At 32.0% G+C, this 57,671-nt stretch carries 58 protein-coding genes, 1 pseudogene and 2 other annotated features (1 of these 61 running past the window's edge); of the genes and pseudogenes, 4 read left to right on the top strand and 55 right to left on the bottom strand.

Going from position 1 to position 57,671, the window contains the following annotated elements:
• Nucleotides 1-1,325: the 5' portion of a magnesium transporter gene (mgtE, locus tag GKG00_RS07290; RefSeq protein WP_154254904.1), read on the bottom strand. Its footprint begins 43 nt before the window's first position; the window shows 1,325 of its 1,368 coding nt (coding positions 1-1,325); the start codon lies at nt 1,323-1,325; its stop codon lies off the left edge, out of view.
• A 121-nt stretch (nt 1,326-1,446) separates the two neighbouring features.
• Between mgtE and GKG00_RS07285 the strand changes: the two genes are divergently transcribed.
• Nucleotides 1,447-1,635, top strand: a complete 189-nt coding sequence (locus tag GKG00_RS07285; protein ID WP_002835305.1) for a DUF1858 domain-containing protein — start codon at nt 1,447-1,449, stop codon at nt 1,633-1,635.
• 72 nt (nt 1,636-1,707) lie between these two features.
• Here the strand turns inward: GKG00_RS07285 and GKG00_RS07280 are convergent, their stop codons facing one another.
• The 31 genes from GKG00_RS07280 to GKG00_RS07130 all read right to left on the bottom strand — a co-directional run bounded on the left by GKG00_RS07280 (nt 1,708) and on the right by GKG00_RS07130 (nt 24,549).
• Nucleotides 1,708-1,938, bottom strand: a complete 231-nt coding sequence (locus GKG00_RS07280) for a glutaredoxin family protein (RefSeq protein ID WP_002838618.1) — start codon at nt 1,936-1,938, stop codon at nt 1,708-1,710.
• A gap of 52 nt (nt 1,939-1,990) precedes the next feature.
• Nucleotides 1,991-2,842: a 16S rRNA (adenine(1518)-N(6)/adenine(1519)-N(6))-dimethyltransferase RsmA gene (rsmA, locus tag GKG00_RS07275; protein ID WP_154254903.1), complete on the bottom strand. Its 852-nt coding sequence runs from the start codon at nt 2,840-2,842 to the stop codon at nt 1,991-1,993.
• Complete coding sequence (gene rnmV / locus GKG00_RS07270; RefSeq protein WP_094224534.1) at nt 2,839-3,363, bottom strand: ribonuclease M5; 525 nt, start codon at nt 3,361-3,363, stop codon at nt 2,839-2,841. The genes rsmA and rnmV overlap by 4 nt, the downstream gene beginning before the upstream one ends.
• Before the next feature lie 3 nt (nt 3,364-3,366).
• Nucleotides 3,367-4,134, bottom strand: coding sequence for a TatD family hydrolase (locus GKG00_RS07265; protein ID WP_154254902.1), 768 nt, complete (start codon nt 4,132-4,134; stop codon nt 3,367-3,369).
• Nucleotides 4,134-6,134, bottom strand: coding sequence for a methionine--tRNA ligase (gene metG, locus GKG00_RS07260; RefSeq protein ID WP_154254901.1), 2,001 nt, complete (start codon nt 6,132-6,134; stop codon nt 4,134-4,136). The genes GKG00_RS07265 and metG overlap by 1 nt, the downstream gene beginning before the upstream one ends.
• Nucleotides 6,135-6,193: 59 nt before the next feature.
• Nucleotides 6,194-6,432: a binding site (T-box leader), on the bottom strand.
• A gap of 93 nt (nt 6,433-6,525) precedes the next feature.
• Nucleotides 6,526-6,897 carry a 50S ribosomal protein L7/L12 gene (gene rplL / locus GKG00_RS07255; protein ID WP_094205474.1) on the bottom strand — a complete coding sequence of 124 codons (372 nt, stop codon included), beginning with the start codon at nt 6,895-6,897 and terminating at the stop codon, nt 6,526-6,528.
• Between the two features lie 29 nt (nt 6,898-6,926).
• Nucleotides 6,927-7,469, bottom strand: coding sequence for a 50S ribosomal protein L10 (rplJ, locus tag GKG00_RS07250; RefSeq protein ID WP_154254900.1), 543 nt, complete (start codon nt 7,467-7,469; stop codon nt 6,927-6,929).
• Between the two features lie 20 nt (nt 7,470-7,489).
• Nucleotides 7,490-7,614 (bottom strand) — a sequence feature (ribosomal protein L10 leader region).
• A gap of 43 nt (nt 7,615-7,657) precedes the next feature.
• A complete protein-coding gene (locus GKG00_RS07245) occupies nt 7,658-8,803 on the bottom strand; it encodes an AI-2E family transporter (protein WP_154254899.1) in 1,146 nt (381 codons plus the stop codon).
• 59 nt (nt 8,804-8,862) lie between these two features.
• Nucleotides 8,863-9,564: a 50S ribosomal protein L1 gene (gene rplA / locus GKG00_RS07240; protein WP_002838605.1), complete on the bottom strand. Its 702-nt coding sequence runs from the start codon at nt 9,562-9,564 to the stop codon at nt 8,863-8,865.
• 38 nt (nt 9,565-9,602) lie between these two features.
• Nucleotides 9,603-10,028 (bottom strand): 50S ribosomal protein L11, encoded by a 426-nt coding sequence (gene rplK, locus GKG00_RS07235; protein WP_002835316.1) that lies wholly within the window; start codon nt 10,026-10,028, stop codon nt 9,603-9,605.
• 88 nt (nt 10,029-10,116) lie between these two features.
• The gene (gene nusG / locus GKG00_RS07230) at nt 10,117-10,698 is read right to left on the bottom strand and encodes a transcription termination/antitermination protein NusG (protein ID WP_154254898.1); all 582 of its coding nucleotides are present in this window, start codon (nt 10,696-10,698) and stop codon (nt 10,117-10,119) included.
• Between the two features lie 18 nt (nt 10,699-10,716).
• Nucleotides 10,717-10,935 (bottom strand): preprotein translocase subunit SecE, encoded by a 219-nt coding sequence (gene secE, locus GKG00_RS07225; RefSeq protein ID WP_154254897.1) that lies wholly within the window; start codon nt 10,933-10,935, stop codon nt 10,717-10,719.
• Nucleotides 10,936-10,944: 9 nt separating this feature from the next.
• Nucleotides 10,945-11,094, bottom strand: coding sequence for a 50S ribosomal protein L33 (gene rpmG / locus GKG00_RS07220; RefSeq protein ID WP_002835319.1), 150 nt, complete (start codon nt 11,092-11,094; stop codon nt 10,945-10,947).
• Between the two features lie 76 nt (nt 11,095-11,170).
• Entirely contained in the window at nt 11,171-11,728 is a 558-nt protein-coding gene (gene efp, locus GKG00_RS07215) for an elongation factor P (RefSeq protein WP_094209593.1), read from the bottom strand.
• A gap of 57 nt (nt 11,729-11,785) precedes the next feature.
• A complete protein-coding gene (locus GKG00_RS07210; RefSeq protein ID WP_002835321.1) occupies nt 11,786-12,274 on the bottom strand; it encodes a MogA/MoaB family molybdenum cofactor biosynthesis protein in 489 nt (162 codons plus the stop codon).
• A 72-nt stretch (nt 12,275-12,346) separates the two neighbouring features.
• Entirely contained in the window at nt 12,347-12,688 is a 342-nt protein-coding gene (locus GKG00_RS07205) for a YraN family protein (protein ID WP_094205479.1), read from the bottom strand.
• Nucleotides 12,669-13,292 carry a ribonuclease HII gene (locus GKG00_RS07200; protein WP_094209591.1) on the bottom strand — a complete coding sequence of 208 codons (624 nt, stop codon included), beginning with the start codon at nt 13,290-13,292 and terminating at the stop codon, nt 12,669-12,671. Before GKG00_RS07200 ends, GKG00_RS07205 begins: the two co-directional genes overlap by 20 nt.
• Nucleotides 13,279-14,136, bottom strand: coding sequence for a ribosome biogenesis GTPase YlqF (gene ylqF, locus GKG00_RS07195; RefSeq protein ID WP_154254896.1), 858 nt, complete (start codon nt 14,134-14,136; stop codon nt 13,279-13,281). The genes GKG00_RS07200 and ylqF overlap by 14 nt, the downstream gene beginning before the upstream one ends.
• A 51-nt stretch (nt 14,137-14,187) precedes the next feature.
• Entirely contained in the window at nt 14,188-14,535 is a 348-nt protein-coding gene (rplS, locus tag GKG00_RS07190; RefSeq protein ID WP_002835325.1) for a 50S ribosomal protein L19, read from the bottom strand.
• Nucleotides 14,535-15,236 (bottom strand): tRNA (guanosine(37)-N1)-methyltransferase TrmD, encoded by a 702-nt coding sequence (trmD, locus tag GKG00_RS07185; RefSeq protein ID WP_094203456.1) that lies wholly within the window; start codon nt 15,234-15,236, stop codon nt 14,535-14,537. Before trmD ends, rplS begins: the two co-directional genes overlap by 1 nt.
• Nucleotides 15,236-15,724, bottom strand: a complete 489-nt coding sequence (gene rimM, locus GKG00_RS07180; protein WP_002835327.1) for a ribosome maturation factor RimM — start codon at nt 15,722-15,724, stop codon at nt 15,236-15,238. Before rimM ends, trmD begins: the two co-directional genes overlap by 1 nt.
• Nucleotides 15,724-15,954, bottom strand: a complete 231-nt coding sequence (locus GKG00_RS07175; RefSeq protein WP_002835328.1) for a KH domain-containing protein — start codon at nt 15,952-15,954, stop codon at nt 15,724-15,726. Before GKG00_RS07175 ends, rimM begins: the two co-directional genes overlap by 1 nt.
• Before the next feature lie 21 nt (nt 15,955-15,975).
• On the bottom strand, nt 15,976-16,227 hold the full coding sequence (gene rpsP, locus GKG00_RS07170) for a 30S ribosomal protein S16 (RefSeq protein WP_002835329.1): 252 nt from the start codon (nt 16,225-16,227) through the stop codon (nt 15,976-15,978).
• 19 nt (nt 16,228-16,246) lie between these two features.
• Nucleotides 16,247-17,587 carry a signal recognition particle protein gene (gene ffh, locus GKG00_RS07165; RefSeq protein ID WP_094206960.1) on the bottom strand — a complete coding sequence of 447 codons (1,341 nt, stop codon included), beginning with the start codon at nt 17,585-17,587 and terminating at the stop codon, nt 16,247-16,249.
• Nucleotides 17,577-17,942 carry a YlxM family DNA-binding protein gene (gene ylxM, locus GKG00_RS07160; protein WP_154254895.1) on the bottom strand — a complete coding sequence of 122 codons (366 nt, stop codon included), beginning with the start codon at nt 17,940-17,942 and terminating at the stop codon, nt 17,577-17,579. Before ylxM ends, ffh begins: the two co-directional genes overlap by 11 nt.
• 120 nt (nt 17,943-18,062) lie before the next feature.
• Nucleotides 18,063-19,022, bottom strand: a complete 960-nt coding sequence (locus GKG00_RS07155; protein WP_154254894.1) for an NAD(P)H-dependent glycerol-3-phosphate dehydrogenase — start codon at nt 19,020-19,022, stop codon at nt 18,063-18,065.
• 16 nt (nt 19,023-19,038) lie between these two features.
• Nucleotides 19,039-19,413, bottom strand: coding sequence for a hypothetical protein (locus GKG00_RS07150; RefSeq protein ID WP_154254893.1), 375 nt, complete (start codon nt 19,411-19,413; stop codon nt 19,039-19,041).
• Nucleotides 19,414-19,530: 117 nt separating this feature from the next.
• On the bottom strand, nt 19,531-21,003 hold the full coding sequence (locus GKG00_RS07145) for an aspartate ammonia-lyase (protein ID WP_154254892.1): 1,473 nt from the start codon (nt 21,001-21,003) through the stop codon (nt 19,531-19,533).
• 164 nt (nt 21,004-21,167) lie between these two features.
• Nucleotides 21,168-22,460: an NAD(P)-dependent oxidoreductase gene (locus GKG00_RS07140; protein ID WP_154254891.1), complete on the bottom strand. Its 1,293-nt coding sequence runs from the start codon at nt 22,458-22,460 to the stop codon at nt 21,168-21,170.
• Nucleotides 22,461-23,684, bottom strand: coding sequence for an NAD(P)/FAD-dependent oxidoreductase (locus GKG00_RS07135; RefSeq protein WP_154254890.1), 1,224 nt, complete (start codon nt 23,682-23,684; stop codon nt 22,461-22,463).
• A 628-nt stretch (nt 23,685-24,312) separates the two neighbouring features.
• On the bottom strand, nt 24,313-24,549 hold the full coding sequence (locus GKG00_RS07130; RefSeq protein WP_035109230.1) for a glutathione S-transferase N-terminal domain-containing protein: 237 nt from the start codon (nt 24,547-24,549) through the stop codon (nt 24,313-24,315).
• An 83-nt stretch (nt 24,550-24,632) separates the two neighbouring features.
• On the opposite strand from GKG00_RS07130, the gene GKG00_RS07125 reads away from it, so the two are divergent.
• On the top strand, nt 24,633-24,953 hold the full coding sequence (locus GKG00_RS07125; RefSeq protein ID WP_154254889.1) for a hypothetical protein: 321 nt from the start codon (nt 24,633-24,635) through the stop codon (nt 24,951-24,953).
• 43 nt (nt 24,954-24,996) lie between these two features.
• Here GKG00_RS07125 and GKG00_RS07120 read toward each other — a convergent pair whose 3' ends face one another.
• The 5 genes from GKG00_RS07120 to dnaX all read right to left on the bottom strand — a co-directional run bounded on the left by GKG00_RS07120 (nt 24,997) and on the right by dnaX (nt 28,654).
• Nucleotides 24,997-25,299 (bottom strand): AzlD domain-containing protein, encoded by a 303-nt coding sequence (locus GKG00_RS07120; protein ID WP_154254888.1) that lies wholly within the window; start codon nt 25,297-25,299, stop codon nt 24,997-24,999.
• Nucleotides 25,292-25,984, bottom strand: a complete 693-nt coding sequence (locus GKG00_RS07115; protein WP_154254887.1) for an AzlC family ABC transporter permease — start codon at nt 25,982-25,984, stop codon at nt 25,292-25,294. The genes GKG00_RS07120 and GKG00_RS07115 overlap by 8 nt, the downstream gene beginning before the upstream one ends.
• 78 nt (nt 25,985-26,062) lie before the next feature.
• Nucleotides 26,063-26,671, bottom strand: a complete 609-nt coding sequence (gene recR, locus GKG00_RS07110; protein ID WP_094205457.1) for a recombination mediator RecR — start codon at nt 26,669-26,671, stop codon at nt 26,063-26,065.
• Nucleotides 26,672-26,687: 16 nt separating this feature from the next.
• Nucleotides 26,688-27,029, bottom strand: a complete 342-nt coding sequence (locus GKG00_RS07105; protein WP_002838638.1) for a YbaB/EbfC family nucleoid-associated protein — start codon at nt 27,027-27,029, stop codon at nt 26,688-26,690.
• An 8-nt stretch (nt 27,030-27,037) separates the two neighbouring features.
• The gene (gene dnaX, locus GKG00_RS07100) at nt 27,038-28,654 is read right to left on the bottom strand and encodes a DNA polymerase III subunit gamma/tau (protein WP_154254886.1); all 1,617 of its coding nucleotides are present in this window, start codon (nt 28,652-28,654) and stop codon (nt 27,038-27,040) included.
• Nucleotides 28,655-28,814: 160 nt separating this feature from the next.
• On the opposite strand from dnaX, the gene GKG00_RS07095 reads away from it, so the two are divergent.
• Entirely contained in the window at nt 28,815-29,591 is a 777-nt protein-coding gene (locus GKG00_RS07095; RefSeq protein WP_094205455.1) for a ZIP family metal transporter, read from the top strand.
• Nucleotides 29,592-29,635: 44 nt separating this feature from the next.
• Here GKG00_RS07095 and GKG00_RS07090 read toward each other — a convergent pair whose 3' ends face one another.
• Nucleotides 29,636-30,973 carry an FAD-dependent oxidoreductase gene (locus tag GKG00_RS07090; protein ID WP_154254885.1) on the bottom strand — a complete coding sequence of 446 codons (1,338 nt, stop codon included), beginning with the start codon at nt 30,971-30,973 and terminating at the stop codon, nt 29,636-29,638.
• Nucleotides 30,974-31,154: 181 nt separating this feature from the next.
• On the opposite strand from GKG00_RS07090, the gene GKG00_RS07085 reads away from it, so the two are divergent.
• On the top strand, nt 31,155-33,107 hold the full coding sequence (locus tag GKG00_RS07085; RefSeq protein ID WP_154254884.1) for a fructose-1,6-bisphosphatase: 1,953 nt from the start codon (nt 31,155-31,157) through the stop codon (nt 33,105-33,107).
• Between the two features lie 46 nt (nt 33,108-33,153).
• Here the strand turns inward: GKG00_RS07085 and lepB are convergent, their stop codons facing one another.
• The 17 genes and pseudogenes from lepB to tuf form a co-directional block, all read right to left on the bottom strand.
• Complete coding sequence (gene lepB, locus GKG00_RS07080; protein WP_002835354.1) at nt 33,154-33,681, bottom strand: signal peptidase I; 528 nt, start codon at nt 33,679-33,681, stop codon at nt 33,154-33,156.
• A gap of 105 nt (nt 33,682-33,786) precedes the next feature.
• Complete coding sequence (locus tag GKG00_RS07075) at nt 33,787-35,073, bottom strand: dicarboxylate/amino acid:cation symporter (RefSeq protein WP_154254883.1); 1,287 nt, start codon at nt 35,071-35,073, stop codon at nt 33,787-33,789.
• 316 nt (nt 35,074-35,389) lie between these two features.
• Entirely contained in the window at nt 35,390-37,663 is a 2,274-nt protein-coding gene (locus GKG00_RS07070; RefSeq protein WP_241673673.1) for a molybdopterin cofactor-binding domain-containing protein, read from the bottom strand.
• Nucleotides 37,650-38,111, bottom strand: coding sequence for a 2Fe-2S iron-sulfur cluster-binding protein (locus tag GKG00_RS07065; RefSeq protein WP_102164385.1), 462 nt, complete (start codon nt 38,109-38,111; stop codon nt 37,650-37,652). The genes GKG00_RS07070 and GKG00_RS07065 overlap by 14 nt, the downstream gene beginning before the upstream one ends.
• A complete protein-coding gene (locus tag GKG00_RS07060; protein ID WP_102164384.1) occupies nt 38,108-38,881 on the bottom strand; it encodes an FAD binding domain-containing protein in 774 nt (257 codons plus the stop codon). The genes GKG00_RS07065 and GKG00_RS07060 overlap by 4 nt, the downstream gene beginning before the upstream one ends.
• 110 nt (nt 38,882-38,991) lie before the next feature.
• Nucleotides 38,992-40,452: an amino acid permease gene (locus GKG00_RS07055; RefSeq protein ID WP_154254881.1), complete on the bottom strand. Its 1,461-nt coding sequence runs from the start codon at nt 40,450-40,452 to the stop codon at nt 38,992-38,994.
• Nucleotides 40,453-40,550: 98 nt separating this feature from the next.
• Nucleotides 40,551-41,762, bottom strand: a complete 1,212-nt coding sequence (gene pepT / locus GKG00_RS07050; RefSeq protein ID WP_154254880.1) for a peptidase T — start codon at nt 41,760-41,762, stop codon at nt 40,551-40,553.
• Between the two features lie 9 nt (nt 41,763-41,771).
• The gene (locus GKG00_RS07045) at nt 41,772-42,944 is read right to left on the bottom strand and encodes an NADP-dependent malic enzyme (RefSeq protein ID WP_154254879.1); all 1,173 of its coding nucleotides are present in this window, start codon (nt 42,942-42,944) and stop codon (nt 41,772-41,774) included.
• 129 nt (nt 42,945-43,073) lie between these two features.
• Nucleotides 43,074-44,360: a 2-hydroxycarboxylate transporter family protein gene (locus GKG00_RS07040; RefSeq protein WP_154254878.1), complete on the bottom strand. Its 1,287-nt coding sequence runs from the start codon at nt 44,358-44,360 to the stop codon at nt 43,074-43,076.
• Between the two features lie 63 nt (nt 44,361-44,423).
• Nucleotides 44,424-45,341 carry an AEC family transporter gene (locus GKG00_RS07035; RefSeq protein ID WP_154254877.1) on the bottom strand — a complete coding sequence of 306 codons (918 nt, stop codon included), beginning with the start codon at nt 45,339-45,341 and terminating at the stop codon, nt 44,424-44,426.
• Between the two features lie 85 nt (nt 45,342-45,426).
• Nucleotides 45,427-46,245, bottom strand: a complete 819-nt coding sequence (locus GKG00_RS07030) for an ABC transporter ATP-binding protein (protein WP_154254876.1) — start codon at nt 46,243-46,245, stop codon at nt 45,427-45,429.
• Nucleotides 46,238-48,577 (bottom strand): hypothetical protein, encoded by a 2,340-nt coding sequence (locus GKG00_RS07025; protein ID WP_154254875.1) that lies wholly within the window; start codon nt 48,575-48,577, stop codon nt 46,238-46,240. Before GKG00_RS07025 ends, GKG00_RS07030 begins: the two co-directional genes overlap by 8 nt.
• A 30-nt stretch (nt 48,578-48,607) precedes the next feature.
• Nucleotides 48,608-48,919 (bottom strand): hypothetical protein, encoded by a 312-nt coding sequence (locus GKG00_RS07020; RefSeq protein ID WP_241673672.1) that lies wholly within the window; start codon nt 48,917-48,919, stop codon nt 48,608-48,610.
• 207 nt (nt 48,920-49,126) lie between these two features.
• Nucleotides 49,127-49,726, bottom strand: coding sequence for a class C sortase (locus GKG00_RS07015; protein WP_154254874.1), 600 nt, complete (start codon nt 49,724-49,726; stop codon nt 49,127-49,129).
• Between the two features lie 46 nt (nt 49,727-49,772).
• Nucleotides 49,773-55,943, bottom strand: coding sequence for an SHIRT domain-containing protein (locus GKG00_RS06960; protein WP_241673671.1), 6,171 nt, complete (start codon nt 55,941-55,943; stop codon nt 49,773-49,775).
• Nucleotides 55,944-56,036: 93 nt separating this feature from the next.
• Complete coding sequence (locus GKG00_RS09000; RefSeq protein ID WP_241673670.1) at nt 56,037-56,786, bottom strand: InlB B-repeat-containing protein; 750 nt, start codon at nt 56,784-56,786, stop codon at nt 56,037-56,039.
• A gap of 726 nt (nt 56,787-57,512) precedes the next feature.
• Nucleotides 57,513-57,671: pseudogene (gene tuf / locus GKG00_RS06955) on the bottom strand (elongation factor Tu); the annotation flags it as partial.

Genomic DNA, 57,671 nt, shown 5'->3' with positions numbered 1-57,671 from the left:
AAACTCAATGCATCGACAACTGTAGTAATCAAAGGTCCCGCCATAATCGCTGGATCTAATTTTAACTTTTTAGCAATAATTGGCAACATCCCACCGATTAATTTTGCTGTCACTATTGTGAATATCAAAGTTAGTGAAACAACCAACCCAACCGGTACTGAAACTTTATCGACAACCATAGTTTTTATGAAACAAACAATACTCATAACTACTGAGACTACTAACGCTACTCTAAATTCTTTAAAAAATACTTTAAGCCAATCTTTTGTGCTGATTTCTCCTGTAGCAAGTCCACGTATAATAAGTGTCGATGATTGCGATCCAGAGTTTCCGCCTGTATCCATTATCATAGGAATAAATGCTGTAAGTATTATCGCTTGTCCCAATAAAGATTCATAGTGAGTCATTATTGAACCTGTAAATGTAGCAGAAACCATAAGTATCAAAAGCCATGCAATACGTTTTTTTGCCAAATTAAACACGCCTTGATCCAAATAATCATCTTCATCTGGACTCATACCTGCCATGATTTGAAAGTCTTCTGTAGCCTCTTGTTCCATAACTTCCATAATATCGTCAACTGTTATGATACCAGTAAGTCTTTTTTCATTATCTACGACAGGAAGAACAACGAATCCGTATTTTTTGAATACATCTGCTACTGTTTCTTGGTCATCATCGGTATGAACATAAATAACATCTTCGTCCATCAAGTCTTCAATCAACGTTTCTGGTTCATTAGTTACAATTGTTCTCAAAGAAACAAAACCAAGTAGTGTTTTCTTTTCGTTTGTTACAAAACATGTATAGACGGTCTGCTTGTCCACCCCTGTTTTCTTAATGACTTCAAGAGCTTTCCTTACAGTATAATAAGATCTCAATTCAATATATTCTATTGTCATCAAAGATCCCGCTGAATCTTCTGGATAATTTAAGAATTGATTAATCAAATTTCTTTCGCTTTTGTCGGTATGTCTTAGAACTTTTTTCACAATTCCCGCTGGCATTTCTTCGATTAAGTCAATCATATCGTCAAAATATAGTTCGTCTACTATGAATTTAACTTCTTTATCACTGAACGCTTCCAAAAGCCTTGTTCGATGATCCTTTTCCATATGAGAAAACACATCGATACAATCATCTTTGTTCAATAACCTGAACACAAGCATTGCACTTTTTAAATCCAATGATTCAATATAATCTGTAATATCTACCGGGTTGTATTTTTGAATTTGATTTTTAAGTTTTAAATAATCTTTGTCTTCTAGATATTTGTTAAGCAAATCCATATCTATTTCATGACGTTCAAATTTTTCATCCATCATATTCCTCACCACCTATATTTCTATTTCATATTAAATTATAACATAGATCAGAAATAATTTTACTTGAATGAACTGAAAGCTTATATTATAATAAGAATATAAATGATGAAAGGGTGATTTTATGGAAATTACTAAAGATATGTTAATTGGAGATATTATTAGAAACAATCCAGATTCTGTAGAAGTTTTGTTTAGAAACGGATTATCTTGTATAGGTTGTCCAGCCAGCCAAATGGAAAGCTTAGAAGAAGCTTGTATGGTTCACGGACTAGATGTAAACTATCTATTAGAACAATTAAACCAAAACTAATATTATACCCGCTAAACAAAGCGGGTTTTTACATAAAAAAACTACCTGTCGATTGACAAGTAGTTTTTGTTTTTATAATCCTAAAGCTTCTTTTAATTTTGCTTGATCAAAACCAACTATTTCTTCATCACCTATGATTGTAACAGGAACACCCATGTGACCTTTTTTCATAAGTTCTTTTCTAGCTTCTTGATCTTGTGATATATTCTTTTCTGTATATTTTACGTTGTTTTCGTCCATATAATCTTTTGCTGCGTGGCAATATTGGCATCCATCACTTGTATAAATTACTACATCTTTCATAAAAATACCTCCTTAAAAGTCTGTATTTTATATATACCCTTATTTGAAAATCCTAATCAATTACACTCAACTTTTTCACAATATTTTTGTAATCTTCTAGTGACAAATTCTCGGCTCTTAAATTTTCCTTTAATCCCAATTCTTGAAGAATTGACTTTAATTTTTCCTTGTCGACATTTACAAATCCACTCGTGAAACTGTTCAATATGGTTTTTCTTCTTTTGCTAAAGCCCGATCTTATTAATTGGCGTAAAAGTTCTTGGTCAATATCTTCATCTAATTTTTTGAGTTTCATATTGACAACTGCACTGTCTACTTTTGGTTGTGGCATGAACACTGTCTTTGGTGCATTCAGTATTATTTTCGCATCGCTGTTTTGTTTTACAAACAAGCTCAATGATGCATAATCCTTATTTCCTACATCAGCTACCATTCTATTTGCCACTTCTTTTTGAACCATAACAGTGATAGATTCAATGACGTCTCTGTAATTAAACAAATGCTCAATAATCGGAGTTGTGATGTAATAAGGAAGATTGGCAACCACTTTGAATTTTTTATCCCCATGATTGAGTTCATTCAAATCCACCTTCAATACATCTTCATTTATTATTTGAAAATTGTCACGATCTCTAACAGTGTATCTCAAAACATCCATAAGTCTTGAATCTATTTCTATAGAATACAAAAATTTGCATTTGTCGACAAGTCTCTCTGTCAATGTTCCAAAACCAGGGCCAATCTCAATTACGTAATCATCTTCTGTGATATCAGAATAGTCGATAATATTTTCAATCAAATTACCATCGATTAGAAAATTTTGCCCCAAAGCTTTTGAAAACTTAAATCCGAATTTGTCCAATATTTCTTTAATGTAGGAAGGTTGGTGTAGTCTATAACTCATCTTTTAATAGCCTCCTCTAATTTTTCTCTTGAAATATTGTAATTATTTAGCATTCTAAGAAAAGATTTCGCATTGCCGTAACCTATATTTAAAATTTTACCGACTTTTATTCTAAGCGATTTGGATCCTTCGCCTACTAATCCATAGTAAATCATATCATCCATCGTGTATTCATTCTTAGAATCAATCATTGACGGATGAGCGTTTTCTATGGCGATTTTGATATCTTCTTCCTTTGCATTTTCAATTCCGATATCCTCATCTTTGATACACAAATCTTGTGATATAAATGCATTTTTTGCGTTTGGAATAAAATCATTAATTCTTTTTCTGATTTTATTTCCAGCGTAGTCTGGATCAGTTAGAATTATTATTCCTCTGTCTTGGTCGATTTTTTTGAGTCTTTTGAGTAATTTGTCGCTAAAATAAATCCCACCAGTGCAAATCACTTCACAATCTAATGCTCTCTTGACTCTTTGCTCATCGTCTCTTCCTTCGACAACTATTATTTCTTTTATCATAATTTACCATCCAAAAATATCATCAGCATTATTGCAAATGATTTGTGCCGCTTCTTTTTCCGACATTTTCTTCAACAAACTAACTTCTTGTAACACCAAATTCACATATTTAGGTTCATTTCTTTTCCCACGATATGGATGAGGCGTCAAATAAGGAGAATCTGTTTCTACCAGAATTTTGTCGATTGGTAATCTCTCACAAGTTTCTTTGACATTTCTAGCATTCTTAAAAGTCACAACTCCACTAAATGAAATATAATATCCCAAATCAATAAATTTCATAGCCATTTCATAACTTCCAGAATAAGAGTGCATTATTCCTCTAACATTAGGATATTTCGCCAATATATCGTATGTGTCTTGGATTGCATCTCTTGTGTGAATAATTACAGGCAAGTTTTTTCTTTCGGCGATTTGCATTTGTTTCTCAAATAGATATTTTTGCTTGTCCTTGTCGTGTTCATAATGATAATCCAGCCCAATTTCCCCGATAGCTTTGCATTTTGGATTATCAGCCAACTCTTCTATCCTAGAAATATCTTCATCCGTAAATCTGCTATCTTCTTCAGGGTGAATCCCCACAGCATTGTATAAGAAATCATACTTTTTTGACAATTCTATGGCTTTAATGGAGTTTTCTACATTGTCACTTGGAAGCATAGCTTTTACAACAGAATTAGATTGTAGGTTTTCAATTATTTTATCCCTATCAAAATCAAATTTCTCATCTGTCAAGTGGCAATGCGTGTCGTATATTACATAATCTCCCATTAAGATACAGTCGCTCCGTCTTCAAATTCTGAATCAAGTAAACTTGCCATTGTTAAATTATCTCCCTTACTTGCCGCAAGAAGCATACCTTGAGATTCTACTCCTCTCAATTTTACAGGCTTCAAATTGTACACTACAATAACCTTTTTGCCTATCAAATCATCTGGTTCGTACCAGTTTTTAATACCTGAAACTATTTGTCTTGTTTCTTCTCCGATTTTAACCTTGAAAACCAAAAGTTTATCGGCATCTGGATGTTGCTTTGCTTCTACAATTTGTCCAACCCTCAAATCAAGCTTGTCAAAATCATCTATAGTTATTTCTTCTTTTTTCTTAGCTTTCTTTGATTTTTTCTTAGATTCTTTAGGAGCTTCTTCTTTGTTATTGTCTCTTAATTCAGAAACTTTTTTACCAGTTCTTTCTTCGATTAATTTGTCGTTAACTTCGTTCAATCGTTCAGTTTCTTTCTTGATGTCTAATCTATTAAACAAGTTTTCTCCTCTTTGAACCTTAGTTCCAACAACAGTTTTACCGAACACTTTTCCATCTTCCCATTTAATTTCAGAAAGACCAATTTGCTCTTTGATTTTATTGCTTGTTTCTGTGATAAATGGAGAAGTTAATATACAAATAACTCTTATCGCATCCATCAAATTATACAGAACAGTTTTCAATCTTTCTGGGTCTTCTTTAATCAAAATCCATGGAGTTGTTTCATCAATATATTTATTAGCCCTTCTAACAACTTTCCAAATTTCTTCAAGTGCATTTGAAAAATCAAGTTCTTCCAATAACTCTTCAACTTTTCCTTGGCATCCTTCGACTACAGATATTAAACTCTTGTCAATATCGTTGTTGTCATTTGGTTGTGGGATAACGCCATCAAAATATTTTTCAACCATTGAAACTGATCTACTTACAAGATTTCCCAAATCATTTACCAAATCTGAATTAAATCTGTTCATAAATCTTTCTGTCGTAAAGTTACCATCATTACCAAAAGTAAAATCTCTTAAAATGTAGTATTTTAAAGCATCTACCCCGTACAAATCAATGATTGGTTCTGGATAATATACATTTCCCTTTGATTTACTCATCTTATCTTCATTGAATAAAATCCATCCATGAGCGAAAACTCTCTTTGGCAATGGAAGATCCAACGCCATCAACAATGCTGGCCAAATAATTGTGTGGAATCTTACAATTTCTTTTCCAACCAAGTGAATATCGCATGGCCAGAATTTATTGAATAATTCTTCATCTTGTCCATATCCAATCCCTGTCAAATAACAGCTAAGCGCATCAATCCACACGTAAATAATATGCTTATCATCAAATGGAACCTTAACTCCCCAGTCAAAGCTTGTACGAGATACGGATAAATCTTCCAATTCACCACTTAAAAAGTTATTCACCATTTCGTTCTTACGAGATTCTGGCTTCAAGAAATCTGGATTGTCTTTGTACAATTGTAAAATTCTATCTTTGTATTTTGATAATCTGAAAAAGTACGATTCTTCTTCGTGATAGTGAACATCACGTCCACAATCTGGACACTTTCCATCCTTTAGTTGTGATTCTGTCCAAAAAGCTTCACAATCGACACAATAATGTCCCTTGTAAGTAGACTTGTAAATATCTCCCTTATCGTATAATTTTTGAAAAATTTCTTGAACATTTTTTTCGTGAGCCTTGTCTGTACTTCTGACAAAACTATCTATGTCTATGTCTAGTTTTTTCCACAAATCCTTGGCACTTTGTACAATTGGATCGATATAATTTAATGGATTATCACCCATATTTTTTTCTTTTGCTTTTTCATACAACTTTTGACCGTGTTCATCAGTACCTGTAGTCAAGAACACATCGTAGCCTTGGATTTTTTTGAATTTCTTCAAAGTATCAGCAATGATTGTTGTATAAGTATGACCCAAATGTAAATTACTACTTGGATAATAGATCGGAGTAGTAATATAATATGATTTCTTTTCTTCTGACATAATTTCCCTCCTAAATAAAACTACAATAAAATAAAAAATCCCTTATATGACATACATCATATAAGGGCGAAAATCCGCGTTACCACCTTAATTTTAGAATATAAAATATTCTCTCATTGTTTGGCACTTTAATGCCTAGCATTTGATAACGGATGCTCCCGGAAAAATTTAAAAGCATTAGCTATTCAACTTTTCAAACTCAAAGACCATATTCTGCAATAATCTAATATCCTATTCCACCAAATTAAGACTCTCTTTAAAAAAAATTATTACATACTCATCTCATCATAGTCATTTTATCAATATATTAAAATAATATCATAAACAAATGATTTGTCAAGCAATCAAAAAAGAGAGGCTATTATACATAACCTCTCCATAAATTTATCGACTATTTTAATTCGATAGTAGCTCCAACTTCTTCAAGTTTAGCTTTTAATTCTTCAGCTTCTTCTTTAGAAGCGCCTTCTTTAATTGCTTTAGGAGCTTCGTCTACGATAGCTTTAGCATCTTTTAATCCTAATCCAGTTAAGTCTTTAACTGCTTTGATAACTTTCATCTTAGCGTCACCAACTGATGCTAAAATTACATCAAATTCTGATTTTTCTTCTGCTGCTGCTCCACCTGCTGCTGGTGCTGCACCTGCTGCTGCTACAGGAGCTGCTGCTGATACTCCAAATTTTTCTTCTGCTTTTTCTACTAATTCATTTAATTCAAGAACAGTTAAGCCTTCAACTGCTTCTAAGATTTCATCTATTGACATTTTTTACCTCCAAATTTTATTTTAATTAATTATTCTTCTACTGTTTCAGTAGTTTCGTTTGATTCAGCTTCTTCTGAACCTTCATTTTTTGATTTAGCAATAGCATCTGCTAAATATACAAATTTTGATACTGGAGCTTTGAAGCTTCCAAGCATTTTTGTAAGAAGAACTTCTCTTGAAGGGATAGATGCGATTTTCTTCACACCTTCAACATCTAAGAATTTGTCTCCTAAATAACCTGCTTTAATTTCTAAATTTTCGTGATCTGCTGCGAATTCTTTAGCTATTCTAGCTGCAGCGATTGGATCATCCATACTGAATGCAACCGCGTTAGGACCAGATAAGTAATCTAAGAATCCATCAAATCCCAATTCTTTAAAAGCAAAATTCATCATTGTGTTTTTGTATACTTTGAATAATACATTTTCATTTCTGAATTTTTCTCTTAATTCTGTTGCTTCGCTAACATCTAATCCTCTATAATCAACGATAACCATTGATTTAGCATCATTAATGTGTCCTTTAATTTCATCAACAACAGCTTTCTTTTGATTTAAAACGTGTTCTTTCATTATTTCACCTCCATGAAAAAGGCTACACTAAAAAAGTCTTTCCATCCAAAGACAGAAAGACTGATAAACTCATATCTTATGCTCCTCTGTAGGATGATTAAACTTTAATAGTCCCTACTGTCTTCGGTAGCCCAAATTAATTACTTGATTATTATATCATATTCTATGAATATGTCAACATTTTTTTATTATTTTTCTTCAATAATACAGATGTTTTTATCTTTCAATTTCTTTTCCTTATATCTGTACAATAATTCATAAATTGTAGCAAATATCGGAACAAAAATAAGCATTCCAACAATACCGCTTAACGCTGCACCTATAGTAACTGCAACTAGTACCCAAATAGATGGTAGCCCTACAGAAGATCCCACGATTCTAGGATAAGTTACATTACCATCAAATTGTTGAAGTACAATTATGAAAATCACAAACATAATAGCTTTTGAAAAAGATTCGATTAAAATAATCAAAGCTCCTAGAGCAGCTCCTAGTATAGCTCCAACCAATGGAATTAATGCTCCAAAACCAATTAGCACACTAACAGTTGCAGCGTTTGGCATTTTGAGTAGATACATTCCTATAAAGCACATAAATCCAAGCATAAATGCTTCGATAAATTGACCTTTGAAAAAAGAATAAAATTTTTCGTAAGCCACCTTAAAGAAAATTAAAATCTTGTTTGCAGTTTTTCCACTGAAGAAAACATACGCCAATTCTGTAAATTGTCTTCTCAAAGTTTCTTTTGAAAATAATAAATAAATAGCAAATGTGAACGACACTACAAAACTAAGTACAACAGAAAACACTGTGCTAATTCCAAAAAACACATTGTTCAATATATCCAATCCATTTTTGGTTAAGTAAGGTTTCAATTTTACAACCAAATCATGAGTATTTGTGATAGCGTAAGTGTCGTAAATTTTATCTAATTGTTTTGCAACCTCTGGATATTTTCTTAGCTTTTCAACCAATACCGGAATTCCTTGGATTAGTGATTTAATAGCTTCAAAAAAATTAGGAATTATAAGTATCACTACAAATGCTATTATTGCACTAACTATTACTAAACTTATTAACAGAGATATTGCTCTTTTTAGACCCGGTTTAGAAGTCCATTTTTTAAAAATTTTATTCTCAATAAAATTCATAGGCATATTTAGGACAAAAGCTAGTGCCGCACCAATAATAAATGGGGATATAATCGCCATAAAAGTGCCCAATGCATTTCCTATTGATTTCCCATTGAACAAAAGATATGCCAAAATGACAGGAACAATTAATATTATTATCCCTATTTGAATTTTCTTTTTATCTTCTTTTAATAATTTCATTTTTCCCTCTGTATTTAAGAAAAGCCACCTTAACGGTGGCTAATAAATTCTTGTTTATATTATTCTTTCGCAAATTGTAATGGATTAACCTTGATTCCAGGGCCCATTGTTGAAGCAATTGTTAAAGATCTAATATATTTACCTTTTGATGAAGCTGGTTTTGCTTTCAATATTGCTTGCATTAACGCATTGATGTTTTCAGCAATTTTTTCTTCTCCGAAAGAAACTTTACCAACTGGAACGTGAATAATATTGCTCTTGTCAGTTCTATATTCAACTTTACCAGCTTTGATTTCTTTGATTGCACTTGTAACATCCATAGTTACTGTACCAGCTTTAGGGTTTGGCATTAAACCTTGAGGTCCTAAGATTCTACCAATTCTACCTACTACACCCATCATGTCTGGAGTAGCCACTGCAACATCAAATCCTAACCAACCTTCTTTTTGGATTTTTTCTGCTAAATCTTCTGCTCCTACAAAATCTGCTCCTGCAGCTTTTGCTTCTTCAGCTTTTTCACCTTTTGCAAATACAGCTACCTTTTGGTCTTTACCTGTACCATGAGGAAGTACGATAGTACCACGAACTTGTTGGTCAGCGTGTCTACTATCTACACCTAATTTTGCGTGTAATTCTACTGATTCGTCAAATTTAGCTTTAGCAGTTTCAACAACTAATTTACTTGCTTCGTCTAATTTATATTCAACTGTTCTATCAATTAATTTTGCACTTTCTTGATATTTTTTACCTTTTTTTGCCATATAATCCTCCTTGTGGTTCTAACGAACTAAATCTCCCACTATTCTTCTACTGTAACTCCCATACTTCTTGCTGTACCTTTAATCATACTCATAGCAGATTCTAAGTTTGCTGCATTTAAGTCAGGCATTTTAATTTCAGCAATTTTCTTAACTTGTTCTTTAGTTAATTGTCCAACTTTAGTTTTATTAGGTTCTCCTGAAGCAGAATTTAATCCTAATTCTTTTTTAATAAGAACTGGTGCTGGTGGAGTTTTTGTTATAAATGTGAATGATCTATCTTGGTATACAGTCATAACAACTGGAATAATCATTCCCATTTGGTCTTGAGTTTTTGCGTTAAACTCTTTTGTAAATTGCATTATATTAACACCGTGAGGTCCAAGTGCTGTACCTACTGGTGGTGCAGGTGTTGCTTTACCTGCAGGAATTTGTAACTTTACTATTGCTTGTACTTTTTTAGCCATATTAGTTCCTCCTTAAACTATTGTGGTTATCGGGGCTAACCTCCCACATCGATCTATATGAAATTAATTAAATAACTTATATTCAAATTTATATTTTTTCGATATCATCAAAGCTAATTTCAACAGATGTGTCTCTGCCGAACAAGGAAATTAAAACTTTACAGATAGCTTTTTCAGTATTTATTTCTTCAATAATACCTACTTGATCGCTAAATGCTCCAGAAACAATATTCACATTGTCTCCTACATTAACATCAATTTCTTTTTTAGAGTAAGATTGATTTTTAAGAGCGAATTTTTGGATTTCCTTTTCACTAACTGCTACAGGTTTGGATTCTGGTCCTACAAATCCTGTAACACCTCTGGTATTTCTAACTAAATACCATGAGACATCGGTAATTGTCATCTTAACGAAAACATAACCGGGGAAGATCTTTCTTTCTTTTAACTTTTTAGCTCCACCGACCTCTGAAACATATTCTTCAGTAGGTACTACTACTTCAAATATATCGTCGATATAACCACGATTTTCTACCATTTTTTCAATATTAACTTTTACTTTACCTTCGTGTCCAGAGTAAGTATGTACTACATACCATTTCCCCCCTTTGGCACGTTCCTTAAAATCTTCAGTTGCATTTTCAATAAATGTGTTATTTTTTTCGGTCATTGTGGATACTGTTCCTTTCTATATAAATATTCCAATTAAACGTTGGAACACAGTATCTAATCCGTATACGATTAATGCAACTATAAAGGAAATTATAACTACTACTATTGAGTATTCTAAAGTTTCCTTTGGTGTCGGCCAGACAATTTTATTCCATTCAGTCTTCACGCCTTTCAAAAATCCTTGATTTTTTTGGGCTGATTTTTGATTAGAATTTTGCGTATTTTTCGCTGCCATAAGCTCCTCCTATCTTGTTTCCTTGTGTAGAGTGTGCTTTTTACAGAATTTACAATACTTGTTAGTTTCCACTCTATCAGGGTGAAGTTTTTTATTCTTTTTAGTAGTGTAATTTCTGCTCTTGCATTCAGTACATTCTAAAATTACTTTATCTCTCATATTAGACCTCCTCTATTAGTATGGACAAAATCCACCGTACTACTTTATCATAAATGCGTTGAAAAGTCAATAAATACTATACTCTTGACAAATATTCTCCAGTTCTTGTATCTATTTTAATTTTATCTCCTTCGTTTACAAATAAAGGTACGTTAACTGTAGCGCCTGTTTCTACAGTAGCTGGTTTTGTAGCTCCTGTTGCAGTGTTACCTTTAATACCAGGTTCTGTTTGAGTGATTTCTAACTCAACAAAGTTTGGTGGAGAAACTTGGAATGCTTTACCTTTGAAAAATTTGATTGTTGCCATATCATTTTCCTTTATATAAAGAATAGCTTCTTCAACACTAGCTTTATCAATTGGTAATTGTTCATAAGATTCTGGGTCCATGAAATAATATAAAGTTCCATCGTTGTATAAGTATTGCATTTCTCTTGTTTCAATTCTAGCTTCTTCATATTTTTCGTTAGGATTGAATGTCATGTCTCTGTTTGAACCAGTCATAACTGATCTGATTTTTGTTCTTACGAAAGCTGCACCTTTTCCTGGTTTAACGTGTTGGAAATCTATAATTTGCCATACATCTCCATCCATTTCAAAAGTTGTGCCTTTTCTAAAATCTCCTGCTTGTATCATATATACCTCCTACAATTATCTATCATATATTATACATTACTAATTAATTATGAACAACTATTTTCTCGCACATTCTGATGCATCGCCTTGTAAAATTTTCAAAGCGTGATCTAACGTATCAATTATGTATTCCAAACTTTCTTCAACAGCCTTAGGACTACCCGGCATATTTATTATGAGGGAGTTTTTCCTAATAACTGAAACAGCTCTTGAAAGCATTGCTCTTTTTGTAATCGTCATCGAATAATTTCTAATCGCTTCACTAATTCCCAAACAAAGTTTTTCTGAAACTTCTAATGTAGCCTCAGGAGTTACATCTCTTTTTGAAAATCCAGTTCCACCCGTAGTCAAAATCAACTCAATATTTTCATTGGAATACTCGATTAATTTTTCTTTTATAAGTTCTTTTTCATCTGCTACAATATCATATTTTTCTAATTTATAGCCGTTTTTTTCGATAATTTCTATAATTTTTTTACCACTTAAATCTTCTCTTTTTCCTTGAGAACCCTTGTCTGATACTGTAAGCACTGCTACTTTATACATATTAAAACCTCTTTGTGTCAATATATTTGCTTGACCTTGATATTATATAAAAATACTAGCCCATTGTCAATATTAAAATGCGTCAATATAGTGATTTAATTTGAAATTATCCAAATAAATTTCTATCACATCAAATCTAGGCTGATAATCGTACAAATCATTTTTGTCGATATAAATTTCTGTTGTTTTTCTTATTCTGTCTTGTTTTCCCAAAGTTACAAAATCAGAAGGAGCGCCGAACTTGTCATCAGTCCTTGCTTTTACTTCAACTATTACCAAATAATTTTCGTAAGTGCAAACTATGTCTAGTTCCCCAATTCTCTCGGAATAATTCCTGTCAATAATTTCGTAACCTTTTTCTATTAAATATTCACAAGCGTAATCCTCGGCAATTTTACCTCGGTTTTTTTCCATTTTCATATAATTTCCTCAAAAAAGTTTTTCTATGAAGTGGACACTCTCCATGTTCAAGTATCATTTCTCTGTGAAATTTAGTTCCGTATCCCTTGTGCTTTTCAAAACCGTATTGTGGATAGATAGTAGCCATATCCTTCATGTACTCATCTCTTATAACCTTTGCTACAATTGATGCGCAAGAAATCGGATATAATTTTTCGTCACCTTTGACAAATGACATTTGTTTAATATCTGTGTCAATAATTTCTGCATCAATTACAATCAAATCAGGTTTTATGAATTTATTGTCCTTTGTTTTCAGACTTTCTACAGCTCTTTTCATAGATAATCTCGTGGCTTGCTTGATGTTAATCTCATCAATCACACTTTGATCCACAAAATTTACACTGTATGCCAAAGCTTGATCCAAAATCATATCCTTGAATTTAATTCTCTTTTTTTCAGAAAGCTTTTTTGAGTCAGTGACTCCTTCTATTATCTCACAATTTTTAGGCATAATAATTGCACATGTCACAACAGGACCTGCTAATGGTCCTCTTCCAACTTCATCTACGCCACAAATTAATTCTTCCTCAAATTCGTTATAATCAATCGCAAACATCTTCTAATGAAATTCTTCCTAACTTTGTTTTTCTAAATTCATCTATTACTATCGATGAAACTTTAGAATAGTCAATATTTTTTCCTTTTAACAAACAGCCACGTCTTATAGCAATATCATTCATAATTTCGATTGTTTCCTTGTTTTGTGTATCAACCGAATATCTTTTTTCTAAAATTTGTGGATCAATACTCATTAGTTTCTCGATTAGTTTATACGCTAAGTTTTCTTCATCCAAAATTTCATCTTTGATAGCTCCAGTAAACGCCAAATTAAGGCCAATTTCATTATCTTCGAATTTCGGCCACAAAACACCTGGTGTATCCAATAATTCCATCTTTCCTTTTATTCTAATCCACTGATTAGTCCTTGTAACTCCTGGAGTGTTTCCTGTTTTGGCAGATTGTCTATTGGATAATTTGTTGATTATAGTAGATTTTCCAACATTTGGAATACCAACTATCATCATTCGAATAATTTCTGATTTTATGTTTTTGTCTTTTCTATTAGCAAGTACATCTTCTAAAATCTTTTTAGCTGTTGGCTCAATTTTATCCAAATTTTTACCGTTTTTGCTATCGATTGGAAGTGCTGTTATATTTTTCTTTGCAAAATAATTAATCCAGTTTTGTGTAATTTTAGGATCTGCCATGTCCATCTTGTTCAATAAAATCAATTGCGGCTTATCCTTTAAGATATCTTCTATAACTGGATTCATGGATGATCTTACAATTCTGCTATCCACAAGAACCAAAACTATGTCGACAACTTTCATGTTTTCTTTTATCTTGTCAATAGCTTTTTTCATGTGCCCTGGATACCAGTTTATATTATTAATGTCCATGTTATTTCCTTTCCATCTAAAAAAAGTACTGAGAAAACCTCAGCACTCAATTTAGAATTTTTGTTTTTCTTTAACTTTAGCAGCTTTACCTTCTCTGTGTCTTAAGTAGAATAATTTTGATCTTCTTACTTTACCTTCTCTAACTAATCTTACGTTAGTTACTCTTGGTGAGTTGATTAAGAAAGTTCTTTCTACTCCTACACCATAAGCTAATCTTCTTACTGTGAAAGTTCTTCTAAGTCCAGTTCCTTGCATTTTAATTACAGTTCCTTCATAAACTTGAACTCTTTCTTTGTTACCTTCTTTGATAAGGTAGTCTACTTTTACAGTATCGCCAACATGAAAGTCGAACTTATTTTCTCTTAATTGTTCATCTTCTAATGTTTTTATAATATCCATTATGATCCTCCTTGGTTTTTTTCTTTCAGATATTTCTGATATATATCTTCTCTTTTAAGTTTAGTGTTGTTTAGTCTTGATTTTTCTCGCCACTGTTCGATTTTTTCGTGATTTCCTGATAATAAAACTTCAGGAACTTCATATCCGTTAAATACTCTGGGTCTTGTGTAGGAATCTTCCTGTAGCAATAAATTGTAGTGCGAATCTGTCTTATAACTTTCATCATTTCCCAAAACATCGTTAATCATTCGGCTTACACAATCTATAAGAACCATAGCTCCTAATTCTCCACCAGTCATCACATAATCTCCAATAGAAATCTCCTCATCACAATAATGATTGATGATTCTACTGTCGACACCTTCGTAATGGCCACAAAGAATGACTATTTCTTTTTCTTTTGAAAGTTCTATACACTTTTGTTGATTAAGAACTTTCCCTTGAGGAGACATAAACACAACTTTTGATTTGTTTTTGTTCACATCTTCCAAGCAGTCATAAATTGGTTGGCAAGTCATAAGCATCCCAGCTCCGCCACCATATATCTCATCGTCTACTTTTTTGTGTTTATTTTTAGTGTAATCTCTAATATTAACCACTTCAAGTTCAATGAGATTGTTTTGGATTGCTTTTCCTATGACTCCGTATGATTTTAAGTAATCAAAACTTTCTGGAAATAATGTGAGAATTATAAATTTCATCACATACCCTCAATTATAACTACATCGATTAATCCATTTTCTAAATCTATTTTTTTAATGAACTCTTTTACAGCAGGTATCATAAATTCTTTTTCATCATTTTTTATTACATATACATCATTACTATAAACGCTCAAAACTTCAACCAAATCTCCGATGTATTCACCATTACTATAAGCTTTCAATCCTATCAAATCGTCAATGTAAAAGCTCCCATCTTTCAATTCGTATCTGTCTTTTTCATCTATATATAAAAACTGTTTTTTGAATTCAAGAACTTCATTAATATCGTTAAATTCTTCAAAATCGATGTACAAAAAACCCTTGTACATTCTATAATTTTGAATATTGACCTTAACTTTTTTATCCCCGAGATAATAACAAATATCTTCGTCAAATCTTTCGATATTATCAGTCAACGGTCTCATTTTAAGACATCCTTTAATACCGTGAGTATTGAGCACTTCTGCTACAGCTATATATTCCATTATTGCAAAATATCTACGACAACTTTTTCGCCACTCTTAATAGCCGCTGCCTTAGTAATAGTTCTAATTGCCTTGGCAATCTTCCCTTCTTTTCCTATAATTTTTCCCAAATCTTTGGAATCTGCTTTAATTTCTATAATAACCGTATGTTTGTCTTGTCTTGATGTTACTTCAACTGCTTCTTTATTATCAACTAACGCAGTAGCAATTGTTTTAACTAATTTTTCCATGACAACTCCCAACTTGTATTATTATTTTGCTTCGTAAACTCCATTATTTTTGAATAATCTGTCTACTGTATCTGTAGGTTTTGCACCGTTTTTAATCCATTGTTGAACTTTTTCGCTGTCAACTTTAACAGTTTTTTCTTCAACTAATGGGTTGTAATATCCGATTTCTTCGATGAATTTACCATCACGAGGACATCTTGAATCTGCGACAACTATTCTATAAAATGGTTTCTTCTTTGCTCCCATTCTTTTCAATCTAATTTTTACTGACATAATTTACCTCCATAACTTATTATCTAAAAAAAGGCATTTTCATTTTACCTTTTTTGCCAAATTTCTTTTGTAGCGCTCCCATATTTTTCATCATAACTTTCATTTCTTTGAATTGTTTCAAAAGTTTGTTAACCGCTACTTGATCTTGACCACAACCTTTAGCAATTCTTTTTCTTCTAGATATACTAATAATATCTGGGTTTTCTCTTTCTTCTTTTGTCATAGATTTGATAATTGCTTCAATCTTGTCAAATTCTTTGTTATCGAAATTAACTTGTTTAAGCATTTTACTATCTACGCCAGGAATCATTGCAAGAATATCTTGCATAGGTCCCATTTTTTTGATTTGCTGCATTTGGTCAAGAAAATCATTAAAGTCAAAACTTTGAGCTTTAATCTTTTCTTCTAGCTCTTTTGCCTTCTTCTCGTCAAATTGATTTTGTGCTTTTTCGATAAGGCTAAGAACATCTCCCATACCCAAGATACGCGATGCCATTCTGTCCGGATGGAACGGCTCCAAGTCTCCAAGTTTTTCACCGACACCTATAAATTTAATAGGCTTATCAGCAACTTGTCTGATTGATAAAGCAGCACCACCTCTTGCATCACCGTCTAACTTAGTAAGAATAATTCCTGTAATATCCAAATCTTCGTTAAACTTAGCTGCAACATTAACCGCATCTTGTCCAGTCATAGCATCTACAACTAACAAAATATCTGAAGGATTCACTTCTTGTTTAATATTTTTCAGCTCATCCATCAAAGTATCGTCAATATGAAGACGACCGGCAGTATCTATAATTACATAATCAATGTTCTTTTTCTTAGCTTCTTCGATTGCTTTTTTTGAAATTTCAACGGGATTTGTCTGTCCCATTTCAAATACTTCTACCCCAACTTTTCCACCGACAACTTGAAGTTGTTTAATGGCAGCAGGTCTGTAAATATCACACGCTACAAGTAGTACACTTTTGTTTTTATTTTTCAAATTTAATGCAAGCTTTCCGGCATGAGTTGTTTTACCAGCCCCTTGCAAGCCACAAAGCATAATTACTGTAGGCTTCATCGGTGAAACGTTAAGTTTTTCTTCTTTTTCACCCATCATTTTAGTTAATTCTTCATTAACTATCTTGATAACTTGTTGACCTGGAGTAAGACTTTCCAAAACAGAAGAATCAATAGCACGTTCTTTTACCTGAGAGATAAAATCTTTGACAACTTTGTAGTTAACGTCAGCTTCCAATAAAGCAAGCTTAACTTCTCTCATCGCAACATCTATATCTTTTTCTGTTAACTTTCCTCTGTTGGTCAATTTTGACAAGGCATTTTGTAATTTATCGGACAAATTTTCAAATATCATTTTCCACATCCTCTAAATCATTTAAGAAATTTTCTATATCTATAATGATATTTTCAATTTCTTTGCTTTTGATTTCTGGTGACAAAGAGAAAAGATCATTTCTGATTTTTCTAAGAAATTGATGACTCTTTTTTGATTTTCCAATTAAGCCAAGTTTTTGTTCGTATTCATAAAGCTTATTTTCAGCTCTTTTCAAACTATCACTTACAGCTTGCTTGGAAATATCACAAATTTGAGCAATTTCATTTAATGACAAATCTTCATTGTAGTATTTGTCAATCACATCGTATTCTCTTTTCGTAAGCAATTTACCATAATAATCAAACATCATGGTAATATTTAATAATTTTTCCATTCAATCACCGTCAACCTTTTTACTTGACTTGTATATTATATAAACTTAAAATCCATTTGTCAAGCATTTTAATCAAAAAAAGAAGTGCTTTTTTTGCACTTCTAATTTTTATAATTTTCACTAATAAAATTCTTTTTTCAAACTTCTACTGAATAATTTGTCGATTTCTTCTTCACATTTCGAATTTTCGTACAAAACTTTGTACACTGCATTGTTAATCGGTAAATCCAAATTCATTTTGTCTGCTTTAATCTTAATAGCTTTTACAGTGTAGTATCCTTCAGCTAATTTATCGTATTTTTCTGATTTCGCATACATTTCACCAAACATTCTGTTGTGAGAGTATTGTGAGAACACTGTCGCCTCGTAATCTCCCAAATGACAAAGTCCGTATGCACTTAGCTCTTTACCTCCCGAAGCTTTAATAAACCTTGCAACTTCTCTACAACCTCTACTCATCAAAGCTCCCTTCAAAGAACTTATTTTCATTCCATCCAACATTCCTGCAGCAATTCCAATTACGTTTTTGTAAGCTGCTCCGATTTCATTTCCAATCAAATCTTGGCCATAATAAAATCTAATCAAATCTGAACTGTAATTTTCAATCAACAATTCTTTCACATCTTCATCTTCCGAATCAATTACCATACAATTTGGAACATTGCGATAAAATTCTTGTGGATGACCCGGGCCAATCCAAGCTGCAACTTTGTTAGATCCATCCATAATTTCTTTGCAGACTTCTGATAATCTTTTTCCTGTCGAAATCTCAATTCCCTTCATATTAGTAACGATAATTTTATTCTTAATTCCAATAGACTTAAGTTCTTCACACACATTTCTAAAACCTTGTGCATTTATACTAACATGAATAACATCACATTCTTTTGCTCTTGTGATATCATCGGTTAATTCCAAATCATCTTGCAAAGTAATAATTCCATTGCTACGACTTTTCTTAAAGTTTTCGAAATCTTCAGTTCCATTCAAACCATACAACAAAACTTCATGACCAATTTTTTTCAAATACCAAGCGATGAAACTTCCCCATCTGCCAGGCCCTATAACCATAATTTTCATTATATAATATACCTCTTTATTTCTTCTTATTAGATTTCTTATTATTTTCTTTATTAATAGCTCTCATTCTAATCATATTCATCCACAAAAGTGTGTTGTAAATTAAAAATGTAAGATATGTTAAGAACACATATACCTTATTAGGATGGTAATAAATCAACATAAAACCTATTAACAAAACGATAAAACTTCCGTATTCGAATTTTGTTCTTTTTCTTTCAAGACTTTTTGGTAAAATCATTTTATTTTGCGACGCATAAACTGCCCACGCAAGTAAAATTAACAACGATATTATGTTTTGGCCTCTAAGCAAAGTAGATACGAAAACCACCATCAAAACATTTGATATCGCCAATATAACATTGTCTGCATTTTTAGTATTATTTTTCATCATATCACCTAGATAAATTATAACATATTACCAAATTTAAAATAATGTAAAACTTTTAGTTAGTAATAAAAAATCCTGTTATCAAATACTTGATAACAAGATTTTGTCAACATAAATTTATTTCTTTGCTTTTTGATCCTTGTCTTCTTGTTTCTTTTTTTCGATGTAGGCTTGTTGTTTTTGTTTAATCAAATACTCAGCTGCAATTCCTGGCATTGTCATGGCTATCGGATCCAAGATTTCTTTCAATTCATCTTCTGTTAGGATTTTTTCGTCCAATACGATATTTCTAACTGTGATTCCTGTACTCAATGCACGTTTTGCGATTTCAGCAGATTTTTTGTATCCGATATGAGGAACAAGTGCTGTAACTATTCCTACAGATTTTTCGACGTCGTTTGAAAGTTTTTGTCTATTTGGTTTAATTCCAAGTATACAATTTTCTCTGAAAGTTTTCACTGCGTTAGTTAATATAGATATTGATTCGAACAAACTATCAAATAACACTGGTTCAAAAGCGTTTAGTTCTAATTGTCCGTGTTCAGCACACATTGTAACTGTATTATCATTTCCAATAATTCTGAAAACAACTTGGTTTACAACTTCTGGTATTACAGGATTAACTTTTCCTGGCATAATTGATGAACCATTTTGTCTAGCTGGAAGTTCAATATCTCCAACCATAGTTTTTGGTCCTGAACTCATTAATCTCAAATCACTTGCCATTTTTGACAAACTCACTGCAGTTGATTTTACTGCTGATGATATCTCTACAAGTCCATCCAAGTTATTAGTTCCATCTATTAAATCCTCTGCTTGATGCAAATCAAATCCTGTTAGCTCAGCTAAAATCGGAACAATGTTGGTAAAGTAAACTTTGTCTACATTTACACCTGTACCAATAGCAGTAGCTCCCATATTTATAGATTCAATTTGATCAGATGATCTTCTAATTCTTTTGATATCTCTTTTGATTACTGAATAGTATGCGTGGAATTCTTGTCCCAATCTAATTGGAACTGCATCTTGAAGTTGAGTACGTCCCATTTTAAGCACGTCATCAAATTCTACAGATTTATTAAGTAAAGAAATTTCCAATTGTTTTAATTCATTTAAGGCTTTTATTAATAATCTTAAAGTTGCAATTTTACCTGCAGTTGGAAAAACATCGTTTGTCGATTGGCTCATGTTTACATGGTCGTTTGGATGAACATATTCATAAGTACCCAATCCTCCGCCTAGTTTTTCATTAGCGATATTTGCGATAACTTCGTTTGCATTCATGTTAGCAGTAGTACCTGCTCCACCTTGAATAGGATCAGTTAAAAATTGATCGTGATATTCTCCTTCAAGGATTTTGTCGCAGGCGTAAACGATTGCGTTTTTGACATCTTCTCTCATAATTCCTGCTCTGTGGTTTGCAATCGCACACGCTTTTTTAACAATCGTTAATCCATAAATCAATTCTTCGTGTAAAGTTCTTCCTGTTATAGGGAAATTTTCCATTCCTCTTAAAGATTGCACACCATAATATGCATCTTTTGGAACTTGTTTTTCTCCAACACTATCAGACTCTAATCTGTAATCCATATTAACCCCCAAAAACGTTTATTTATTACATTACAAATTGATATTAACACTTTTGAAATCCATTGTCAAAAATTTATAAATTTTTATTTTCAAAATAAAAATCAGCCGAGATTTTAAAGTTTTGCAAAAACTTTTTTATCGGCTGATTCTAATTTTTTATAATTTTACAATCCCAATTCGTCTTGTCTTTTACGAAGTTTTGTGATGATATGATTTTCATCCAAATTAACCATATCATAAGTAATCAATGTATCTTTTGGTATATCCACTTTCGCTGTAGTTTTTTCTGTGATGATAGGCATTGGCAACAAATTATTTTCCATTTGATGCTTATGTGATGTGATCTTGCCGAAACAGTCACGTCCACCTATTCCTTCAATTTTTTGTCCTTTTTTGATATCTCTTTTTGCAACTGTGATTGTATCAGAAACTTGACCGTATTTTGGATAAATTGTAGGTTCTTTTTCTACAATTGCATCGTAAATTGTAAGTGGAGTTTCCAAACTTGTTAAATGATATGGTCTGTACAAAGTGTAGTTAGGACCTTTACCCATTGACAAATATTCCATTAAATCGTGAACTTCATTAGTGTCATGAGTTACAATCGCAAATACACCCGGAGCAACTCCAAAAGCAAAATCAACGATGTTGTAATTATTCAAAATACCACCTTGTTCTTTTAATTTGAATTCATCGGCGATATCGTGAATGTTTGTAGTTATTCCATGACATCCCAAAATATCAGGAGTAAATCCCAACGCATTTGCAACAGCTGTAAGTTCAATCATTGTGTTAGTTCCATCTACAAATGATGTCAACATTTTTGGAACTAATCCTTTTGATAAAGCTTCTTCTCTAAGAATATCTTCATTTGTGTAATTATCTAACGGATTATTTTTCCCTTTTCCAACAGCTAATAGTTTAAAACCTAATCCAAGAGCAAAATCAGATAATTGAATTATTGCACCCGGTTCATCTCCTGCAGATCCTGTGTACACAACGCCTTTTTTCTTTGCCATTTCATTTAATATTGGTCCAACTACTGCATCACATTCTACATTTAATAAAATTGTATGCTTTTCATTCTCAATACTTTCGACTGCAAGTTGTGTTCCAAACGGTGGATTTCCAGTAGCATCAATAACTCCATCAATCATATCTAACTTGTAGCTCAAAGTATAATCATCACTGACAACGAACGAATTATTTTTAATAGCATTTTCTGCAACTTTCAAATCAGTTGTTTTGACAATATCCACATCTTTTACGCCTGCCTTTCTCAAAGCAGTCACGCACTTGTCAACGTGTCTATCTATAATAACAGAAGGTCTCATTCCTTTAATTCTACTCAACTGACTTACAAGACCTGATCCCATTTTGCCACAACCAACCAAACCTACTCTAACTTTTTGACCGTGGTTATCTAAGTCAACAAGTTTTCTTTGCATTTTATTCATTTAGCTCTCCTTTTTAATTATAGACATCGCACATGAATACGCCGATGAAAAAGCCCATTGAAGATTGTATCCACCACAATCTCCGTCGACATCCATAATCTCACCAATAATGTACAGATTTTTAATTTTTTTTGATTCCATAGTAGAAGGATTGATTTCATCTGTGTCGACACCACCACAAGTTATCTGACCAGAATCCTCATCCTTGTATCCACTAACACTAAATTCCAAATTTTTAAGAGTGTGTGCTAATTTGTAAATTTCTTCCTTGCTTAGCTCGCACACATTAATATCATAATTTATACCTGCTTGATTCAAAACTTCTTCAATCAAATTATCGTTAATCAAGCCTACCAACAACTCTTTTATTTTCTTATAATAATTTAAAGATATTATGTAGATTAAGTGTTCGTACAATTTATTCTCATCCAAATCCACAGTATCTATTCTTATTTTGACATCTAATCCCTTGTTTTTAGCTCTGATAGCTTCACCTGATAACTGCAAAATAGTTGGTCCACTAATTCCGTAATCAGTAAACAAAACATCGTGATAAAATTCAAAAACTTCTTTTCCGTCCACTACAAGCTTCGCATTAGCCTTGAATTTAGTTCCGCTCATTTTTTTGAAACTATCTCCATTAAGCCTCAATTGCACAATTCCTGGATGAGTTTTCACGATATTGTGTCCCAATTTTTTCATAAGAATGTATCCATTTCCGTCAGAGCCACTTTTTTTGTAAGCCTTCGACCCACAAGCTATTATCAAATAATCAAACTTATACAATGAATCGTTGGATTTTACTTCAAAAACATTGCCGTTTTTTCTAACATCATCAACGAAACTATCGTAGATGAATTCTACCTCTAAATGATTTGCCAAGCACATCATTTGTTTCACTATTGATGAAGCTTGCAAACTTTTTGGGAAAATTTTTCCATTTTCAAGCTCAACTTCAGGAATTCCCATATCATTGAAAAATTCTATAACATCGTAATTATCAAACTTTTTAATAGCACTTATTGTGAATTTTGGATTTTCGCCATGATAATTCTTGTAAGATACATTTCTGTTAGTAAAATTGCACCTACCATTACCAGTTGCATAAATTTTCTTCAAAGCGTTGGCGTTTCTTTCAATAACAGTCGTGTCTATGTAATTTTGTTTTAAAATTAATGCCGCAAAAACTCCACTAGCTCCTGCTCCAATAATTCCTACTTTCATCTTCCCCTCAATTCCCTAAATCGTAATAAATTTGTAACTTATTAACCATAAATATATGATACTATAATGATAACAATAAATGGTTGTTCATCCTCCTAATATGAACTTGCCAATGTTATTTAAGTAGCAAATCTCTCCCAAAGGTTTGCTACTTTTTTATTACGATATTTATTCTATCATAAATTGCTCAAATTATTATAATCAAATATTTATAACATTCAAAAATCGAATTTTTCCAAATTTTAAATGATAATTAATATTGACAAGTCAAGGGCATTTTTTTAAAATGAAAATGAGAATTGCATTCACTATTATTTTCCCTAATATAAAAGGAGGTATTAATGAAATACAAAAATACAAAAAGAGTAATAGGATTTATTTATTTAATCACATTAATAATTATGTTTTTAAATTTCAACGAAATAATCAAGTTGAATAGATTAATCGAAGGTTCTCTTATTTTTTTTAACATAATATTATGTATTATATACTATAACGTACTTAATAAAAACTAGAAATAATCATAAAAAACAGTGATGTAATTCTCTCTATAAATTAGAGTAAACTTTTACAAAAATAACAATACAAAAAATGCTACATACATTAGTATGTAGCATTTTTAAAATTTTTATTGGAATTTTTCGTCCAAGAATTTTATAATATCCATTGATTCATACATTGGTTTTCCATCAATGAAAAGACAAGGTACTTGGTCTTGTCCACCTTTTTCGATAAGGTATTTTTCGTTAGCTTCATCAGCTTTGATGTCTACTAATTCAACATCCTTAATTCCTTTTTTTTCTATAAATCTTAGAACTTTCTTGCAGAATGGGCAAGTTTCTTTGTAATACAATTTTAAATCCATAATAATCTCCTTTTCGTTAAATTCTTTGGTAAAATATATATACCCGAATGGAAAATATATAAACATGAACAAAAGGAGTTTTTATGACAACATATAAAATAGATGTGTACATTCCTGAAGATTACGTCGATTTGTTAATAAAAAAACTAGGTCAAGAAAAAATTATAACCATAGGAAATTACGATTATTGTTATACTACATCAAAAGTAAAAGGTCATTTCATGCCTAATAATTTGGCAAATAATTTTTCTGGCGAAAAAAATATTATCAACGAAGTTGACGAAATCAAATTAGAATTTCGCACGACAGAAAATAATATCAAAAAATGTATACAAATTATCGAAGATATTCACCCATATGAAGAATGCGTTTATGATATTTTCGAAATAAAAAATTTTAAATAATAAAAACCTTCTGCAGCTTGAATTTAAGCTACAGAAGGTTTTTTTAGAAAAATTTTAAACAAATAAATGCTGTTAAAACTGCTAATATAATTGTTAGTCCAACATTTTCTTTCAAATAAGCTATAATAATCGCTACGATTGAAGCTACAATTGTAGGAATTAACATTTCGCTTGAAGCTGTCAGAATTCCCCTTATAACCATAATACTTAATGATGTATACGGTATTATATTTAAAAATTCGGCGGTTTGTCTAGAAAGTTGTTTTCCTTTTAAATATTTAAGAGGTATTATCTTAGGAACAGCTGTAACTAAGCTACATAATAAAATTAAAATTATATTATACATTTTGACCTCTTTTCATAATTACTTTTAATCCTATGAATGATGATAATAAAATTGCTATAATAATATCCCATCCAGATGGTATAAATTTCAAATAAAAAATAATTGCATAAGTTAATACACCAATTAAACTAACCACCAAACCATTGGAACTTTTCTTAATAGATGGTACTACAAGTGCGATAAACATCGCAGTAAGTCCTACTTCTAATGATGTTTGGACTGATTTTGGCATTAATTGTCCTATCAAATATCCAACCGGCGTAAATATTCCCCAAGCCAAATAAGGTCCTAATTCTACGGCCAACGCAAATTCTGTGTTGAGCTTTTCTTTATTAAAACTCATTACAGAAAATGCTTCATCTGTCAACATAAATCCTATTACAGGAAGTGCTTTCGGATTTATTTTTTGTGTATGAATCCCCAAAGAAGTCGACATTATGAACAATCTCAAATTTAATAAAAATACCGACAACACGATGGAAAACATACCTACTCCAGCACCCAATAATTCAACTGCCATGAATTGTGCTGCTCCAGAATAGAAAACAAAAGAAAACAAAGTCGAATCCAACATGCTAATGTTTTGACCTTTGCACAACAAACCAAAAGCCATCGCTATAGGAATATATCCCAACATAATTGGAGACGAAAATTTGATTGCTTCTTTAATTCTATTTGAATCCATTAAATTTTCCTCCATTCCATTTTTATTACAAACATTTAAACGTAAGAAATCATAATCTACAAGAATTGCAGATTATGATTATTTTATTTCTCTTCTATCCAAAATAGCCTTGTACAAGCTCATTTCGTCATAATATTCCAAATTAGCTCCCAATGGTACTCCCATCGCAATTCTGGAAACTTTTACGTTATATTCTTCATTTTTAAGAACTTCTATTATGAAGTTAGTTGTCAAATCTCCGTTAGTTGTTGGTGATAACGCTAGGATAACTTCCTTTACATAATCTTTTTTGCATCTCAAAAACAAATTTTCCAAATTCAAATCCTGCGGAGCAATATTATCTCTTGGAGATAATAATCCTCCTAATACGTGATATTTCCCATTGTATTCGCCAGTTTTTTCAATTGATATTACATTCATTGAATCTTCAACTACAGTTATGACACTGTTATCTCTTTTTTGATCGGAACAAATATCACACAATTTTTTATCAGTAAGATTTCCACAATTAGCACACGGCCTAATATTAGTCTTCACATTTACAATACTTTCTACAAGCTCATCGACTTTCTTAGGATCCATATCTATAATTCTATAAGCTAATCTTTTCGCACTTTTTCTGCCAATAGTTGGCAAATTGGACAAGTTTTTAATCAATTCGTCCATTGCTTTAGGGTATAGTGACAAAATTATCCCCCCTTATTTAGAATCCTGGAATATTAATTCCTCCAGTGATTTTACCAAGTTCAGACTCACTCATGTCCAATACTTTTTTGATAGCGTCATTAACAGCTACCATAACCATATCTTGAAGCATTTCAACATCGCCATCTTTTACCAAATCTTCATCTATTTTAATAGAAACTATTTCTTTTTTTCCGTTTGCTACAACTTCAATAGCTCCGCCACCACTAGTTGCAGTAACTTCAGTTTCTTCTAATCTTTTTTGAGTTTCTTCCATTTGTCTTTGCATTTTTTGCATTTGTTTCATCATGTTACCCATGTTTCCCATACCAGGCATTCCGCCTCTAAATTTATTTCCCATAATTCCTCCTATTTTTCGATTATTTGGAAATTATTTCCAAACAAATTTTGTAATTTTTTAACATTTTCATTTGCTTTTTTCTCTGCTTCATCATCAATTTGTAAATCTAAAACCTTGAAATCGTAATGAGGTTTTAGTAATTGTTCGATAACTTTTTTGTGAGGAAGCAAAGTGTACATATACAACTGGTTAGTTTTCAAAATCAACTTATCATTATCCAAACTAGCTTTAATATCATTAGCTAATTCTTTTGGAATTTTGTCGAAGTCTCTTAAAACTTCTCTTAGTTTTACAAATGAATCCTCATTTTCGACAATTTCGTCTTCATCCGTGTCGTCGATTTTTTCATCAGTCTTTATTATATCATTTTTATTGGATAATTCATCTGATTTTTCTGCTTTTTCTGAAGATTTTTGTGAAATTTCTATGTTTTTATCGATTTTTTCATCAAATTCGACTAATTTTTGTGAAGAATTGATTTTTATCCCATTTTGTTCAATATTTTTGAGCTTATCTTCCAAAGTATTCACTCTGGCAATCAAATCATCGTAATCAATGTAATCTATTAGGCGCATTACCAAAATTTCAAGAAGAGCTTTTTGATTGTCTGCCTGTTTAAGTTTTTTCTGATGCTCTATTATAATCGACATACTTTCGACTATTTGCCTATTCGTAATCAATTCAGATTGCGCATTATACTCAACATTGTATTGAGTGTTGTTCTGTCTGATGTTGTCAAGGCCATTTTTTGATAGCAACAAGTTTCTAAAATGATTTAACAATTCATCCATAACATTTTCTACAGGCTTGTTGTGTGATATTGTATACAAATTATCCAAAACTTCTGTTGCATCTTTTTTTATGATACTATTTACAAGCTTGAAAATTCCTGTATTGTCAACAATACCAAGTATATCATTTATATCTTGTTTTGTTATATTTTCTTTTTCAATGCTTAATACTTGATCTAAAATAGATAAAGCATCTCTCATTGCACCATCAGCTTTGTTTGCAATAAGTTCAATCGCATCATCGTCCATTTTTCTGTTCAAATCATTCAGAATATATTTGATATTGTCTGAAATATCCTTAGCATTAATCATCTTGAACTCATAGCGTTGACATCTTGATAAAATTGTTTGAGGAATTTTATCAATTTCTGTCGTAGCTAGTATAAACACCAAATGTTTTGGTGGCTCTTCCATGATTTTAAGTAAAGCGTTAAATCCTTCATTAGTAATCATGTGTGCTTCGTCTATAATATAAACTTTGTACTTTAATTTTGTAGGTGGATAAATTACTTTATCTCGCAGTTCTCTAATATCGTCAATTCTTCTGTTACTAGCAGCATCCATTTCTACGATATCTAATGTGGATTCTTCCAAAGAACTCATACAATTCTCACATTTATTGCAAGGATTTCCATCTTGTAAATCCAAACAGTTGATAGCTCTTGCAAAGATTTTCGCACAACTAGTTTTACCTGTTCCTCTTGAACCAGAAAAAATATACGCGTGAGAAATATTTTTCGTTTCGATTTGATTTTTTAAAATATCAGTTATATGTTTTTGACCGTAAACTTTATCAAAAGTATCTGGTCTATATTTTCTGTAAATAGCTTGCATAAATACCTCGTTTCATTTTTCAAACTACGAGTAACTTTTTGAAATTTTTCATTCAAAAATATCCTAAATCTTTTAATATTATATCATATTTGATATTTCTTGAATTCATAGTAAAATAGTATTAGAAATTTTATTTTTAAAATTTTTGAAGGGGGATTTAATGATGAAAAATATTGACCCATTTTTATTGACAATGTTAGGGTTAATAGTTCCTGGTCTTCTAACCGGAGTAGGAGCAATCCCTGTTTTTTTCACAAGAAATGTAAGTCAAGGTAAGTTAGATGTATTTTTAGGGGCAGCTGCAGGCGTCATGCTTTCTGCAACTTGTTTTTCTCTGATTTTACCTAGTATTGAAGAAAACGGTGGAGGCTTTAGAGGGGTTATAATCTCTTCACTAGGAATTTTAGCGGGAGCTGTGTTTTTGGATATAATCGACAAATACTCTCCGCATGAGCATTTATTAGACAAAAGAGTTGAAGGAAATCCTTCAGATTCTTTGAAAAAAATATGGTTGTTTGTAATTGCGATTACAATTCACAATTTCCCAGAAGGTATGGCAACTGGAGTTGGCTTTGGTGGAGATTCAATAGCAAATGGTCTTCCAATCGCAATAGGAATTGGTCTACAAAATATGCCTGAAGGTTTGGCTGTTGCTTTGTCTTTGGTTAGAGAAAATTACACAGTCAAAAAAGCATTCTTAATTGCATTATTTACAGGATTAGTAGAACCAATCGGTGCGTTTTTGGGTTACGGACTTGTTACTTGGTTCTCGCCTATTTTGGGATTTATTTTGGCTTTTGCCGGAGGCGCAATGCTTTTTGTAATTAGCGACGAAATCATTCCTGAAACTCACAGCAACGGATATGAACGCCAAGCAACTTACGGAATTGTAATTGGATTTATTATAATGATGATTTTGGATGTTGCTCTTGGCTAAATAAAAAAGCGGCTACTAGTTAAAGTAGTCGCTAATTTTTTTTATTATAACGCTTGAATAGCTGCCATAGTTACATAGTTGTATGGTTGGTTGTAATGTGGCAAGAAGAATATATCAGTTAGAGCTAGTTTGTCGATTGTAACGTGTTCTTGAATTGCCAAGCTGAACATGTGAATCATCATTGAAATATCATATTCACTCATTATTTGACATCCTTTGATTTCGCGTGAATTTTTGTCGTAAACAATTCTGATAGTAACTTCTTTGTTATTTTCTTCCATAAATGGTGGCTTTTGTAAATCTGTGAAATCAGTGTATTCAACTTCCATTCCCAATTTTTCAGCATTTCTAACTGTCAAACCTGTTGATACCATGCACAAATTGTAAATCTTAATTCCGTTTGAACCTTGCACACCGTTTGATTCTAATTTTGTTCCACAAACATTGTGACCAGCTACTATACCACTTCTTACAGCGTTTGTAGCTAATGCAACGTATTCAAATTTTCCTGTTGCGTTGTTGAAAATAACTGTTGAATCTCCAACTGCAAATACATTTTCATCAGAAGTTTGTTGATGTTTGTCAGTGATTATTGCTTTTTTATCGTTTAATTTCAAATGATCTTGTGCAAGTGAACTGTTTGGTTTGAATCCTATAGACATTATTACCATGTCACAATCATATTCACCTTTATCAGTTATAACCTTATTTACTTTTCCATCAGTTCCTTCTAATTTTACAACTTCTTCATTAAATACTAAATTTACACCGTGATCTCTTAGGTTATCTTCCATTTTTTTGCAGAATTTATCATCGTAATAGCCTCTTAACACTGTATCACCATGTTCAATTAATGTAGATTCTTTTCCTAATCTCTTGAAAGCTTCTGCAAGTTCTGTTCCTATGTAGCCAGCTCCTACTACTACAACTTTTTTGATTTCTTCGTGATTTATCTTGTCGATGACTGATTGTGCATCTTGGAAAATTTTAACTTTTTGAACATTTTCCAAATCCATTCCTTCTATGTCTGGTAAAATTGGTTGAGATCCTGTAGCTAATACCAATTTGTCGTAAGATTCTTGAATTTCTTTTCCGTCTTTGTCCTTTGCATAAACAATTTTTTTGTCGTAGTCAATGTTGTCTACTTTTGTTTCCATGTGAACCGTAGCACCTTTTTGTTCGAAAACTTCTTTGCTACAATAAAATAATTTTTCTGGACCTTTAATTTGTTTTCCAATCCACAATGCCATTCCACAACCTAAGAAAGAAATGTTGGAGTTTTGATCAAAAATTACTAATTCTTCATCTTTGTAATTATCCAATATTGTGTTCGCACAAGCTGTACCTGCATGGTTAGCTCCAATTAAAACTATTTTACTCATTATGTTTCCTCCTTTTTTTATTTCCTACTAATGTTGTAGGATTAATAAGTAAAAAAATATTTGTTTGTTATTTAACAAATCTTTACGTTTATAATTATATCAAATTTGTAATCATTTTTCAATAGGCAAACTATTTCTTTTTTTCAAAGTTCATATATAATAGTATTATGGAGGTAGAAAATTGAACAATTTAAAATACTTGAAATTACTTGCAAAAGAATTTCCTACGATTGAACAAGCCGCTAACAAAATAATAAGTTTGACTTCTTTGTCTGTGTTGCCAAAAGGTACAGAGTACTTTTTATCTGATTTACATGGACAATACGATAGTTTCAATAGAATCATTAAAAGTGCTTCTGGTAATACCAGAATTAAAATTGACCTTGAATTCAAAGACAAATTATCTGAATCAAGAAAAAATCAATTGGCCAATTTAATTTACGATCCTAAAACAATTATCAATATTACAAAGGAAAACGATGAATATACAGAAACATGGATTAGAGATACTATTTTTTATCTGATAAGAATAGCAAAAAGAGTTGCCAGTAAATATTCCCGACAAAAAGTCAGAAATCAAACTCCTTTTTACTACAGAGATTTGATAGATGAAATGCTTAACATTCAATACGAATCTTTGAATAAGAAAGAATATTTTAATCAACTTTTAGATAGCATCATAAAAATAGAAGTTAGTGAAGATTTTATAATAACTTTGTGTGAATTAATTCAAGATTTGAACATTGACTGGCTACACATCGTCGGGGATATTTTTGATAGAGGAAAAAGACCTGACATTATTATGGATACCCTTATCGCTAAAAAAGATGTGGATATTCAATACGGTAACCACGATGTTACATGGATTGGAGCTTATCTTGGTAGTTATGTGAATGCGTGTAACGTAGTTAGAAATGCAATAAGTTACAATAATTTCCAATCTTTGGAAGATGGTTACGGAATTAATTTGAGATTATTGTCGACATTGGCAGATGAATCATATTACGATGATCCATGTGAAAGATTCAAAGTTAGAATCTTAGATGATAACAAACACTCAGAAACTGATTTGCTTCACGCAGCAAGAATGCACAAGGCTATTTCTATAATTCAATTCAAATTAGAAAACCAACTTTTTAAGAGAAATCCAGAATTTGAACAATTAGACAGATTATATCTTGAAAGAATTGATTTTAAAAATGGAATTTACAAGGATGCAAATGGCAAGCCTCATGCGCTTTTGGATATTAAATTTCCTACAATTGATCCTGAAAATCCTCTTGAATTAACACCAAGTGAACAAGAAGTTATCGAATGCATTTCAAAATCATTCAGAACAAGTCACAGATTAAAAGAGCACATGGATTTTTTGTTCTCGTACGGTTCAGTGTACAAAATCGCAAACAGCAATTTGCTTTTCCATGGATGTATCCCTATGAATAAGGACGGCAGTTTCGAAGAATTCACATATCAATCCAATACCTACAGTGGCAAATCTCTTTTGGATTTCTTCGAAGGAATTATAAATTCAGCTAAAAACATGGATGATAATGACCCAGACAGACAAACAGCATTGGACTTTTTCTGGTATATGTGGTGTGGCCCAAAATCTCCTATGTTTGGAAAAAGTAAAATATCAACATTTGAAAACTTCTTCATTACTGACAAAGATGTTAGAAAAGAAGTAAGTAATCCTTATTTTAGTTTAAGTAAGATTGAAAAATACGCAGACAAAATATTTGAAGAATTCAATATGAATCCCGAAACTTCTCACATAATTAATGGACACGTTCCTGTTAAAAGCATCAACGGAGAAAAACCAGTATCAGCTAATGGAAAAACTTATGTAATAGATGGCGGAATTTCAGAAGCTTACCAAAAGAAAACAGGTATTGCCGGCTATACGTTGACATTTAACTCGCATCACTTAGCAATAGCAAAACACAAGAATTTCAAAGTTATGGAATCAGTTCACGGCGCATACACTCCAGAAGTTACAATAACAGAAGAATTTCCAAAAAGAATGCTCATAAAAGATACAGACGAAGGAGAAGAAATCCTAGAACTTATCGAAGATTTGGAAAGTTTAATTGAAGCGTACAGAAGCGGTACAATTCAGCAAAATTCAAACTAATACCAATTGAAAAAACTAATCTTGGAAAATCCAAGATTAGTTTTTCTTATAATACACCGAATTTATTAAATGGAAAATATCTCAAAAAAGCTCTACCAACTATCGCCTTTTTCTTTATCGGTCCGAATATTCTGCTATCATTTGATTCTCGTGGGAGTCTGTTATCCCCCAATACAAAATACTCATCTTCTCCTAATTCCCATTTTGTTTCATTTCCTGAAACAAGAGTCGTTTGACTACTTGTATAATTTTCATTCAATTGTTCATTATTAACATATACTTTATTGTTTTTTAATTCAACAGTATCGCCGGGTAATGCTACAATTCTTTTGATGTAGTCACGACCAGATTTATCCGGTGCGTGAAGTTCTATAATATTACCTCGTTTTAATTTGTTCTTAAAAATCCCCATTCTGTTGACGAAAATTCGATCTCCATTCTCAATTGTAGGATTCATGCTATTTCCTTCAACATGAGTTGTACTAATTACAAAATTTCTAAGCAATAATGCCAACACAATGGCAATTCCTATTACAAATAACCACTCAAAAAAAGATTTTGCTTTTTCTGTCATATTTACAATTCCCTTTCTAATATTTACTAATTTGATTATAATACTAATCAGTAAATGTGTAAAGGTTGCTAATTTATTATCGTAATATAAAATTATTTGTAAAAATTATGAATTAAAAACTTCTCTGTCTAATTCTCCCTCGCTTGCCGCAACTATAACTGCTGAAGAACCTGCTGCGGTAACATTTGTAGCAGTTCTACCCATATCTGCAAGCATTGATATAGGGCTCATCAATACAACCATTTCAACAGGAAGACCCATTGCTGCGAATACTGCTGTAGTAGTAATTGTTGCAGTTCCTGGAACTCCAACTGTACCCAATGATACTGCCAACGCTACTAATATTAGCATTACGTATTGTCCGAATGAGTAGTGAATTCCCATAACATTAATTGTCAAAATCGCAGATAACACAGGCCAAAATCCTGCACAACCTGGCATACCAACAGTTGAACCGGTTGATGCAACAAATGTTGCTATCTTTTCAGAAACACCTAATTTATCTTTTAAGTTATCAGTATTCGCTGGAATACATCCTACAGAAGATTGTGTAGAGAATGCAATCAATTGAACTGGCCAGAATTTTTTGAAAAATTTGATAGGATTTACTTTTGCAAAAATCGCTAAAAGTGCACCAGTTGTTATATATGAGTGAAAAATTGATGCAACATAAGTCAATATCAGCACAACAATCAAAGGCATCATGCTAGCCATATCTGTCCTACTAACAGCGTTCGCCATCAAAGCTAATACAGCATATGGAGTGAAGTCTATAATCATTCCTGTAAATCTAAAAATTACTGCTGCAGCTGAGTCGATAAAACCTAAAAATGGTTTTGCCCTTTCTCCTTCTCCTCTTTCTTCTAATTGCAATATAGCTAATCCCAAAAGAACCGAGAAAATAATTATAGGAACTACTTTTGCTTCTGCTGCATTTCCTATTACGTTGTTTGGAAAGAAATTCACAAAAGTTTCTGCAAAAGTTGGAACTTCCTTAGCTTTAGCATCCGCTGCTACAGTCAATGAACTTCCTTGTCCAATTTTAAATGCAACCCCTAAAATCAAACCTATAAGTGAACCTAAAACATTGTGTAAACTTAAAATTCCAATTGTTTTTGATCCGATTTTTTTCATTTTTTCTATACTTTCCAAAGAAACTACAGTACTAACAATTGATGTGAATAATAATGGAATTACTATTGCAAATAATAAATTAGCATAAATAGATCCAAATACTTTTACATATTCTGTGTTTCCTTTGAAAATAAATCCTACTATAATACCTAGAATTGCAGCTACAATTGTTCTTGTACCAAAATTCATTTTCTTCTTAGCCATGAACATCAATAAAGCAAACAATACTAAAGTAACTGCTAATGCTACAAATTTCATCTAAACACCCCTTTTTTATTTTATAGTTATATATTATAGTATATTGAGCACAATTTTCAAATTTAAATTTAACTTTTGTAAATTTTATTTAATTCACTATGGACATTATTCAGCAATTTTGATTTTTTTTACTAATTTTTTTCGAAACAATTTTTATATCAGAAAATACATTTCCCTAATAATACTAATGAAAATCGTTTGATATTTTGTGAAAATATTATTAAATTTTTATTATCGAATTATATATATAACTTATTTAATTTTTGTAACATTTTCTCGCAAAAAAATCAGAGGCTATTAACCTCTGACCTAAATTCTATTCATACATTTTTAATAAAACATCTTCAGCTTTTATTGGAAGAGTATCAAAGGTGCAACCAAGTGCATTTAATATCGCTCCATTAATCGCTGGTGCAGGTGTGTTTGAAACTATTTCTCCAATTGATTTTGCTCCGAATGGACCTGTCGGCTCATAACTTTCACAAAAATCAACATGGATATTTCCGATGTCTTTTCTTGAAGGCAAATTATACGAAATAAATGAATGTTCTTTTAATCTTCCTTCATCATCCCACAACGAGTCTTCGTACAATGCATATCCTATCGATTGACCAATTCCGCCTTCGACTTGAACTGTAGCCAATTTAGTATTCATAACAGTTCCGCAATCGACAACTGCTGCATAATCTTCTACTTTGATTTCTCCTGTTAATTTGTCGATACTTATTTTTGCAAATCCAGCCATATATGGAGGAGGAGATGTTTTCGAATCGAAATTTCCTACTCCGATTAATTGCATACCATTTGGACCAGTTGACAAATCTCTCGCCAAATCTTTAATTGCAATTAATTTCTTATTTTGCAAATAAACTGCTTGATCTCTGATTTCTAACCATTCAACAGATGTTTCAAATCTCATTGCAACACGTTTTTTGATTTTGTTTAACAAATTTTCGCAAGCACGAACAACTGCTCCACCAGTTATATACACACCACTTGATGCATAACTTCCTGGATCAAATGGAGTTATATCAGTGTCTGCAATTATTGGAATGATATTGTCCATTCCACATTGCAACACTTCATTTGCCAAATTTACCATGATTGAATCAGTTCCTTGTCCAACATCTGTAGGACTCATCAACAATGTATAATCACCTTGTTCATTTAATCTAACTTCAACTGTTGAAGTATCAACGTTTTGAATTCCACTTCCTTGTTGTGCAATAGCCATTCCAACTGAAATTATTTTGTCTTTTTCTTCTTTGAAAGGATAATATTTATCCCATTCAATCATTTCTCTTGCCTTTTCAATGCATTCATTTAATTTGCAACTTTTGACATCTATTCCGTAAGCCAGAGTTTTTTCTCCCTCACGAACAGTGTTTTTAAGTCTTAGTTCAACTGGATCCATGTTTAATTCTTTTGCTAATTTATTTACCATAGATTCTAATGCAAATGTACCTTGAACTGCACCATAACCACGAAATGCTCCACCAGGAAGTTTATTCGTGTATACAACTTGTCCGAAAAATCTAGCAGCCCTCATTCTACTGTACAATGGAAGTGTTTTGTTTCCAACCAAGTTCAAAGTGGTAAATGCGTGATACCCATAAGCGCCTTGATCGGATAACGCATAAATGTCACACGCTTCAATCGTACCGTCTTTTTTGGCACCTATTTTAACTTTCACTTTCATTTGGTGACGTGAGTTTGAAGCTTCAAAAGTTTCTTCTCTGTCAAATACAAGTATCGATGGTTTTCCTGTTTTTAAAGTTACAAATCCTGGATAAATTTCTGTGACACTTGTTTGTTTTCCACCGAATCCCCCGCCTACTCTTGGTTTTATAATTCTTATTCTTGAATCACTTATTCCCAAAGCAACGGATAATTGTCTTTTGATGTGAAATGGAACTTGTGTAGATGAAATGCAACACAATCTATCGAATTGATCCATGTAGCAATACGATCTGTAAGTTTCCATCATACAATGCGCTTGTGCCTTTGTTGTAAAAGTATCCTCCAATACGACATCACATTCACTCATTACCTTGTCGACATCTTCGCCCCAAGATTCTTTCTTTTCACCAACTAGATTTCTTTTTGTATCGTAACCAAAAACTTTCGTTGGCCCATTAAAAAATACATCTTCTTCATGTACAACAATTTCGTTGTCGATAGCTTTTGTGTAATCAAGTAATGGTTCTTTAACATCGTACTTGATTTTAATTCTCTTCATAGCCTGATTACACACTTTTTCGTTAACTCCAACTACGATTGCTACAGGCTCTCTCATATATCTAATTTCTTTTGACAAAATCGACATATCATAAGGGCTAGGTTCTGGATAAGATTGTCCTGCCAAAGTGAATTTATTGTCGAAAACATCTTCATAAGTGTACACTGCCACAATTCCATCCATCGCTTCTGCTCTTGATTTGTCTATTTCTAATATTTCGCATCTTGCATACGGACTTCTCATCAGCTTAATTATCAGCGCATTAGGATCTTTCAAATCCTCTGTATAGACAGGTTTTCCAGTAACTAATGAGCTTGAATCTATTTTTTTGAAATCTTTATTTATCTTCATCATCAATCTCCAAATATTTCTTAATAGCTCTCATTTGAGAAGCATAACCTGTACATCTGCATAAATTACCCATCAAATAATCTTCGATTTCTTCATCTGTAGGATTTTTGATAGTTTTCTTCAAACTCAAAACATTCATAATGAACCCCGGTGAACAAAAACCGCATTGTTCCCCACCTTCTTCAGTCAAAAGTTCTCCGAATTTTCTTTGGCTATCAGATATTCCTTCCAAAGTTGTAATCTTTTTTCCTTCACATCTTAATGCCAAAACAGAACAAGAAAGTACTGGAACATCGTCCATCCACACAGTACAAAGACCACAATTTGATGTTGTACAACCACACTTCACCGATTTATAACCCAAATCGCGAAGCACATTGTATAAAGTAGTATCGCTATCAACACTAGCTATATGGTTTTTATTATTAACATTTAATTCTATAATCATTGCAATTCACCTAACGCTTTTTCCAATAATCCAACAAATAAAAGTTTTCTGTATTTTTTCTTCGCTTTATTATTTGACCCTATATACTCATCAATTAATTCCAATGTCTTTTCCCTATCAAAACCATTAGCATTAATCTCATCAGAAACATCTTTCATAATCATTGCTTTTTGAGGTCTCGCTCCAAATACCACCTTGTATTTATCATCGATTTTAGAAATACTTACAATAGCAATTGGAAAATCCTTACAGCAAAGTCTTTGAACAATTTGAGTGCAGTGGACATCTTTGTTAGGAATCATGACTTCAACTAATAAGTCCTTCTTTATATCAGAATTCAAAAATTCTTCAACACTCATTACACCATTATTGTACAATCTAACCTTAGCATCTAGTAATAATAAAATAGGCAAAAAATCAGAAAATGCATATCTTGAAAACACACTTGCTCCAACTTGGGCAGTGTTTCTTAGTTGAGTTGACACAATTCTTTTCAAAGATTTAGGAATAATTCCATCACAAAATTTTTTTAAGAAATCATTGTATTCCAAATCTCTGTATGTAGTAGTTGCTCCGATTTTTATTTCATCGTCTTCAACATTTATGTAATTTAAATCCAATTTTGACAAATCAATCCCAACATTGTAAGAACGACAGCCTGCTTTAAGAAAATGACATCCACCCAAAATTTTATTCATTTTTGATTTCATCAATAACTCATAAGCTTCATCCAATGTTTCTGGACTTTTGAAATCTCTTAATGTAAACATAACCACTCCTTAATTTTAATCAGTCTATATTATATCACAAAAATAGTCGGCTATCTTTTGACAACCGACTAGCATTTTCATATAACTTTTGTACGAAATAATTTTAAGTTTTAAATATTTTTAGCTTGTTCTTTTTTAGCAATTGATGGTAGTATTAATCCCAATCCCAACAATACCACTGGAGTCAAGATGTTAAGCATCAATTTGAAATTCCATTGACTTGTGAATGGTTCTCCTTCTTTTGGAATCATACCTAATATACATGCAAATGCTGTGAATACAAAACACCAACCAGCGATAAATTTACCGAATGATTTTGATTTTGTGAATCTGTATTCCACACCTTGTTTTTCATGCAAGTAGTGCTTTAAAGCAAAATATGCTGCAAATACCCACATATAACGCATTGGCATTACTATAGAGTTCAAATCCAACAACCAGTTGTACAATTCATTAGAGTTTCCAATTCCCAAAGCTGGAATAATTATCAAAATACTAACTAAAATGGTAGTTAATTTGTATCCACCAACAGGAACTTTTTTGTCGTTGATTTTTCTCAAGAAGTTTGGAACGTATTTTGCATCTGCTTCACTCAATAAAAGTTTAAGCGGTGCATCGATACTCATAACCAAAGCTGCAGCTTGTCCAGCAAAGTTTGTCAACGCGTAAATAATAACAAGTGATGAACCTATTCCATAATATTGTCCCAATTTTTCAAATGCGTAGTAAGCACCATTCATTTTTAAGTCGTTTGCAACATTTGTTGTATCGAACATCATCCCCATTGCAACTGAACCTAAAATCGCAGATACAGTTACCATCAAAGCCATAATTAACATAGCTTTTGGGAAATTTTTACCTGCATCTTGTGTATCATTTACATAAGGTGAGATCTTTTCACAACCACCTACGGCAAACACTAACATGGAAATTGTCGTCAAATAATGCAAATTAAAATTAGGCAGATAAGTCTTGATGCTCGTCATATTTGGAGATGCAACTTCTACTCCTCTTAATGCAGGAGCTGCCAACATTAATAAAATAAATAAAATACCCATCACAAAACTTGCAGTACCAGCAATTGAACCTAAAACTTTTATAGATTTAATACCATTTGCAGCTAAAAGCACAAATAATAAAAATATTATTAGTACCAATGATTGTAGAACAATTGGATTTAAAGATTTTACCATTTTAGGATTTCTAAAAATTGCCCATGAACCTGCAACCATTAAGTTTTGTGGTTTTTGTGCTAAATATGGGATATGTACTACCCAATAAGTCCAGCCGGACAAATAAGCTAGTAATGGTCCCATTGTTTGTTTTATCCAATAGCTAAGTCCTGATTGTCCTTCTTTGAAAGTTGAACCAAGTTCTCCAACCATCAATGAATAAGGAATAAAATACAAAGCCATTATGAATATCCAACTTGTAATAACTGCTAAGCCTTGGTTAGCATAGTTATTAACAACATTTCCAAAACCCCATACAACTGTGAATCCCATCCAAATTAGATTGGTCACTGTAAGAGATTTTTTCTTTTGATCGTCAATTAAAACATCGTTTTTCATATTTCCCTCCTAATTAGATTATAGCAAAATTTATTTTCATTTAAAACATTTTTCAATAAAAAAATAGCTTCTAGATTTACTAGAAGCTACCTGATATTTTATTTTGAATAATTTTCTATTATTTTCAAAACCAAATCCGATGCTTTTTTCATTTGGTTGATAGATAGTAATTCGTGCTTTCCGTGGAATGCATATCCGCCAGTGAAAATGTTCGGACATGGAAGTCCTTTGTATGATAATTGTGCTCCATCAGTACCACCTCTGATTGGTTGAACTAATGGTTTTATTCCCAAATCTTCCATTGATTTATAAGCCAAATCCACAATTTCCATTACAGGTTCTATTTTTTCTTTCATGTTGTAATAGCTATCTTTCATGTCAAGTTCGATAGCGTTGTTGTATTTCACATTCAAGAATTCTACTAATTTTTCCAAATAAGATTTCTTTTCTTCGAATTTTTTCTTGTCGTGATCTCTGATTATGAATTTCATAACAGTATTTTCAACAGAACCTTCGAATGATGTCAACAAATAAAATCCTTCGTAATGTTCAGTGTGTTCTGGTCTTTGAGCAACTGGAAGTTCATTGAATAATTCCATACCGATTAATTGTGAATTAATCATAGTATTTTTTGCGCTACCAGGATGAACATTTTTGCCGTGAATAGTTATTGTCGCACCTGCTGCATTGAAGTTTTCGTATTCCAATTCTCCAATTGGGCCACCATCCAAAGTATATGCAAAATCAGCGCCGAATTTTTCTACATCGAACAAATCAGCTCCTCTTCCTATTTCTTCATCAGGAGTAAATCCAATTTTAATTGTTGGATGTTTAATATCTTTGTTTTCGCATAATTTATTCACAGCATCCATTATAATTGCAATACCAGATTTATCGTCAGCACCCAAAAGTGTAGTTCCATCTGTATGAATTAAAGTTTGTCCTTCCAAATCTTTTAAGAAAGGAAAATCTTCCACAGTTGTAGTTACAGAATCGGATAATTTGATGTCTCCACCTTTGTATTCTAAGATTTGTGGTTTTACATTTTCTCCTGACATATCTGGAGCAGTGTCCATGTGAGAAATGAAACCGATAGATTTTGATTCTCTATCCAAGTTTGATTCTAACGATGCATACACATATCCATTTTCGTCCATGTGAGCATTGTCAATTCCCATTTCTTTTAATTGCTTAACCAAAAGATTACCCAAATCTTTTTGTCTAGCTGTTGATGGACAAGTTTCGCTTGATTCATCACTTGTAGTATAAATCTTCGCGTATTCAATAAATCTATCAACTATATCTATCATAATTTTCTCCTATTTAATAACTTTCTTTTCTTCCCAAGATTTTTTAACTGCGTTTGCAACATTTCTTGCAACATCTTTGTTGAATGCTTCTGGTAAAATTCTTTCTTCTGTTGGTTGTTCAACCATGTGAGCTATTGCATAAGCTGCTGATAATTTCATATCGTCAGTAATCTTGTCTGCTTTTGCATCCAATGCTCCTCTGAATATTCCAGGGAATACCAATACATTGTTAACTTGGTTAGGATAATCACTTCTACCTGTTCCAACAACTCTTGCACCAGCTTCTTTTGCTTCGTCAGGATAGATTTCTGGAACTGGGTTAGCCATTGCTAGTACAATAGCATCGTGATTCATTGAAGATACCATTTCTTTTGTTAAAATTCCAGGAGCGGAAACCCCGATGAAAATATCTGCATTTTCCATAGCAGTTTTCAAATCTCCTTTAACTTTATTAGGATTAGTTGTTCTGGCGATTTCTCTTCTAGCTTCGTCAAGTTTTTCATCATCAGGATCGATAATTCCACGGCTGTTTAAGATTAAATTATTCTTAGCACCTGCCAATGTTAACAAGTTAGAAATTGCAATACCAGCTGCCCCTGCACCGCTGATTACGATTTTGACATCAGAAATATCTTTCTTAACGATTCTCAACGCATTGATAACTGCAGATAATACTATGACAGCAGTACCGTGTTGGTCGTCGTGGAATACTGGAATATCTAATTCTTCAATTAATCTTTTTTCGATTTCAAAACATCTTGGAGCTGCAATATCTTCAAGATTAATTCCACCAAATGAAGGAGAAATTGCTTTCACAGTTCTAATAATTTCTTCAGTGTCTTGTGTGTTCAAGCAAATTGGGAATGCATCAACATTACCGAATTCTTTGAATAAAACTGATTTACCTTCCATAACCGGCATACCAGCAATTCCACCAATGTTTCCCAAACCTAAAACTGCAGAACCATCAGTTACAACAGCTACCATATTTCCTTTATTTGTATATTTATATGCTAATGAATTGTCTTCGTGAATTTTCTTACAAGGCTCAGCAACACCAGGAGTGTAAGCCAACGCCAAATCCATAGCGTCATTAACTTTTACTTTAGATACTACTTCTAATTTCCCTTGATTTTTTTCGTGAAGTTCAAGAGCTTTTTGTTTGATTTCTTCGATATTCATTTTTCACCTCATAAATTTTCATATAACTTTCAACAAAATTGTTGAATTACATTATTACAATATAATTTTAACACTAAAAGTCAACTATTCCAAACAAAAAGAGGTATTATTTAAAATACCTCAATTGATTTAGAAAAATATTGGGACCAAAACAGATGCCAATAAAATTATTAACGCTCCTCCCAAACGAGAAGATATTTGCGCAAATGGCATAAGTTCCATTCTATCTGCAGCCGTAAGAACAGCAACATCACCAGTACCACCCATGTTAGCCATACATAATCCTGCTGTAAGAGCTGTTTCTATTGGATAGAATCCTACGAAATATCCTACGATACCAGCGCCAATGATTGCTCCTATTATAACCGCAAGAACAAGAATTACATAGCTTGGTGTAAATGCTTCGAAAATTTGTCCCAAATTAGTGTAAGCCATACCAATACCAAGCATAAGTGCTGCAGTGAAGTTTTTGGCAACGAAATTGTACCAACCTTCAGCAACATGTTCGATTTTTTCAGGAACAATTCCTGCTGCCTTAACGATAACAACAGAAATAATCATCCAAGCATAAGAGTGGATTTTGATACCGAGCTTTTCGAATAAAAATGCTAATATTGCACCAAATGTGAAAAATGCTGTAGCGATTACAATACCAGCGCCGTAATCTTTAACATCTTCTAAGATTATATTTTCTTTCTTTTCAGCTTTCAAACTATCGTCGTCACTTCTTACTAATTGGCCATTACCAGTTAAACTTGGTTTAACTTTTCCTAACCTATTTAAAAGACCACCTGCAACGATTGCCATGGCATTACCTAATGCAACAGCTGGAACAAGTTTACTCAAAATAGTTTCGGATGGAATGTTTAATGCTGATTCGAAAACTTTTGAAATAGGTACAGCACCTGCTCCCATTCCACCACCCATAATTGGGATACCGATGTATGCGATAGACTCACCTACACTCTTTCCAAACAACAAACCTACACCACTTACTAAAAGTAATGCCATAATTACAGAACCCAAAATACATGGTAAATATCTAATAGCTGCTTTAGTAAGCAACTTTCTATTCATACCAAGAATTGAACCTGTGATTAAAGCTGCGATGTAGAAATCTAGGAATCCTCCTTTAGTCATAAAAGTATTTATACTTTTGATGGATTCAGCTGGTAACCATTTATAATAAGTTATAGCCGCACCAACAAATATAGATACAATAGCTCCACCGCCCAAATATGTCTTGATAATTGGTGTATGATTTCCGATAAGGTTTAATAATTCGCCGAATACAATCAAAAATAAAAATGCTCCAACCATACCATTTGGTAGAACATCAAATATGAATGAAATAACGATTATTACACATGCGATTATAAAATACGGAATTTTTAAACCTGCAATCTTTTTATCCATAACTTTCCTCCTTATTTAGTTTTTACAATTTATATTATCTCATTAAAAAAAACAAAAAGCAATCTAAATCAGCTTAATTAAAAGTAATAAAGTGAATAAATACAAAATTGTCGTACTCACAACATAGTAACCAGCCAATGAATCATCCTGATGATATCTTTTAGCGAAAACATAAGTATTAACAGCCGTAGGAGCCCCAAATAAAATCAACGCAACAACCTTTTGAATTTCAGACAAACCGAAAATTTTTCCAATAAATAATCCTGTCAAAGGAAGAACCAAAAGTTTTACAATGGAAACCTTCACAATTGATTTAATTTCTTTGAAATCTATTCTAAAATTCAAACCGTATCCCATAGTCACCAAAGCTAAGGTCCCTGCAATATCTCCCAAACTTCTCAAAGGAGTTTCCAAGAAAAACAAATTAACCTTAGTTACATACAAAAATATTCCTACGAAAAGCCCAATCATCAACGGAGTCTTTAATACATTAATGAACAGTTTTTTCTTAGAATTATTTTCTCCAACCAATCCTTCGTACATGCTTACAGTGTAGAAATTATAGAAAAATTGACTAATTCCTGTGATTGCACCCGCCATGACAATCCCTTCATCCCCAAACAAAACACTTAATATTGGAAATGACATTATAATGAAATTGCCTCTACTCATAGCATTGGCTTCTAGTACAACATAAGATTTGTCCTTGTTGGTAATTTTCGCCCAAAAGTAAGTAAGAAAAATGTGAAATACAAACACCACATTCAAATAAACAAAATATTTTACACTAAGATTTTGTCCAAAATCCACCTTGTAAAAACTCATCATAATTTTTAGAGGAAAAAACACATTAAAAATCAGCTTGTTAAGTCCCGTCATAGTATTATCGTCTACAAGGTTGAACTTTCTTATCAAAAATCCAATAAAAATCAAACAAAACAAATTGATTATCGTTAAGTACAACTGCGAATAATTTACCAAAAAACCACCTTTTTTCACATAAAAATATAGGTAAATGAAACCACTTACCTATACAACAATACTATTTATTTGTCAAAAAATCAAATTATTTTGTGTACAATTCAATGTATCTGTCCTCTGTAGTATAATCTGATTTTTCAATCGAATCGATGATTAAACCATCAGCCATAAATTTCTTCAAAGAATCGTCCAAATCATTCTTAGCCACAATATTGACGATCCTTTGGTTTTCACTATCGAGTGTTACAACCTTGTATTGTTCCTTTGAAATCTCAGACAAATTCTCAAACGCTATTTTTTTATCCACCAGAAACATTACATCGTCTGTTAACTTGTCAACCTCTGACAAAGTATGAGATGACAACACAACTATCTTGCCATCATCTTTCAATTTCAGAAGATAATTTCTAAGCAAAATAACGCTAGTAGGATCCAATCCCGTTACAGGCTCATCCATAATGTAGATATCATAATCCCCCATGAAAAAATACGTCAACAAAGTTTTTTGCTTTTGACCCAGAGAATAAGTGCTAACTTTCCTCTTCATAAAATTATGAACTTTAAAAATATTCAACACTTCTTCAAACTTTTCATCAGAAACATGGCGTGAGTTCTTTGCGAAAATAAAATGATCCAACCCTGTCAAGTTATCATACAACATATCCAAGCTTCTTGCATAAGATAAATGCTTGAAAATCTCCGGATTTTTATTATCTATATCATTAACCTTAATCTCACCTGAATCGTATTTTGTCAAATCAGAAATTATATCCATAAGAGTAGTCTTACCAATACCATTTGGTCCAACTAACGCATAAATCCCAGGTTTGTCTAATTTCAAATTCAAATCCTTTAACACTTCGTTTTCGCCGTAAGATTTGTTCAGACCTTTAATCTCAAGCATTAATATCCCCCTTCATCCTTTTCATTGATATCAAATTAAACACTACAATATAAAATACAATCATTATCACATTATATATCGGATTAGAAAAACTAAACTCATTCAAATAATTGTATCCACCTTTCAAAATCATCAAACTATCCAACGAACTAAATGGATTCAATAGGAAAAACTTACCCAACGTTCCAAAATAGCTAATAATTATTCCCAAAACAATCATGAAAGTTGTAGCAATTATATTCACAGTTTCATTCTTGATGAATGTAGTCATCATATTTGAAAAACTAACCACAAGTAAAATTATCAAAATATTTATTAAAATCATTGGCAAAATGAAACCACTGGATGCCCTGAACACACCCTCTACTACACCGTTATAACTGTAATCGTAGCAGAACACTGGATACAACTTCTCACCAAGTCCTCCGTTAAATAATCCAATTATCATACTAATTGCTAAAATCACAACATACATTCCGACAGATAATACAAACGAATTAATCTGCTTTGATTTCCAGACATCTTTTTTCCATTCATTCACAAAAGCCAACTTCAAAGTTCCATTGGACCTTTCCTTTTTAAACTCAAGAGTAAACATCAAGCAAATAATCAACGTAAAGGCTGGAATAATCCCATTTTCATACATAGATATTACATTTCCTATAAGTCCTTTTTGTTCAGTAGGAGCATGTTGTTTTGTTTTATACAATTTTAGCTTTTTATTAGATAATAAACTTTGTTCAATCTCATTACTAACAAGCTCATAACTTGAATCGGGCTTTAAGTGGTTATCAATAAAATAATTCACCCTGTTCTCATTAGTTCGAGAAGTACTGGGATCTATTCCTTCTACATCAAATCCCCACTTAGAATTCAAGTAAACTAACATATTATTGAAATATTCTGCTGGATCATTAGCTCTGTTAACATAAGATTTTTTGAAATTTTCTAAATTAATTAGTGTTTGCTTGAATCCTCTGTCTTTTGGATTGTTCTGAACGTTAATCTGTGCAGCTTCAATATCCATGTCAATAGTTTGCAAATCATCCTTTGATTTTATGTTTTTGAATTTTATCGTATTGAAACAGAATAACATAACTATCATTACAGTTAGTACACAAAAATACTTATATAATTTGCTTCTCATAATTTTGGCAAAATCTAATTGCAAAATATTTTTGATATCGATTTTCGAGTATGTTTTTGAAAAATTGTGATAAATAAACTTGTATCTGTTATTGTTTACAATGATTAAACAAAAAGTCATTAATAGAAATAAAATTGGCACTAATATTGAAAGATTGCCGAAATTATGAAAACTATTTAGACTAAACGATAGATTATATCTTCTACATAGCAATGAAATTATCCAGTAAATTGATAAAACAACAATAATTGATAGACTTTGTTTCATGTACCTTCTGAAAATCTCATACAACATCATCGCAATGCTGTAAATCAGAAACCCCGTCCCTATGTATTTTAAAGCAAGTATCATTGAGTTTACATTCATTGTTATTGGCATATTAATCTTAATGTCTGTTACAGATTTCAAAATCATATCGTTCGCACTTCCTATTGGAAATCCATTGACTACAGAATAAATGATATTGCCCACAATCATCGATAAGATTACAACCGCAAAAAATACGACATACTTTACAAGCCTTGCATATACTAATTTTTTGGAACTTACCGAAATAGTATCTAATTTTAGATTTTTGAAATTCATCTCATTAGCAAATACAGCTATCAGAAAAACCACACACAAGAAAATATCATTCATAACATTTTCCATAAGGAAACCAAAAGATTTGAAAAAACTAAAATTATTGGATGTAGTGTAGAATCCATATCTGTTAATTTCATCACGAATCAAATTAAAATAAGAATCCAATTCGCTAAACATTTCATCATTAGTCAACTTGTTTAAGTTGTTTTGTTGTTTGAATGATTTTATCTCATCATATTGAATCAATAATTCATTGTAGAAATTATGCTCTGTCTTTGAAGAATACTTTGCAGATTTTGTCTCTCCCATCAACATACTCACATCATATTCCAATGGTTTTATGTATTGCAAAGAATTAAAATTCATCTTACTATAATCTAAATATTTCTGTTGTTCTTCTTTGTTATCTGAAGATTTCGAGAATGCAAAAGACTCCATCATTGTATTTTCAAAATTGTCCCTAGTTTTAATAAAATATTTATAGTCTTGATCAGTATATTCATATTTTATGCTGTTTAATGTTACATAAGAATATACACAAAAAATAATAACTAAAACTGGAAATATTAATGACTTGTAGAGTTTTTTTAGTTCAAACATATTGTCTCCCTCCATTGAATTTCAAAAATATTATTTGCTAATTTCTCCCGAATAATACCAAGTCTCAGTATTGTTGGTCACATCTATAGTTATTAATCTCTGTCTATAAAGTTTCCCACTGTAACCGTCATTATATACATCTTCATACTTAAAATTCACAGGTGATTTTCCCCTCTCAAAAGTAAAGTTCTCACCGTATTCATCTTTTTCAACATTTTCTAATTCATAATAACTTGCCGAACTAACAGCCGATGAAACGTTTGCATCTATTGTACAAACCACTGTCAAACATGCAATCATAACGATAAATAAAATTTTTTTCATTTTTAAGTCTCCTTTCATAAATTCCTTATTTATTATATACCCTATTTTTTATTTTTTAATCTATTTTTCTAAAATTTTAATTTGTTTTTTTTAGTGTATTTCATATACATTTTTAAGAAATTATTTTCTAATTTAATGCAAAAAAATCTTCCACACTGTTTAGTGCAGAAGACTTTTCGCAATTATTTGTCGCTTAAATGAACAAATAGTAGTTAGGAAATAATTTTAATCATTTGAAACGCTTTTTATTAACTTAGATTTAATTAGTAATCGCTGAGAATCGTATGGATATGGATGACAAGACATTAAATACAGCTTTGATTTATCAGGTTCTTTAATAAATTTACTCCAATCATCTGGTTCTATAATTTCGTATCCATATACTTCGTAATACAAAATTTGAGTCTTTGTTGTAATTTTAATTACAGAACCATCATTTAGTTCATTTATTTTTTTAAATGTAAAATCTTCGTTTCTACCACCTCTATGAGCTGCTAAAACAGTCATTGTATTATTTTTATTTGATGGCATGTCTGTATCTGTCACAATTCCACATCCATTTGATAATGCTTTTCTTGAAGTATTCATATAAATAGGCAAAATTAGTTTTATATCATCTACTCTGAGCACTCCTATAGCCTTATCATCAGTAATTTTATCGCCTGTTTCATTTTTTGTTTTTTCTTTTTTTATTTCTTTACTTAATTTGCTTTTTTTATTTTTTGTTGTATTATTTTGAAATTCATTTTCCAAATTTATAGCACTGTTTTTTTTGGATTCTAATCTGTTAAAGTTTATAAAAAGAAGTGCTAATGAAATAATCATTAGCACTCCTCCTAAACTAATCAGAAAGCCTGATTTCTTCAATACTCTAAGCCTCTTTCTTCTTTTTTCTAATACCAATAGCTGTCAAAACTGCTCCAATAGCTAACATCATTATTGCATATGTTGATGCATTAACTCCGTCTCCAGTATTTACTAGAGTGCCTTTTTTATTTGGAGAGCTTGAATTTATTGTCCTATTGCCTTGAATTATAACGCGAGTATTAGTTTTCTTCCTGTAGATATGAACGGTATTGCCGTCTTTATCTGTTTCAGTTCTTACAAATTCATAGCCTTTTATATCTTTCTTAGCTTTTTTACCATCTTCACTTTCTGCGATTGGATTGCCTTTTTCGTCTACGAACTTAGTAACTACTTTTGAAGTATTTTCTTTCTTCTTGTAGATATGAACGGTATTTCCGTCTTTATCTGTTTCAGTTCTTACAAACTCATAGCCTTTTATATCTTTCTTAGCTTTTTTACCATCTTCACTTTCTGCGATTGGATTGCCTTTTTCGTCTACGAACTTAGTAACTACTTTTGAAGTATTTTCTTTCTTCTTGTAGATATGAACGGTATTTCCGTCTTTATCTGTTTCAGTTCTTACAAATTCATAGCCTTTTATATCTTTCTTAGCTTTTTTACCATCTTCACTTTCTGCGATTGGATTGCCTTTTTCGTCTACGAACTTAGTAACTACTTTTGAAGTATTTTCTTTCTTCTTGTAGATATGAACAGTATTTCCGTCTTTATCTGTTTCAGTTCTTACAAACTCATAACCATCTATATCCATCTTAGGATTGTCACCTTTTGTAGATTTAGAAATTTCTTTTCCATTTTCATCTACAAACTTAGTGATTTTGTCGACAGTAGGAGTAGTAGTTTTCTTCTTGTAGATATGAACAGTATTACCGTCTTTATCAGTTGTAGTTTTTACAAACTCATAACCATCTATATCCATCTTAGGATTGTCACCTTTTGTAGATTTAGAAATTTCTTTTCCATTTTCATCTACAAACTTAGTGATTTTGTCGACAGTAGGAGTAGTAGTTTTCTTCTTGTAGATATGAACAGTATTACCGTCTTTATCAGTTGTAGTTTTTACAAACTCATAACCATCTATATCCATCTTAGGATTGTCACCTTTTGTAGATTTAGAAATTTCTTTTCCATTTTCATCTACAAACTTAGTGATTTTGTCGACAGTAGGAGTAGTAGTTTTCTTCTTGTAGATGTGAACGGTATTTCCGTCTTTATCTTTTTCAGTTTTTACAAACTCATAACCATCTATATCCTTCTTAGGATTGTCACCCTTTGTAGGTTCAGAAATTTTATTTCCATTTTCATCTACATATTTAGTAACCTTTTGAGACTCAGGTGCTTTTCTTCTGTAAACATAGATAATGTTGCCATCAGAATCTGTTTCTGTTCTTAGTATTTCATATCCTGGAATTTCTTTGCTTGGATTTCTACCTTTTAGAGGAGAAGCAAGTTTATTTCCGTTTTCATCGAGGAATTTAGTAACTACTTCTTTAGCAGGAGTAGGTAACTTCTTGTAGATGTGAGTTGTATTACCTTGTTCATCTTTTTCGGTTCTTACAAATTTATATCCATTTATAAGTGATGGATCAAGGGTACCAGCCTTATCAGCAAGTATTTGATTACCTTCTGTGTCTACAAATCTTGTTTCTACACCTTCAAAAGGAGTTTTGCTGTAAGTGTGAATGATGTTACCATCATTATCTTTACTTGTTCTTATATAGTTGTAACCATCTATATCTACAGAACTTTGTTCTCCTTCTTTTGGAGGAAGTAGTTGATTTCCTTTTTCATCAACATATCTAGTCTCTACTGATGGGGTTGGATTTTGTTTAAGTCTATAAACATGAATAGTATTTCCATCCTTGTCTGTGTAAGTCTTTACATACTCGTAAGCAGGAATATCTTTTTTATTTTGCTTGCCTTTTTCTTCAAGATTAATAGGATTTCCCTTTTCATCTACATATTTAGTAACTACCTCTGTAGTAGGCGGAGTAGTTTTCTTCTTGTAGATATGTTTTGTATTACCTTTTTCATCAGTTTTTGTTTCTACAAATTCATATCCTTTGATATCTTTTTTGTCTTTTGTTCCATTTTCTTTTGGAGCTATAGTCTTACCATCTTCATCAACGTATTCTGTAACTACATCTGTAGGTGGTGTGACTTTCTTGTAGATATGTTTTGTATTACCTTTTTCATCATTTTTTGTTTCTACAAATTCATATCCTTTGATATCTTTTTTGTCTTTTGTTCCATTTTCTTTTGGAGCTATAGTCTTACCATCTTCATCAACGTATTCTGTAACTACATCTGTAGGTGGTGTGACTTTCTTGTAGATATGTTTTGTATTACCTTTTTCATCAGTTTTTGTTTCTACAAATTCATATCCTTTGATATCTTTTTTGTCTTTTGTTCCATTTTCTTTTGGAGCTATAGTCTTACCATCTTCATCAACGTATTCTGTAACTACTTCAGCATCTGGTGTGAATACCCATGTTCCTTTTACGTTTTCGTCTTTGTTAGTGATTTCTACTTCATTCTTATCGTATGATTTGAATTTCCAAGTTCCCTTGTTTGTTTCATCTCTATATTCAGCGTCTTTTCCAGTTGGAACTGGGGATGTTACTTTTTCGCCTTTTACTTTGCCTGTTACATCTTTAGGAGCTTTTGCTTTTAATGCTTCTGGTAATTCTTTACCTTCTGTTCCACTTACGTATTCATAAGTTACTTTGTGTTCGTTTGGTGTGAATTTCCATTTTCCTTCGAATGTTACGTCAGATTTATCAATAGTTTTGCTCTTTTCATCATAACCTTCGAATTTCCATGTTCCATCGTTTTCTGTATCTTTTACTTCTGTTTGTGTTGGAGCTGTTGGTGTTACATTTTCTCCATCTTTCTTACCAGTTTGTTGGTCTGGTATTAAATCTGTAACAGCTTTTGGAAGTTCTTTGCCTTCTGTTGCAGATACAAACTTATGATTTACATTGTAATCAGTAGGAGTAGTTTTTGGAGTAAATTCCCAAGTACCTGTAAACTCAACATCCTTGTTATCGATAGTTACTTCGTTTTTGTCATATTCTACAAAAGTCCAAGTACCATCTTTAACATTCACTGTTTTTGTTTGTGGTTCTGTTGGTTTTACTACATCACCTTTAACTTTGTCAGTTTGTTTTGCTGGTAGAAGATCAAGTACTTCTTGTGGAAGTTCTTTATTTGGATCTTTACTTACAAATTTGTGTGTTACGTTGTATTTATCTGGCTCTGGAACTGAATCAGGTGTAAATTCCCATGTTCCTTTTACGTTTTCGTCTTTGTTAGTGATTTCTACTTCATTCTTATCGTATGATTTGAATTTCCAAGTTCCCTTGTTTGTTTCATCTCTATATTCAGCGTCTTTTCCAGTTGGAACTGGGGATGTTACTTTATCGCCTTTTACTTTTCCAGTTACTTTTTCTGGAGCTTTTGATTTTAATGCTTCTGGTAATTCTACGCCTTTTGTTCCACTTACGTATTCGTATGTTACGTTGTGTTCGTTTGGTGTGAATTTCCATTCGCCTTCGAATGTTACGTCAGCTCCGTTTACTTTTGCGTCAACATCTTTTGTTTCTGGATTTTGATCTTTGAAGCCTTCAAATTTCCAAACTCCGTCATTTGTTTTATCTTCTACATCTGTAGGATTTTTTCTTTCTCCTGGAGTTGCATTTGTACCATTTACTGCTGTTTTATCTTCTGGAAGTTGAGCATCAACAGCTTTTTTAACATCAGCTGGCATTTCTTTTATTGGAGAATCTTCGGCAACTTTAAATTCGTGTGTTACTTTAAATTCATCTTTTACAAAATTAGCTGTAAATGTAAGTGGTTCTGTAATTACTGCTTGTTTTAATTGTTCTTCAGTAATTTTTCCTCCAGCAGGAATTTTTGTTCCATTATTTAATGTGATTTCTTTATCTGCTGTCCAGTGGCTAAATTTATATCCTTCATTTGCTTTTGTTTCGGTTCCTTTTGGATTTGATTTAAGTTCAACTTCTTCTTTTGTATTATCTACAAAGTTTTTGTCTTCCTTAACTTGTCCATTGCCATCAGTTGTGTAATTGATGATAGGAGCCCAGATAGCATAGATATAATTTTTTTCCTCTTGTTCTAGTTGGTTGACATTGACCTCTTCGCCTGCTTGGAATTCAGCTTTTGTTGCAGCTTTATTTCTGCTCCAGCCCTTAAAAGCATATCCTTCACGGCTGTATTTAAGATTTTCGTCTTTATCATTGTCTAGGACTTTATGGAAGTCTTCTACAACTATTTCATTAACTGTATATTGACTACCTTTACCACCGTTTGGATCATATGTTACCTTTGTAAGTGATGAATCTTTTATTTCTTTCCATTGAGCGTAAAGAGTTTTATTTTTATCCATTAGGACAGTTTCGCTTGGTTTAATTAGTCCGCTAGAACCATCTTTTGTTTCACTCCAACCTACGAAAACTTTTTTGCCACCATTTACTTTTACATTTCCAATATCTTGAACTTGTGCTTTGGCATCAGTGATATAAGAGCTTGAATCTATTGGAGCTTTTCCTTCAACTTTGTCATTAGCTTCTAAGTTCAAATCGTATTTTAATTCTAAATAAGCATATTTCCACTTAGCATATAAGTGAGTATCATTATTTTTAATTTGTTTGTGAAGATTTGCTTTTACAAATCTACCATTTTTATTTTTCTCATACCAACCTAAAAATTCTGTTGCGTCTTTTGGTTGAATTGGTTTAGGGAAATTCTCTTCGCTGACTTTTTTATCTTCATATTTTCCATCGTAAAGAGTGTCAGCTTCAGGAATTTCAGTTATTTTTTCTATATCTTCTTTATAGTCATCTTGGTTGGTGTGGAAGGTTACTTCGTATTGACGAGAATCCCATTTTGCATAGACTACAATGCCATGAGCAGGCATTTTTGCTCCAGCTTCATGTTTGTGTTCTACGTTAAATTCTGAGTCTTCATACCAACCCATAAATACTTGATTAGGATTGTCAGGGTTTGTGGTTACTCCTTTTACATAACCAAGTCCAAAATCGCTTGTATCAGCTTCATATTTGTATGGTTTTGAAGCTAATTTTTTACTTCCAGAGTAATAATTTATAGGATAAGTTTTGCGCTCGTAGAATAGGAAACCTACATAAGAACCATCATCTATATATTGTGTTCCTGTATAGTTATAATATCCATTCCATCCGCTTGGAGTAAACATATAATCTCTAAAGGCTGGATTATTCACATCTATTGATTGCAAATCATCTTTAGACATTGTGCCTATCTTAGGTTCAAAGCCTACTATGTCATCTACCTGGTCAGTCTTATCGACCCAAGTATTTGTTTTATTAGCCCATATACCTTGACGAGGTTCATATACCCTGTAATCATATCCGTTGTAGGTATAGAAGTGTTCTGTATTTTGGAATTCTTCTCTACCAGCTATTTCTTTCATGGTACCAAGTGTAGCTTTTAATTGTTCAAGTGATCCGCTATTTATTGATGCATTAAATTTACTTGGATCCCATTCAACAAAACGCAATTGAAATCCTTGACCTTTAGCATAAACTCTATACATATAAATATCTTCATCACCCATTACTGGTGAGCTAGTATAGAAAGATCCTATGCTTTTATCGATGTAATAAATGTAATCTTTATTTAGCTTAGCAAACCATTTTTCAGAACTTTGACCGTAACGCAAATCTACGCGAATATTTCCGTTATTATCTGTGGCGTTAATCCAATTTGCGTTACTAGGGTTATAATCTACTCCATTTCGATTTTTATAAACCGAAATTGTATGAACATTTCTATCCATATATACAGGTACAACTGTGCTGCCATCAGCTTTTATTGTTTCAAAAGCTTGTTTTGTTTTTTCTTCGTTTAAATGGAAACCTAAATAATCTAGGGTTTGAGGATTAGTATAGGTGTGATCCATTTGTCCGTTTTCGTCTTTACTATTGTAGCCATCGCTAAAGCGGCCATCTTTTTTTGATAGCTTACTAATATCTTCAACTATTGGACCAGTTGGGGCTACCTTAGGATCTGGATTTTCACTTCCTCTAAATGGTAGGCTTGTTTTTTGTCCATTAAGTCCTCTTGCTGATATTATTCCAAGGAAGGTGTAGCCGTCATTGTCAATATTTTGGGTCATAACCTTAAATTTATAGTCAACTACAACTGGTTTCCATACAGCATAAACAGTAATGTCTTCGTTTAATACTAAAGTATTAAGATCAACAGGATCTCAATCTTTTGTCAAAGACCAATGGCTAAATTCATAACCTGGTCTTGTAGGATTTTCTGGCATTTTTTCAAGATGGCTACCATCGTCTGCAAGTATTTGATCTTGGTAGCTTGCGTCGTCTCCTGTTATAAATGTTGCCTTGTGTTTAAACTCTGTTATTGCATAAAGTTTAATGTCAGTTTTTCCGGCTGCAATATCTTTTTGCAATGACTCCTCATCATAAACACCAGATTTTCCGTCTTTTGATGTTGACCAATTTACGAAGTATTTATTAGCTTCATAAATTGTAGGATCTGCTGGTAGTTTATAGGAACTAGCATCAGTAACAGTGTCAGTCATATAAACTCTATCATTTTTATCGCCAACTATATAGTAGGTTATTACTACTTGACTTTTGAAAACTGGGTAAACATTAATTATTTTTTTGTCGTTACCTTTAATCTCTATTGGCGTATCAAATTTAATTTCGTTACCTTCTTCATCTTGCCATTTTAAAAAGACTTTATCTTTGTCTTTAAATACATGGCCAGGATCAGAAATTTTTTCTCCATCAAGAATTATTTGTTTTTGTATCTCTTTTGCTGAATCTTTATTATCTATTGTGTCATTATAGAAATGATACTCATTGATTCCTTGTTTTGGACTTAGTATGTTAGCATAGATTGGCTTTATACCAGCAAAAACAATAAAAGCGACAGCTAATAATACTGAAAACAAAATTCTTCCAAAGTGCTTGTTTTTCTCTTTCATATTTCCTCCTTTTTTTCAAATAGTATGTTAGCATAGATTAGCTTTATACCAGAAAAAACTATAAAAGCGACAGCTAATAATACTGACAACAAATTTTTCCAAAGTGTTTGTGTTTCTCTTTCTTATCTCCTCCTTTTTTCAAAGTCTAACATGGCATAACATGGGTGTTGAAAACATGCTCTACCAGCTAGAATTAATAGTTCTTGTTAAAATAAATTACATTCAACATAAGAACTAACAAGCAATTTACTACTTAGGGAATAGCAAGTGAGCCCTAAATTTATATTGAGTGAATTTGTACAAATCAACTCTTATATAAAACGTTATCGTTTCAGATAAAATTCCCATATTTTCATTTTTATTTTTTTATTTTTGCAACGATATATGAAATCTCCCACCTCCAGTATTAACAAAATCCCTCATAATTTACTCTGTAATTATGTATTTTTGTAATACATAATTACTTGAGTTAGCTATTACTAACTCTTTTTTAGAAAATAAACAACTTATTTTCTAATTTTGACCATATAAATATAGTCAATGTATTCAATTTGATTATACCACATTTTGGTATTTTTTAAACTATATATTTTTTTGAATTTTGTTGTTAATTAATAAACTATAATTTCCAATTTTTTTCATTTTTATTTTCCAAATTTATTCTAAAAATGTACAAATAAAAAAAGCCCTCACCTAAGTGAGAGCTAAATAGTCTTAGTATATTAATTATTCAATAATTTTAGAAACAACGCCTGCTCCTACTGTTCTTCCGCCTTCTCTGATGGCAAATCTTAATCCTTCTTCGATCGCGATTGGAGTGATTAATTCGATTATGAATTTTGCGTTATCTCCTGGCATTACCATTTCTACGCCTTCTTCTAATGC

It is taken from the genome of Finegoldia sp. BIOML-A1 (assembly GCF_009678325.1).
Lineage (GTDB): Bacteria > Bacillota > Clostridia > Tissierellales > Peptoniphilaceae > Finegoldia > Finegoldia magna.
The sequence above is the reverse complement of the archived record's forward strand: the minus strand, read 5'-3'. Positions and strand labels throughout refer to the sequence as shown.

Coding starts and splice junctions, on each gene's coding strand:
- GKG00_RS07075 (WP_154254883.1), bottom strand. CDS start 35,073: ATGAAATTTGTAGCATTAGCAGTTACTTTAGTATTGTTTGCTTTATTG.
- GKG00_RS07020 (WP_241673672.1), bottom strand. CDS start 48,919: ATGAAAGGAGACTTAAAAATGAAAAAAATTTTATTTATCGTTATGATT.
- GKG00_RS07135 (WP_154254890.1), bottom strand. CDS start 23,684: ATGAAAGTAGGAATTATTGGAGCAGGAGCTAGTGGAGTTTTTGCGGCA.
- rpsP (WP_002835329.1), bottom strand. CDS start 16,227: ATGTCAGTAAAAATTAGATTGAAAAGAATGGGAGCAAAGAAGAAACCA.
- nusG (WP_154254898.1), bottom strand. CDS start 10,698: ATGACCGAAAAAAATAACACATTTATTGAAAATGCAACTGAAGATTTT.
- ffh (WP_094206960.1), bottom strand. CDS start 17,587: ATGATATTTGAAAATTTGTCCGATAAATTACAAAATGCCTTGTCAAAA.
- ylqF (WP_154254896.1), bottom strand. CDS start 14,136: ATGGACATTAATAATATAAACTGGTATCCAGGGCACATGAAAAAAGCT.
- GKG00_RS07130 (WP_035109230.1), bottom strand. CDS start 24,549: ATGGATTTAAAATTGTATTACAAAGAAACTTGCCCATTCTGCAAGAAA.
- GKG00_RS07265 (WP_154254902.1), bottom strand. CDS start 4,134: ATGGGAGATTATGTAATATACGACACGCATTGCCACTTGACAGATGAG.
- metG (WP_154254901.1), bottom strand. CDS start 6,134: ATGTCAGAAGAAAAGAAATCATATTATATTACTACTCCGATCTATTAT.
- efp (WP_094209593.1), bottom strand. CDS start 11,728: ATGATACAAGCAGGAGATTTTAGAAAAGGCACAACTTTTGAAATGGAT.
- GKG00_RS07070 (WP_241673673.1), bottom strand. CDS start 37,663: ATGAAGATAAATAAAGATTTCAAAAAAATAGATTCAAGCTCATTAGTT.
- trmD (WP_094203456.1), bottom strand. CDS start 15,236: ATGAAATTTATAATTCTCACATTATTTCCAGAAAGTTTTGATTACTTA.
- GKG00_RS07025 (WP_154254875.1), bottom strand. CDS start 48,577: ATGTTTGAACTAAAAAAACTCTACAAGTCATTAATATTTCCAGTTTTA.
- rplJ (WP_154254900.1), bottom strand. CDS start 7,469: ATGAAAGAACACGTTTTAAATCAAAAGAAAGCTGTTGTTGATGAAATT.
- GKG00_RS07245 (WP_154254899.1), bottom strand. CDS start 8,803: ATGAAATTATTAAAAGAAGATAAAAAGAAAATTCAAATAGGGATAATA.
- GKG00_RS06960 (WP_241673671.1), bottom strand. CDS start 55,943: ATGACCCAAAATATTGACAATGACGGCTACACCTTCCTTGGAATAATA.
- GKG00_RS07040 (WP_154254878.1), bottom strand. CDS start 44,360: ATGGATAAAAAGATTGCAGGTTTAAAAATTCCGTATTTTATAATCGCA.
- GKG00_RS07125 (WP_154254889.1), top strand. CDS start 24,633: ATGACAACATATAAAATAGATGTGTACATTCCTGAAGATTACGTCGAT.
- GKG00_RS07155 (WP_154254894.1), bottom strand. CDS start 19,022: ATGAAAATTATGGTTATAGGGCCTGGCAGATGGGGAAGTTTCATCGCT.
- rimM (WP_002835327.1), bottom strand. CDS start 15,724: ATGGAATATATAGCTGTAGCAGAAGTGCTCAATACTCACGGTATTAAA.
- GKG00_RS07150 (WP_154254893.1), bottom strand. CDS start 19,413: ATGAAAAATAATACTAAAAATGCAGACAATGTTATATTGGCGATATCA.
- GKG00_RS07210 (WP_002835321.1), bottom strand. CDS start 12,274: ATGTATAAAGTAGCAGTGCTTACAGTATCAGACAAGGGTTCTCAAGGA.
- GKG00_RS07015 (WP_154254874.1), bottom strand. CDS start 49,726: ATGATTATTTCATTAGCACTTCTTTTTATAAACTTTAACAGATTAGAA.
- rnmV (WP_094224534.1), bottom strand. CDS start 3,363: ATGATAAAAGAAATAATAGTTGTCGAAGGAAGAGACGATGAGCAAAGA.
- GKG00_RS07205 (WP_094205479.1), bottom strand. CDS start 12,688: ATGGAAAAAAACCGAGGTAAAATTGCCGAGGATTACGCTTGTGAATAT.
- GKG00_RS07090 (WP_154254885.1), bottom strand. CDS start 30,973: ATGAGTAAAATAGTTTTAATTGGAGCTAACCATGCAGGTACAGCTTGT.
- GKG00_RS07140 (WP_154254891.1), bottom strand. CDS start 22,460: ATGAATAAAATGCAAAGAAAACTTGTTGACTTAGATAACCACGGTCAA.
- GKG00_RS07055 (WP_154254881.1), bottom strand. CDS start 40,452: ATGAAAAACGATGTTTTAATTGACGATCAAAAGAAAAAATCTCTTACA.
- GKG00_RS09000 (WP_241673670.1), bottom strand. CDS start 56,786: ATGAAAGAGAAAAACAAGCACTTTGGAAGAATTTTGTTTTCAGTATTA.
- pepT (WP_154254880.1), bottom strand. CDS start 41,762: ATGATAGATATAGTTGATAGATTTATTGAATACGCGAAGATTTATACT.
- GKG00_RS07105 (WP_002838638.1), bottom strand. CDS start 27,029: ATGGGAAATAAATTTAGAGGCGGAATGCCTGGTATGGGAAACATGGGT.
- lepB (WP_002835354.1), bottom strand. CDS start 33,681: ATGACAGAAAAAGCAAAATCTTTTTTTGAGTGGTTATTTGTAATAGGA.
- rplK (WP_002835316.1), bottom strand. CDS start 10,028: ATGGCTAAAAAAGTACAAGCAATAGTAAAGTTACAAATTCCTGCAGGT.
- GKG00_RS07095 (WP_094205455.1), top strand. CDS start 28,815: ATGATGAAAAATATTGACCCATTTTTATTGACAATGTTAGGGTTAATA.
- GKG00_RS07200 (WP_094209591.1), bottom strand. CDS start 13,292: ATGTTTGCGATTGATTATAACGAATTTGAGGAAGAATTAATTTGTGGC.
- ylxM (WP_154254895.1), bottom strand. CDS start 17,942: ATGGAAAAATTATTAAATATTACCATGATGTTTGATTATTATGGTAAA.
- rpmG (WP_002835319.1), bottom strand. CDS start 11,094: ATGAGAGATAAAGTAATTTTAGAATGTACTGAATGCAAGAGCAGAAAT.
- rplA (WP_002838605.1), bottom strand. CDS start 9,564: ATGGCAAAAAAAGGTAAAAAATATCAAGAAAGTGCAAAATTAATTGAT.
- GKG00_RS07280 (WP_002838618.1), bottom strand. CDS start 1,938: ATGAAAGATGTAGTAATTTATACAAGTGATGGATGCCAATATTGCCAC.
- secE (WP_154254897.1), bottom strand. CDS start 10,935: ATGGCAGCGAAAAATACGCAAAATTCTAATCAAAAATCAGCCCAAAAA.
- GKG00_RS07120 (WP_154254888.1), bottom strand. CDS start 25,299: ATGTATAATATAATTTTAATTTTATTATGTAGCTTAGTTACAGCTGTT.
- rplL (WP_094205474.1), bottom strand. CDS start 6,897: ATGTCAATAGATGAAATCTTAGAAGCAGTTGAAGGCTTAACTGTTCTT.
- GKG00_RS07065 (WP_102164385.1), bottom strand. CDS start 38,111: ATGATTATAGAATTAAATGTTAATAATAAAAACCATATAGCTAGTGTT.
- rsmA (WP_154254903.1), bottom strand. CDS start 2,842: ATGAGTTATAGACTACACCAACCTTCCTACATTAAAGAAATATTGGAC.
- GKG00_RS07285 (WP_002835305.1), top strand. CDS start 1,447: ATGGAAATTACTAAAGATATGTTAATTGGAGATATTATTAGAAACAAT.
- dnaX (WP_154254886.1), bottom strand. CDS start 28,654: ATGCAAGCTATTTACAGAAAATATAGACCAGATACTTTTGATAAAGTT.
- GKG00_RS07145 (WP_154254892.1), bottom strand. CDS start 21,003: ATGGATTACAGATTAGAGTCTGATAGTGTTGGAGAAAAACAAGTTCCA.
- GKG00_RS07030 (WP_154254876.1), bottom strand. CDS start 46,245: ATGCTTGAGATTAAAGGTCTGAACAAATCTTACGGCGAAAACGAAGTG.
- GKG00_RS07175 (WP_002835328.1), bottom strand. CDS start 15,954: ATGGAAAAATTAGTTAAAACAATTGCTACTGCGTTAGTTGATAATAAA.
- rplS (WP_002835325.1), bottom strand. CDS start 14,535: ATGGATATTATAAAAACATTAGAAGATGAACAATTAAGAGAAAATAAG.
- GKG00_RS07060 (WP_102164384.1), bottom strand. CDS start 38,881: ATGTTTACATTAAGAGATTTCAAAAGTCCAGAAACATTGGATGAAGCT.
- GKG00_RS07045 (WP_154254879.1), bottom strand. CDS start 42,944: ATGAATATCGAAGAAATCAAACAAAAAGCTCTTGAACTTCACGAAAAA.
- GKG00_RS07115 (WP_154254887.1), bottom strand. CDS start 25,984: ATGGATTCAAATAGAATTAAAGAAGCAATCAAATTTTCGTCTCCAATT.